The 56123-nt window shown below is 63.4% G+C and carries 58 protein-coding genes and 1 tRNA gene; 27 read left to right on the forward strand and 32 right to left on the reverse strand.

Features of this window, described 5'->3' with window-relative positions; genetic code table 11:
• Positions 1–234: 234 nt before the first annotated feature.
• A complete protein-coding gene (locus I6F35_RS34135; protein WP_225122094.1) occupies positions 235–1836 on the reverse strand; it encodes an alpha-amylase family glycosyl hydrolase in 1602 nt (533 codons plus the stop codon).
• Positions 1837–1924: 88 nt separating this feature from the next.
• Positions 1925–2740 carry an RMD1 family protein gene (locus tag I6F35_RS34140; RefSeq protein ID WP_225122037.1) on the reverse strand — a complete coding sequence of 272 codons (816 nt, stop codon included), beginning with the start codon at positions 2738–2740 and terminating at the stop codon, positions 1925–1927.
• Positions 2741–2885: 145 nt separating this feature from the next.
• Here I6F35_RS34140 and I6F35_RS34145 point away from each other — a divergent pair, with 145 nt between their 5' ends.
• Positions 2886–3554: an MBL fold metallo-hydrolase gene (locus I6F35_RS34145; RefSeq protein ID WP_225122038.1), complete on the forward strand. Its 669-nt coding sequence runs from the start codon at positions 2886–2888 to the stop codon at positions 3552–3554.
• Between the two features lie 36 nt (positions 3555–3590).
• Here the strand turns inward: I6F35_RS34145 and I6F35_RS34150 are convergent, their stop codons facing one another.
• Complete coding sequence (locus I6F35_RS34150; RefSeq protein ID WP_225122039.1) at positions 3591–4793, reverse strand: PHB depolymerase family esterase; 1203 nt, start codon at positions 4791–4793, stop codon at positions 3591–3593.
• 139 nt (positions 4794–4932) lie between these two features.
• Positions 4933–6336 (reverse strand): MFS transporter, encoded by a 1404-nt coding sequence (locus I6F35_RS34155; RefSeq protein WP_225122040.1) that lies wholly within the window; start codon positions 6334–6336, stop codon positions 4933–4935.
• Between the two features lie 277 nt (positions 6337–6613).
• Here I6F35_RS34155 and I6F35_RS34160 point away from each other — a divergent pair, with 277 nt between their 5' ends.
• From I6F35_RS34160 to I6F35_RS34190, 7 genes are all read left to right on the forward strand, one after another.
• Positions 6614–7852, forward strand: coding sequence for an LLM class flavin-dependent oxidoreductase (locus I6F35_RS34160; RefSeq protein WP_225122041.1), 1239 nt, complete (start codon positions 6614–6616; stop codon positions 7850–7852).
• A gap of 219 nt (positions 7853–8071) precedes the next feature.
• Complete coding sequence (locus I6F35_RS34165; protein ID WP_225122042.1) at positions 8072–8995, forward strand: LysR family transcriptional regulator; 924 nt, start codon at positions 8072–8074, stop codon at positions 8993–8995.
• Positions 8996–9106: 111 nt separating this feature from the next.
• Positions 9107–9796: an SDR family NAD(P)-dependent oxidoreductase gene (locus I6F35_RS34170; RefSeq protein WP_225122043.1), complete on the forward strand. Its 690-nt coding sequence runs from the start codon at positions 9107–9109 to the stop codon at positions 9794–9796.
• Positions 9797–9869: 73 nt separating this feature from the next.
• A complete protein-coding gene (locus tag I6F35_RS34175) occupies positions 9870–10736 on the forward strand; it encodes an NmrA family NAD(P)-binding protein (protein ID WP_225122044.1) in 867 nt (288 codons plus the stop codon).
• Between the two features lie 363 nt (positions 10737–11099).
• The gene (locus I6F35_RS34180; RefSeq protein ID WP_225122045.1) at positions 11100–12206 is read left to right on the forward strand and encodes a TRAP transporter substrate-binding protein; all 1107 of its coding nucleotides are present in this window, start codon (positions 11100–11102) and stop codon (positions 12204–12206) included.
• A 97-nt stretch (positions 12207–12303) separates the two neighbouring features.
• On the forward strand, positions 12304–12867 hold the full coding sequence (locus I6F35_RS34185; protein ID WP_225122046.1) for a TRAP transporter small permease subunit: 564 nt from the start codon (positions 12304–12306) through the stop codon (positions 12865–12867).
• Positions 12864–14288 carry a TRAP transporter large permease subunit gene (locus I6F35_RS34190; RefSeq protein WP_225122047.1) on the forward strand — a complete coding sequence of 475 codons (1425 nt, stop codon included), beginning with the start codon at positions 12864–12866 and terminating at the stop codon, positions 14286–14288. The genes I6F35_RS34185 and I6F35_RS34190 overlap by 4 nt, the downstream gene beginning before the upstream one ends.
• A 211-nt stretch (positions 14289–14499) precedes the next feature.
• Here the strand turns inward: I6F35_RS34190 and I6F35_RS34195 are convergent, their stop codons facing one another.
• The gene (locus I6F35_RS34195; RefSeq protein ID WP_225122048.1) at positions 14500–15342 is read right to left on the reverse strand and encodes an SDR family oxidoreductase; all 843 of its coding nucleotides are present in this window, start codon (positions 15340–15342) and stop codon (positions 14500–14502) included.
• Between the two features lie 194 nt (positions 15343–15536).
• Between I6F35_RS34195 and I6F35_RS34200 the strand changes: the two genes are divergently transcribed.
• The 4 genes from I6F35_RS34200 (at position 15537) to I6F35_RS34215 (ending at position 22204) form a co-directional block, all read left to right on the forward strand.
• Positions 15537–16499: an HWE histidine kinase domain-containing protein gene (locus tag I6F35_RS34200; RefSeq protein ID WP_225122049.1), complete on the forward strand. Its 963-nt coding sequence runs from the start codon at positions 15537–15539 to the stop codon at positions 16497–16499.
• 194 nt (positions 16500–16693) lie between these two features.
• A complete protein-coding gene (locus I6F35_RS34205) occupies positions 16694–18466 on the forward strand; it encodes an EAL domain-containing protein (protein WP_225122050.1) in 1773 nt (590 codons plus the stop codon).
• Positions 18467–18586: 120 nt separating this feature from the next.
• Positions 18587–21688 carry an EAL domain-containing protein gene (locus I6F35_RS34210; RefSeq protein WP_225122051.1) on the forward strand — a complete coding sequence of 1034 codons (3102 nt, stop codon included), beginning with the start codon at positions 18587–18589 and terminating at the stop codon, positions 21686–21688.
• A gap of 111 nt (positions 21689–21799) precedes the next feature.
• A complete protein-coding gene (locus tag I6F35_RS34215) occupies positions 21800–22204 on the forward strand; it encodes a YccF domain-containing protein (protein WP_225122052.1) in 405 nt (134 codons plus the stop codon).
• A 1-nt stretch (position 22205) separates the two neighbouring features.
• Here the strand turns inward: I6F35_RS34215 and I6F35_RS34220 are convergent, their stop codons facing one another.
• Entirely contained in the window at positions 22206–23285 is a 1080-nt protein-coding gene (locus I6F35_RS34220; protein ID WP_225122053.1) for an LLM class flavin-dependent oxidoreductase, read from the reverse strand.
• 129 nt (positions 23286–23414) lie between these two features.
• Between I6F35_RS34220 and I6F35_RS34225 the strand changes: the two genes are divergently transcribed.
• A tRNA-Arg gene (locus I6F35_RS34225) sits at positions 23415–23491 on the forward strand.
• Between the two features lie 174 nt (positions 23492–23665).
• Here the strand turns inward: I6F35_RS34225 and I6F35_RS34230 are convergent.
• Positions 23666–24097 (reverse strand): hypothetical protein, encoded by a 432-nt coding sequence (locus I6F35_RS34230; RefSeq protein WP_225122054.1) that lies wholly within the window; start codon positions 24095–24097, stop codon positions 23666–23668.
• A 166-nt stretch (positions 24098–24263) separates the two neighbouring features.
• Positions 24264–24509 carry a hypothetical protein gene (locus I6F35_RS34235; RefSeq protein ID WP_225122095.1) on the reverse strand — a complete coding sequence of 82 codons (246 nt, stop codon included), beginning with the start codon at positions 24507–24509 and terminating at the stop codon, positions 24264–24266.
• 143 nt (positions 24510–24652) lie between these two features.
• On the opposite strand from I6F35_RS34235, the gene I6F35_RS34240 reads away from it, so the two are divergent.
• The 4 genes from I6F35_RS34240 to I6F35_RS34255 all read left to right on the forward strand — a co-directional run bounded on the left by I6F35_RS34240 (position 24653) and on the right by I6F35_RS34255 (position 26949).
• Complete coding sequence (locus tag I6F35_RS34240) at positions 24653–25501, forward strand: metal-dependent phosphohydrolase (protein WP_225122055.1); 849 nt, start codon at positions 24653–24655, stop codon at positions 25499–25501.
• A gap of 163 nt (positions 25502–25664) precedes the next feature.
• Entirely contained in the window at positions 25665–25877 is a 213-nt protein-coding gene (locus I6F35_RS34245; protein WP_225122056.1) for a hypothetical protein, read from the forward strand.
• Complete coding sequence (locus I6F35_RS34250) at positions 25874–26059, forward strand: hypothetical protein (protein WP_225122057.1); 186 nt, start codon at positions 25874–25876, stop codon at positions 26057–26059. Before I6F35_RS34245 ends, I6F35_RS34250 begins: the two co-directional genes overlap by 4 nt.
• Before the next feature lie 278 nt (positions 26060–26337).
• Entirely contained in the window at positions 26338–26949 is a 612-nt protein-coding gene (locus tag I6F35_RS34255; protein WP_225122058.1) for a TIGR00730 family Rossman fold protein, read from the forward strand.
• Positions 26950–27004: 55 nt separating this feature from the next.
• Here the strand turns inward: I6F35_RS34255 and I6F35_RS34260 are convergent, their stop codons facing one another.
• From I6F35_RS34260 to I6F35_RS34290, 7 genes are all read right to left on the reverse strand, one after another.
• Positions 27005–27499, reverse strand: a complete 495-nt coding sequence (locus I6F35_RS34260) for a hypothetical protein (RefSeq protein ID WP_225122059.1) — start codon at positions 27497–27499, stop codon at positions 27005–27007.
• A gap of 2 nt (positions 27500–27501) precedes the next feature.
• Positions 27502–27720 (reverse strand): hypothetical protein, encoded by a 219-nt coding sequence (locus I6F35_RS34265; protein ID WP_225122060.1) that lies wholly within the window; start codon positions 27718–27720, stop codon positions 27502–27504.
• A gap of 11 nt (positions 27721–27731) precedes the next feature.
• On the reverse strand, positions 27732–27917 hold the full coding sequence (locus tag I6F35_RS34270; protein WP_225122096.1) for a hypothetical protein: 186 nt from the start codon (positions 27915–27917) through the stop codon (positions 27732–27734).
• A 93-nt stretch (positions 27918–28010) separates the two neighbouring features.
• Positions 28011–28472 (reverse strand): DUF2267 domain-containing protein, encoded by a 462-nt coding sequence (locus I6F35_RS34275; protein ID WP_225122061.1) that lies wholly within the window; start codon positions 28470–28472, stop codon positions 28011–28013.
• A gap of 148 nt (positions 28473–28620) precedes the next feature.
• Complete coding sequence (locus I6F35_RS34280) at positions 28621–30381, reverse strand: HAMP domain-containing methyl-accepting chemotaxis protein (protein WP_225122062.1); 1761 nt, start codon at positions 30379–30381, stop codon at positions 28621–28623.
• Positions 30382–30642: 261 nt separating this feature from the next.
• On the reverse strand, positions 30643–31272 hold the full coding sequence (locus I6F35_RS34285; protein WP_225122063.1) for an aspartate/glutamate racemase family protein: 630 nt from the start codon (positions 31270–31272) through the stop codon (positions 30643–30645).
• A 12-nt stretch (positions 31273–31284) separates the two neighbouring features.
• On the reverse strand, positions 31285–32634 hold the full coding sequence (locus I6F35_RS34290) for an aspartate aminotransferase family protein (protein WP_225122064.1): 1350 nt from the start codon (positions 32632–32634) through the stop codon (positions 31285–31287).
• Between the two features lie 122 nt (positions 32635–32756).
• Here I6F35_RS34290 and I6F35_RS34295 point away from each other — a divergent pair, with 122 nt between their 5' ends.
• From I6F35_RS34295 to poxB, 4 genes are all read left to right on the forward strand, one after another.
• Positions 32757–33731: an ABC transporter substrate-binding protein gene (locus tag I6F35_RS34295; RefSeq protein WP_225122065.1), complete on the forward strand. Its 975-nt coding sequence runs from the start codon at positions 32757–32759 to the stop codon at positions 33729–33731.
• A gap of 8 nt (positions 33732–33739) precedes the next feature.
• The gene (locus I6F35_RS34300; protein WP_225122066.1) at positions 33740–34561 is read left to right on the forward strand and encodes an ATP-binding cassette domain-containing protein; all 822 of its coding nucleotides are present in this window, start codon (positions 33740–33742) and stop codon (positions 34559–34561) included.
• Positions 34558–35325 carry an ABC transporter permease gene (locus tag I6F35_RS34305; RefSeq protein WP_225122067.1) on the forward strand — a complete coding sequence of 256 codons (768 nt, stop codon included), beginning with the start codon at positions 34558–34560 and terminating at the stop codon, positions 35323–35325. Before I6F35_RS34300 ends, I6F35_RS34305 begins: the two co-directional genes overlap by 4 nt.
• 160 nt (positions 35326–35485) lie before the next feature.
• On the forward strand, positions 35486–37213 hold the full coding sequence (poxB, locus tag I6F35_RS34310; protein WP_225122068.1) for a ubiquinone-dependent pyruvate dehydrogenase: 1728 nt from the start codon (positions 35486–35488) through the stop codon (positions 37211–37213).
• Positions 37214–37382: 169 nt separating this feature from the next.
• Here the strand turns inward: poxB and I6F35_RS34315 are convergent, their stop codons facing one another.
• Positions 37383–38594 carry a threonine ammonia-lyase gene (locus I6F35_RS34315; protein ID WP_225122069.1) on the reverse strand — a complete coding sequence of 404 codons (1212 nt, stop codon included), beginning with the start codon at positions 38592–38594 and terminating at the stop codon, positions 37383–37385.
• An 84-nt stretch (positions 38595–38678) separates the two neighbouring features.
• Here I6F35_RS34315 and I6F35_RS34320 point away from each other — a divergent pair, with 84 nt between their 5' ends.
• A complete protein-coding gene (locus I6F35_RS34320; protein WP_225122070.1) occupies positions 38679–39191 on the forward strand; it encodes a DUF1697 domain-containing protein in 513 nt (170 codons plus the stop codon).
• Positions 39192–39260: 69 nt separating this feature from the next.
• On the opposite strand, the gene I6F35_RS34325 is transcribed toward I6F35_RS34320, so the two are convergent.
• The 10 genes from I6F35_RS34325 to I6F35_RS34370 all read right to left on the reverse strand — a co-directional run bounded on the left by I6F35_RS34325 (position 39261) and on the right by I6F35_RS34370 (position 45112).
• Positions 39261–39419, reverse strand: coding sequence for a hypothetical protein (locus tag I6F35_RS34325; RefSeq protein WP_225122071.1), 159 nt, complete (start codon positions 39417–39419; stop codon positions 39261–39263).
• A gap of 161 nt (positions 39420–39580) precedes the next feature.
• Positions 39581–40303 carry a di-trans,poly-cis-decaprenylcistransferase gene (locus I6F35_RS34330; protein ID WP_225122072.1) on the reverse strand — a complete coding sequence of 241 codons (723 nt, stop codon included), beginning with the start codon at positions 40301–40303 and terminating at the stop codon, positions 39581–39583.
• Positions 40304–40335: 32 nt separating this feature from the next.
• Positions 40336–40716 (reverse strand): transcriptional regulator, encoded by a 381-nt coding sequence (locus I6F35_RS34335; RefSeq protein ID WP_225122073.1) that lies wholly within the window; start codon positions 40714–40716, stop codon positions 40336–40338.
• Positions 40703–41320 carry a hypothetical protein gene (locus I6F35_RS34340; RefSeq protein ID WP_225122074.1) on the reverse strand — a complete coding sequence of 206 codons (618 nt, stop codon included), beginning with the start codon at positions 41318–41320 and terminating at the stop codon, positions 40703–40705. Before I6F35_RS34340 ends, I6F35_RS34335 begins: the two co-directional genes overlap by 14 nt.
• A 123-nt stretch (positions 41321–41443) precedes the next feature.
• Positions 41444–41803, reverse strand: a complete 360-nt coding sequence (locus I6F35_RS34345) for a DUF1428 domain-containing protein (protein WP_225122075.1) — start codon at positions 41801–41803, stop codon at positions 41444–41446.
• 79 nt (positions 41804–41882) lie between these two features.
• Positions 41883–42620: a DUF899 domain-containing protein gene (locus I6F35_RS34350; RefSeq protein WP_225122076.1), complete on the reverse strand. Its 738-nt coding sequence runs from the start codon at positions 42618–42620 to the stop codon at positions 41883–41885.
• Positions 42621–42641: 21 nt separating this feature from the next.
• A complete protein-coding gene (locus I6F35_RS34355) occupies positions 42642–42986 on the reverse strand; it encodes an SRPBCC domain-containing protein (protein ID WP_346283231.1) in 345 nt (114 codons plus the stop codon).
• Positions 42986–43432: a metalloregulator ArsR/SmtB family transcription factor gene (locus I6F35_RS34360; protein ID WP_225122078.1), complete on the reverse strand. Its 447-nt coding sequence runs from the start codon at positions 43430–43432 to the stop codon at positions 42986–42988. Before I6F35_RS34360 ends, I6F35_RS34355 begins: the two co-directional genes overlap by 1 nt.
• 316 nt (positions 43433–43748) lie before the next feature.
• A complete protein-coding gene (locus I6F35_RS34365; protein ID WP_225122079.1) occupies positions 43749–44024 on the reverse strand; it encodes a DUF3551 domain-containing protein in 276 nt (91 codons plus the stop codon).
• A 116-nt stretch (positions 44025–44140) separates the two neighbouring features.
• Positions 44141–45112: a tripartite tricarboxylate transporter substrate binding protein gene (locus I6F35_RS34370; RefSeq protein ID WP_225122080.1), complete on the reverse strand. Its 972-nt coding sequence runs from the start codon at positions 45110–45112 to the stop codon at positions 44141–44143.
• Positions 45113–45249: 137 nt separating this feature from the next.
• Between I6F35_RS34370 and I6F35_RS34375 the strand changes: the two genes are divergently transcribed.
• Both I6F35_RS34375 and I6F35_RS34380 read left to right on the forward strand, forming a co-directional pair.
• Positions 45250–45669, forward strand: a complete 420-nt coding sequence (locus tag I6F35_RS34375) for a VOC family protein (protein WP_225122081.1) — start codon at positions 45250–45252, stop codon at positions 45667–45669.
• A 166-nt stretch (positions 45670–45835) separates the two neighbouring features.
• Positions 45836–47416 carry an AMP-binding protein gene (locus tag I6F35_RS34380; RefSeq protein WP_225122082.1) on the forward strand — a complete coding sequence of 527 codons (1581 nt, stop codon included), beginning with the start codon at positions 45836–45838 and terminating at the stop codon, positions 47414–47416.
• Between the two features lie 134 nt (positions 47417–47550).
• Here the strand turns inward: I6F35_RS34380 and I6F35_RS34385 are convergent, their stop codons facing one another.
• The 3 genes from I6F35_RS34385 to I6F35_RS34395 all read right to left on the reverse strand — a co-directional run bounded on the left by I6F35_RS34385 (position 47551) and on the right by I6F35_RS34395 (position 51740).
• Complete coding sequence (locus tag I6F35_RS34385; RefSeq protein WP_225122083.1) at positions 47551–48648, reverse strand: HD domain-containing phosphohydrolase; 1098 nt, start codon at positions 48646–48648, stop codon at positions 47551–47553.
• 324 nt (positions 48649–48972) lie between these two features.
• Positions 48973–51252 (reverse strand): molybdopterin cofactor-binding domain-containing protein, encoded by a 2280-nt coding sequence (locus I6F35_RS34390; RefSeq protein ID WP_225122084.1) that lies wholly within the window; start codon positions 51250–51252, stop codon positions 48973–48975.
• Complete coding sequence (locus I6F35_RS34395) at positions 51249–51740, reverse strand: (2Fe-2S)-binding protein (protein WP_225122085.1); 492 nt, start codon at positions 51738–51740, stop codon at positions 51249–51251. Before I6F35_RS34395 ends, I6F35_RS34390 begins: the two co-directional genes overlap by 4 nt.
• Before the next feature lie 313 nt (positions 51741–52053).
• Here I6F35_RS34395 and I6F35_RS34400 point away from each other — a divergent pair, with 313 nt between their 5' ends.
• The 3 genes from I6F35_RS34400 to I6F35_RS34410 all read left to right on the forward strand — a co-directional run bounded on the left by I6F35_RS34400 (position 52054) and on the right by I6F35_RS34410 (position 54049).
• Entirely contained in the window at positions 52054–52842 is a 789-nt protein-coding gene (locus tag I6F35_RS34400; protein WP_225122086.1) for an alpha/beta fold hydrolase, read from the forward strand.
• On the forward strand, positions 52839–53189 hold the full coding sequence (locus I6F35_RS34405) for a hypothetical protein (protein WP_225122087.1): 351 nt from the start codon (positions 52839–52841) through the stop codon (positions 53187–53189). The genes I6F35_RS34400 and I6F35_RS34405 overlap by 4 nt, the downstream gene beginning before the upstream one ends.
• 185 nt (positions 53190–53374) lie before the next feature.
• Positions 53375–54049 (forward strand): dienelactone hydrolase family protein, encoded by a 675-nt coding sequence (locus tag I6F35_RS34410; protein WP_225122088.1) that lies wholly within the window; start codon positions 53375–53377, stop codon positions 54047–54049.
• A 130-nt stretch (positions 54050–54179) separates the two neighbouring features.
• Here the strand turns inward: I6F35_RS34410 and I6F35_RS34415 are convergent, their stop codons facing one another.
• From I6F35_RS34415 to I6F35_RS34425, 3 genes are all read right to left on the reverse strand, one after another.
• On the reverse strand, positions 54180–54860 hold the full coding sequence (locus I6F35_RS34415; RefSeq protein ID WP_225122097.1) for a polysaccharide biosynthesis/export family protein: 681 nt from the start codon (positions 54858–54860) through the stop codon (positions 54180–54182).
• 159 nt (positions 54861–55019) lie between these two features.
• The gene (msrA, locus tag I6F35_RS34420; RefSeq protein ID WP_225122089.1) at positions 55020–55676 is read right to left on the reverse strand and encodes a peptide-methionine (S)-S-oxide reductase MsrA; all 657 of its coding nucleotides are present in this window, start codon (positions 55674–55676) and stop codon (positions 55020–55022) included.
• 129 nt (positions 55677–55805) lie between these two features.
• Positions 55806–56123 carry a hypothetical protein gene (locus I6F35_RS34425; protein ID WP_225122090.1) on the reverse strand — a complete coding sequence of 106 codons (318 nt, stop codon included), beginning with the start codon at positions 56121–56123 and terminating at the stop codon, positions 55806–55808.

The following is a 56123-nucleotide window of genomic DNA, read 5'->3' on the forward strand; positions in this document are numbered from 1 at the left end:
GGCAAAGAGAAAATGGTCATTCGCATTGCCTTGGCGCGCAAGCTCCTCGTCAGACTCAATGCAAAAGCTCGCGATGCGCGAGCCCAATACGCCAATGCAACTTGACAATCCAGATAGTCGCTCACCCTGAGGAGACCGCGCAGCGGTCGTCTCGAAGGGCGAGGCCGCCGGCGGGGCCTCATGGTTCGAGACGCGCTGCGCGCTCCTCACCATGAGGGTCAAGTAACGGTGTCATCACCGCGGCGGCGCGATAATGATGCCTTCATTGCCGCGGAGGTCGAGCACGCCTTCGATCGTCTCGCCCTTGCGGTCGAGGAAGGTCGACAGCAGGATCTCGCTGCCGAAGGCGATCGCACTCGAGGTGACCGCGGCCGGATCGGCTCCCAGGTTCAGCGCCACGATCAGCGCGCCCTCCTCGCCACGTCGGCGATAGAGCAGGATGTCGCCTTGCGCGGCAACCCGTTCATAGCTGCCGGTCACAAGCTGCGGCCATTCGCGCCGGAGCGCGATCAGCGCCTTGTACAGGTTGAGGATCGACGTCCTGTCGGCCTTGAGGCTGGCGACGTTTTCGCTCAGCGCATCATGGGCGAGCGGCAGCCACGGTTTTGCAGTCGAGAAGCCAGCATTGGGCTCCGCGTCCCATTGCATCGGCGTGCGGCAGCCGTCGCGACCGAGGCCCAGTCCCGGCACATTCCTTTCGAAGGGATCGCGCACGTCATTGGGCGCGATCGGAACTTGGCGCATGCCGATCTCGTCGCCGTAATAGAGCGTCGGCGTGCCGCGCAGCGTCAAGAGCAGCATGGCGGCGACGCGCGCCTGCTCGGGTCCCACCCGGCTCGCGATCCGCGGCCGGTCATGATTGCCGAGCACCCAGTTCGGCCACGCGCCCGCCGGCAGCGCCTTCTCATAGTCCTCGATGATCCGCTCGATCGAGCGCGCGCTCCACAAGGTCGAGAGCAGTGCGAAGTTGAACGGCATCTGGGCGCCGGTGAGATCGTTGCCGTAATAGGCGACAAGCCGATGCAGCGGCAAATAGATCTCGCCGATCAGCACGCGGGCTTCGAACTCGTCGGTGACGCGCCGCATCTCGGCGATCACCTCGTGGACCTCCACCTGGTCAGTGGAATATTGCGTCAGGAATTTCTCATGCGGCGGCCGGCCCTCGTGATAATGCGGGTTGGGCGGGTTGTCGCGAAACTTGGCGTCCTTGATCAGATGCCAGATGACGTCGACGCGAAAACCGTCGACGCCCTTGCCGAGCCAGAACCGCATCACGTCATAGATCGCGGCGCGGACTTCCGGATTGCGCCAGTTCAGGTCCGGCTGCTGGGCCAGGAAGGCGTGGTAGTAATATTGGCCGCTCTCGCTGTCATATTCCCAGGCGCTGCCGCCGAATTCCGACAACCAGTTGTTCGGCGGTCCGCCGCCGGGCTTCGGATCGCGCCAGATGTACCAGTTGCGCTTGGGGTTATCGCGCGAGCTTCGCGATTCGACGAACCACGGGTGCTGCTCGGAGGTGTGGTTCGGCACGAGATCGAGAATCAGCTTGAGCCCGGCATCATGGGCCGCCGCGACCAGGGCGTCGAAATCCTCCATCGTGCCGAACAGCGGATCGACGCCGGTATAGTCGGAAATGTCGTAGCCGAAATCGGCCATCGGCGAGGGATAGATCGGCGACAGCCAGAACGCGTCGACGCCAAGTTCTCGCAAGTACGGCAGCCGCCGCAAAATCCCCTTGAGATCGCCGACTCCGTCGCCGTTGGAATCCTGAAACGAGCGCGGATACACCTGATAGAAGATGCCGCGCCGCCACCAATCTTTGTCGAAGTCGCCCATATCGCCCATTGGGGCACGTGATCCTTCAATTCAGGCTTGAACGTGGCAATGTGCTGACGCGCGGCGGGTTCGAACAAGATTTCGGCAATCACACGTGGCGGCCGGTCGCGAGCTGGTAGATGGTGATCAGCACCTCGAACAGGATCAGGAAGACGATGATCAGCTCGAGCCGCAGCGAGCGGCGGGTGTCGATGATATCGGTCAGGACCTGCGCGGTCTCGGCGATGACCGCGAGCTTTCGGTTGAGCGATTCGGCGCGCTCCTTCAATTCATATTCGTCCTCGAGCCGGGCATAGAGCCGCTCGAGCTGCGGCTTGTCCCAGAGGATGTCGGGCTTCTCGGACACTTCGACCGGCCCGGAGACGCGATGACGGACCGACAATGCATTGCCGATCTGCTTCAGGATCGCGGCGCGGCCGCCATGAATCTGCCCGCTCTTGGCGAGGCCGCGCGCGAACGGCTCGGTCATGTCGAACACGGCGGCGACCTCGCGCTCGTGCCGCGCCAGCACGACGCTTTTCGCCAGCGCCTCGCCCACCAGAATTAGACGCTCCGGCGACAGGCTCTGCAGATAGATCGGACCGCCCGGCGGAATTTGATCGTCCTTCTCGGAGGCGAGCTCGATGGTGGCGCTCTCCTCCTCGCGCCGCGCGAACGGCGCGACCAGACGCGACTGCAGCCCGCGCAGGAACTCATCTTCCTCCAGCGCATTCAGGCCGATCAGGACCACGACGCCGTATCGGAACAGAATGGCGACGCCGTTCTCATTGACGCGAAACGCCAATGGTGTCGTCGCCAGCACGTCGCTGCGCTCTAACCCCGATGTATTCAGGCGCTCGGCCACGAAGAAGGCGCGGGCCGTGATCCGGGTCCCGCCGAGCGGCGACCTGGAAGCCTGGGTCACGGATTGTTCCGATACGGTGGATGCCATTCCTGTTACGCACCACTAAATGCCGAAGAGTTGTGCAACCCTATCACAGTCCGGCGCGCGGCCACATGTCGTTCCCGGGACGAGTTGACGCGATTTTCCCAGAGCATAAGGTGCCGCCATGGATGACAAAACCGAGACAAAGCCGAAGGCCGGCGCGATCATCGTGCCGGTGACGCTGTTCGAGCAGAACTGCACCATCCTCTGGCACGAGCCCACCAAGAAGGCGGTCGTGATCGATCCCGGCGGCGACGTTCCGAAGATCCAGGAGGCGATCAAACAAACCGGCGTCAGCGTCGAGAAGATCTGGATCACTCATGGCCATATCGACCATGTCGGCGGCGCCGCCGAATTGCGCGACGCGCTGAAGGTGCCGATCGAGGGCCCGCATATCGCCGACAAGCCTCTGCTCGACAATGTCGTCAGCAGCGGTGCGCGCTTCGGCATGACCGGCGTGCGCGACTTTGCGCCCGACCGCTGGCTCGAAGAAGGCGATCAGGTCTCGATCGGCGAGCTTACCTTCGAGATCCTGCATTGCCCCGGCCATTCGGCCGGCAGCGTGGTGTTCTTCAACAGGGAATTGCGCTTCGCCCATGTCGGCGACGTCCTGTTCAACGGCTCGGTCGGCCGCACCGATCTTCCCGGCGGCAGCCATGAGACGCTGATCAGGTCGATCAAGGAAAAGCTGCTGCCGCTCGGCGATGATGTCGGCTTCATCTGCGGCCACGGCGCCGGCTCCAGCATCGGCCAGGAGCGGATGACGAACCCGTTCATCACCGGCGAGCTGTGAGCGGCGGTGCCGGCGCCTGCAACCGCAGCACCAAAGCTATTTCACTAAACCCGCGGCCGTCAGCGCCCGGGTGATCGCATCGCTGATCTCGCGGGCGCGGCCGCGAAGCGTGTGTGACGGCGCAGCCTGACCGGACCGCGTGGCGCGAGGCAGGGGAATGGGCTTTGCCGCTTCGTTTGCGACCGGCTTCGTCATCGGCTTGACCACCGTCTTGGCAGCCTCTCTCTCGACCGGCGCGGAACGGCGAGCCCGCTCGGTGAGGCCGAAGAAATTCGCGATGTGGTACGACGACGAAATCCCGGCCTCGATCAGGAAGGCGCCGGCTTCGCCATAGCGTTCGTCATTGGCGGCGACGCCGAGCGGCGTGCCATGAGCCATGCCGGTAATGGTGTAGGATTCGACGACCGTCTCGCCATCTTCATTCCACCAAACCTCGCGCGGATAGCCGTCGACCGTCGCCGTCGCCATCGGCGTCTCCGGCAGGCCATGCACGTCGAGCCACTGCCTGACGATCGCATCCGCATTGCCGGGATTGACGGTGCGGTCAGCGCTGCCGTGCCAGACCGAAACCTTCGGCCACGGACCATCGTGCTTCCACGCGCCACGCACGAGATCGCCCAGTTCATTCGCAGGCCGCGGCGGCGCCTGCATCATGCCATTGAGCGCTTCGCGCAGATTGGTGGCGATGCCGAACGGCAGGCCGGCCACGATCGCGCCTGCGGCGAAGACATCGGGGTAGGTCGCGAGCATCACCGATGTCATGGCGCCGCCAGCGGACAGCCCGGTGACGTAGATGCGGCGCGAATCGAGCTTGTGGTCGACGACCATATGCGCGATCATCTGGCGGATCGAGCCGGCCTCCCCCTTGCCGCGCGTGATGTCTTCCGGATTGAACCAGTTGAAGCAGGTGTTGGCGTTGTTGGCGCTCTGCTGCTCAGGCAGCAGCAGCGCAAAGCCATAGTGACGCGCGAGCGTCGACCAGCCCGCACCGAGATCGTAGCCGGCCGCGGTCTGGCCGCAACCATGCAACACGACAACAAGCGCCGCGCCGCGCGGCAGCCCGTCCGGCACGAACGAATACATCTTCAGCGCGCCGGGATTCGCGCCGAAGTCGGCTGTCTCGACCAGCGGACTGTCGACCGCAGGTGCAAGGCTTCGCCCATAGACGGCAGCAAGGCCATTGAATCCATTCAGCCGGGGCAGATGGCTTAGGAATTCGACGTTCTTGGCAAGTGACAACAGCAACTCCTGAGGTGATTTCGACCAGCCTCGGCTTCATCACATAGTTGCTGCAGCGCAAAATAAAAAGTCCGTATACTGTCATTTCCCGGAAATTGTGAGACGTGCGCTAAATTCGTGAACAGCAATTAATCCATGATCATGCCGCGCGCCGCATCCATGACAGGAATGCGGCGCAAATGATGATCGACAGCCCAAACAATGCGCATGCCACATGCAGCGCCAGTCGCGCCGAGCCTGCTGCTTCGATCGCGAAGAACACCCCGCCAATTGCGGCCACACCGGCCGCATTGCCGATCTGCGTCGTGGTGCCATACATGCCGGAACCCGCGCCGGCACTGGCAGGCTTCACCGTCGAGAGCACCGCGCTGGAGAGCGGCGCCATCACCAACCCCTGGCCGTAGCCGAAGATCATCAGCACCAGTGCGAGCAACAGCGCGGAAGGCGCCTCGACCAGCGCCGCCGTCGCGGCAATCGCCGCAAGGCCAATCATCTGCAGCGCACAGCCCTCGATCAGCACCAGCGTGCCGCGATGCCTGGCCCGCGTGCCGCTATGGCGCGAGGCGATCACGAAGGTGAGCGCGAGCGGCACGAACACGAGCCCGGCCTGAAGCGGTGGAATATGCAGCGCGTTCTGCATGAACATGGTCATGACCAGATAGAACGAGAGATTGGCGAAGAAGAAAAAGAACACCGCGACCAGTCCGCGCATGAAGGGCGCGTCAGCCAGCAGCGCAAGATCGATCAGCGGCATGCCGCCCCCGCGCGCGATCGCCCGCTCGAGCCGGACGAACGCCGCAATGATCACAACGCCGCCGGCCATCACCAGCCACACAAAGAGCGACCAGTGCACCTCGTGGCCGAACAACAGCGGCCCGATCAGGCACAACAATCCCGCAAACAGCACGATGGCTCCGGGAATATCGAGCCGCGTGCCGGCCCGATGCGGCACCGTCGGCACAATCCTGAGCGCGGCGACGATGATGACGATGCCGAAGGGCACGTTGACGAAGAACACCGCGCGCCAGCCGAGGCCCGCGAGATCGAGCGTCACCAGCACGCCGCCGAGCAGGAAGCCGGCGGCGCCCGCCAAACCCAGCACAATGCCGTAGATGCCGAAGGCGCGGGCGCGCGCGGAATCGGCAAACAATAGATGCAGCGTCGCCAGCACCTGCGGCACCATCAGCGCGGCGGTCGCACCCTGCGCCAGTCGCGCGATGATCAATTCAGGTCCCGATTGCGCGAGCCCGCACCACAGCGACGCCAGGCTGAAACCCGCGACGCCGGCGACGAACACGTTTCTGGTGCCATAGATGTCGCCGAGCCGGCCGCCGGTGACCACCAGCGTCGCATAGGCGATCAAATAGATCGCGATGACGGCCTCGATCTCGGCCGCGCTGGCATCAAGCTCCGCCGCCATGGTCGGGATCGCGACATTGACGATGAAGGCATCGACCCCGAACATGAATTGCGCGGCGACCACCGTCGCCAGCACCCACCAGCGCCGCGAGGAATCCACTGGCATGGCGACGATCTGGTGCATGGCGGAGCGTTCCGTTCAAAATCCTGTGCCCGCGCAAGCTACACATTCGCGTCATTCCGGCGATTACCTCCGAGGTAAGTCCGTGGCCCCGGGTTACGCTGGCGCTCCACCCGGGCTACGGCGCTCACGATACTGTGCGGAAATTCCGGGCAGCGGCATGCCGCGCCTTCCGCGCAACATCCATGCAGGCCCGCGGGCTCGGAGCATTGCGCTGGACCTGCCCTGCCCGTAGGTTGGCGCAACGCTTACGACAACAATAATCCGGAGAGAACACCCTATGGCGCGCCTGAAATTCGGAGCCTTCCTCGCCCCGCATCATCCGATCGGCGAGCATCCGATGCTGCAATTCCGCCGCGACCTGGATTTCGTCCAGCAGCTCGACGAGCTCGGCTACGACGAATTCTGGTGCGGCGAGCATCACTCCTCGGGCTGGGAGATGATCGCCTCGCCGGAGATGTTTCTGGCCGCCGCCGGCGAGCGCACCAAGCGGATCAAGCTCGGCACCGGCGTGATCTCGCTGCCCTATCACCATCCCTTCAACGTCGCCCAGCGCATGGTGCAGCTCGACCACATGACCGGCGGCCGCGCCATCTTCGGCTCCGGCCCCGGCGCGCTTGCCTCCGACGCACATACGCTCGGCATCGATCCGATGACCCAGCGCGACCGCCAGGACGAGGCGATCGCGATCATCCGCCGCCTGTTCAACGGCGAACGCGTCACCGCCAAGAGCGACTGGTTCGTGATGAACGATGCCGCGCTGCAGATCCTGCCCCTGCAGGAGGACATGCCGTTCGTGGTGGCCTCGCAGATCTCGCCATCAGGCATGACGCTGGCCGGCAAATACGGCATCGGCATCATCTCGCTCGGCTCGATGTCGACCCAGGGCCTGATGGCGCTGCCACAGCAATGGCAATTCGCCGAGGATGCCGCCAAAAAGGCCGGCACCACCGTGAGCCGGTCGAACTGGCGCGTGCTCTTGTCCTGGCACATCGCCGAGACCCGCGAGCAGGCGCGGCGCGAGGCCGGCGCCGGGCTGATGCGCTGGCACAACGAATATAATGTCGGCACGCTGATGCGGCCCGGGCTGACCGCGTTCTCCTCGCCCGATGAGGCTGTCGACAAGACCGCGTTCGTGGAGGGCGCCGCCTCCACTATCGGCACGCCCGACGACCTCGTGAAGATGATCAAGAACCTGGTGCAGGTTTCCGGCGGCGTCGGCACCATCGTCGGCTTCGCCCATGACTGGGCCAATCCGGAAAACACCAGGCGAAGCTGGGACATGGTGGCGCGCTATGTCATCCCCGAAATCAACGGCTATATCGACGGGCTGCGCAAGTCGCAGAAATTCGTGATCGAGAACCGCGCCATCTTCGAGCGCGCCGGGCAAGCCGTGATGGCCAAGATCATGGAGAACGACAAGGCCGCCGCCGCGCTCGCGCATACCGGCCCCGGCCGTGTCGCGATCCCCGCCGTCAACGCCCCCGATTTGCAGGACGCCGCGAAGCGGAAGGCGTGAGAGGCCCTCTCCTCACGAAGGCCGCGTAGCCCGCGTGGAGCGCCAGCGTAACCCGGGGGCGCTGGTAACCGCTGATGCAGATGTCCCGGGTTGCGCTGCGCTTCACCCGGGCTACCGGATCACCTCTCCCGCAAGCGGGAGAGGGAGCACAGCCGACCCCACCATTGATTTTATGGCAACCGCGCTTCATCATTGCTGACGCAACATCACGGTGGAGCAATGCCCTTCGACGGCCGGCTGCTGGCGGGGATAAGCGTGTTGGCGGCGGTGGTGCAGACCAGGAGCTTTGCCCGCGCCGCCGATACACTCGGCATCACCGCCTCCGGCGTCAGCCGGGCGGTTGCGCGGCTTGAGGGGCGGATCGGCGTGCGCCTGTTCGACCGGACCACGCGTTCGGTGGCGCTGACCGACGAAGGCCGCCGCTTCTATGAACAGGTCGCGCCGCTCCTCGCCGGGATCGAGGACGCCGCAAGCACCGCCTCGGGATCATCAGGCGTGGTCCGCGGCCGGCTTCGCGTCGACATCGATCCGTATTTCTCGCGCATGATCCTCTCCGGCCATATCGGCGGCTTCCTGCGCCGGCATCCGGAGCTGACGCTGGAATTGATCACGCGCGAGCGCGTCGGCGATCTCGTCGCCGATGGCATCCACGTCGCGATGCGCTTCGGCGAGCCTCCCGCCGGCACGCTGATCGCACGCAAATTGCTGGAAACGCGGGTGCTGACCGTCGCCTCGCCCGGCTACCTCAAGAAGCATGGCCGTCCCAGGCATCCGGCCGAACTTGAAGATCATTCCTGCATCCAGTTCATCGACCCGCGGTCCGGGCAACTCTTCGAGTGGGAATTCCGCGCCGGAAAGAAAGTGCTGCCGGTGAAGACCTCGGGCCCGCTGGTGCTGACCGACGTCGGCACCATGATCAACGAATGCATCGCCGGCACCGGCATCGCGCAGGTGCTCGCGATCGGCGTACGGCCGCTGCTGGAATCAGGCCGCCTGATCGAATTGTTTCCGGACTGGCCGGGCGAGACCTTTCCGCTCTACGCGCTGCATCCCTCGCGTCATCATCCGCCGGCAAAAGTCCGCGCCTTCATCGATTTCGCGCTCAAGGCCGCACAGGAAGCAACGCGGCCGCGCGCGAAGTGAATTCATGACCTGTAGTCATTTGTAAACTGACATATCCGCGCTGGGATCATCAGCATCCGAGTGAGACAGTCCATCCAGCAGATCAACCGATCAGTTGGAGAGCATCGACCCATGGCAACCAGGAAAACCGTTCTCATCATCGGCGCCTCGCGCGGGCTGGGGCTTGCGCTGGCCGAAGAATATTGCAGCCGCGACTACCAGGTGACCGCCACCGTACGTACGCCGTCGAAAGCGCTGGACGATCTTGCCGCGCGCTTTCCCGTAAGCCTCGAGATCGAGACGGTCGACATCACCGATCAAACCTCCACCAGGGCGCTGAAGCAGCGCCTCGGCAATCGCATCATCGACACCTTGCTCGTCAATGCCGGCATCTGCCTTGCGCGCGAGAACACGCCGATCGATGCTGATGTCGACGACTTCGTCGCCATGATGGTGACGAACGCGCTTGCTCCGATGCGCATCGTCGAAACCTTTGAGGATCAGGTACCGCCGCGCGGCATCATCGCGGTGATGTCGTCCGAGCTCGGCAGCATCGCCGCCAATCGCGGCTTCTGGGAGCTCTACAGCGCGAGCAAGGCCGCGCTCAACATGCTGATGAAATGCTTCAGCCAGCGGCATCCCGGCGACCCGCGCGCAATGCTCTTGATCGCGCCCGGTTGGGTGCGCACCGAAATGGGCGGCGGTGGTGCACAGCTCTCAATCGACGAGAGCATCCCGCCGGTCGTGACCGCAGTGGAGGCCCGCGCCGGCAAGGCTGGCCTGAGATTCATGAACCGGCACGGCGACAGCCTGCCCTGGTAGCTGCATTTCAAGGGCCGTAGCGCGAGTGAAGGGCAGACGGCGGCGCTCACATCCAGCACAAAGGAGACAGGATATGTACACGGTCATGGGAGTCACAGGAAAAGTCGGCGGGGCCACGGCCCGCGCGCTGCTCGCGCAAGGCAAGCGGTTGCGCGTTATCGTGCGGGACGGCGCCAAGGGCGAAAGCTGGGCCGCGCGGGGATGCGAGGTCGCGATCGCCGATCTCGACGACGCCGAGACGCTCGGCCGCGCGTTCGAGGGCGCGGAAGCCGCGTTCGTGATGCTGCCGCCGCTGTTCGATCCCTCGCCCGACTGGCGCGAAGCCAGGGCGATGATCGATACGCTGCGCGGGGCGCTGACGCGCGGCGCGCCCGAGCGGGTGGTAGCGCTATCGACGATCGGCGCCGATGCCGAGCGGCCGAACCTGCTCAGCCAGCTCGGCCTGCTCGAAGGTGCGCTGTCGACGCTCACCATGCCCGTGACGTTGCTTCGCGCCGCCTGGTTCATGGAGAACGCGGCACTCGATTTAGCTTCGGCCCGGGATCACGGCGTCATCGCAAGCTATCTGCAGCCGCTTGATCGCCCGGTGCCGATGATCGCGACCGCCGACATCGGCAACGCCGTCGCCGATCTGCTGCAGCAGCAGTGGAGCGGCACGCGCATCGTCGAACTCGAATCCGCCGAGCGCGTCAGCCCCACAGCGATCGCCGCAGCGTTCGCGAAGGCGCTCGGCAAGCCGGTCAGGGCCGAGGCCGTGCCACGCGAAAAATGGGAGGCGATGTTCCGCGAACAGGGCATGCGCAATCCCCTGCCGAGAATGCAGATGCTCGACGGCTTCAACGAGGGTTGGATCGACTTTGCGGATAACGGTGCAAATGCCCGCAAAGGCTCGACATCGATCGAGACGGTAATCGCCGCTTTGGTCGCCAGCGGACAGTGAGCTGAAACGTTCTAGAGCATTTTCGGTTCTGATTGAATCAGAACCGAAGCTCTAGATTCTTGTTTTGACGCGCTTTCTTCACGCGAACCGGTACCCACTTCGCTCGAAAACGCTCTAGCCCGGGTGGAGCGCACAGCTGGCAGGAAGATCGACCGCGACGCAACAAGCAGCAACAAGGCCGTCGGCGCGACCCGGCGCAAAAGCGCGCCACGCCGCAGCAGCCTGCCAGCGCTCGCTGCGGCCAGAAAGCAAGATGACAAGGTGAGGCAATGGTGGCAGACTTGGTTTCGAGACCAGGTGCGGCAAGAAAAAGCGAAGAATAGCGATCGCCAGGGTCCCGTCGTCCAAGGGAGGAGAGGGCTCATGAAACGCTTGTTTCTGGGACTGATCGTTGCTGCCCTGATGGCATCGGCGTTTGTCGGATCCACCTCTGCAGTCATGGCGCAGACGAAGACGCTGAAGATGCAGGCCACATGGCCGGCGTCGCTCACGCTCTATGATAACTTCACCTACTTCGCCGAGCGGGTGAACAAGCTGTCGGCCGGCACGCTGAAGATCGAGACGATGCCCGCAGGCCAGGTCGTGCCAGCCTTCGAGGTGCTGGACGCGACCCACAAGAAGGTGCTCGACGGATCGCATGCGTGGGCGGGTTACTGGACCGGCAAGAACAAGACCGCGATTCTGTTCACCGGCGGTCCCGGCGGCACCTTCGGCATGGACTACATGGACGTGATGGGCTGGTTCTATCACGGCGGCGGCCTCGATCTGTACAACGAGTTCTATCAGAAGGAGCTCAAGCTCAACGTCGTCGTGTTTCCCATCCTGCCAGCAGGACCGCAGGCGTTCGGCTGGTTCAAGAAGCCGATCCAGACGGTCGAGGACATGAAGGGGATGAAATGCCGCCAGACCGGCATGGCCGGCGAAGTGTGGCAAGCGCTCGGCTTCACGGTGGTCAACATGCCGGGCGGCGAGATCATTCCGTCCGCGCAGCGCGGCGTGATCGATTGCGCGGAATGGGTCGGCGGCATCGAGGACATGCAGCTCGGCTTCCACAACGTCTGGAAGTACCATTATTCTCCCGGTCTGCATGAGAACGTCACGGTCGGCGAAATCGTGATCAACGGCGATGTGTGGAAGGAGCTCAGCCCGCAGCACCAGGAGATCATCAAGTCCGCGGCCAACGAGACATTCCTCGTCTGGTGGACCAAGTGGCAGCGCCAGAACGCCGATGCGCTGATCGAGATGCAGCAGAAGCACGGCGTACAGATCCTGCGCACGCCGACCGAGATCCTGATGACCTTCATCAAGAAGTGGGACGAGATCGCGGCGGCCGAGGGCGCCAAGAACCCATTCTTCAAGAAGGTGCACGACTCGCAGAAGGCCTATGCCAGCGCTGTGGTGCCGTACAAGCGGTCCTATTTCCCGCCATATTCCTTCATGGCGAACTACTACTTCCCGGTCGAGAAATAGGCTTGGTCCGAGGGCGGCCGAACAGGCCGCTCTCCATCCGCTCGCAGACGGCCTGCATCACGCCGCAACGCGCGATCGGCCGGCGGTAGGGGGAGGGATGGTTGAGATAACAGACAGGCCGTCGCCGGCGCTGCTGGCCATAATCCGGATCATTGACGGTTTCACGGATCGGACCGGCACGATCATCTCGTGGCTGTCGGTGCCGCTTGTCCTGGGCGTCGCCTACGAGGTTGGAGCGCGCTATTTGTTCAATGCGCCGACGATATGGGCCTACGACGCAACCTACATGCTCTACGGCTCGCTGTTCATGCTCGGCGCCGCTTACGCGCTGCACAAGGGCGCCCACATCCGCACCGATTTCTTCTGGGAGAAGTTCTCCACCCGGAAAAAGGGCTTGATCGACACGATCTCCTATATCGTCTTCTTCTTTCCCAGCCTGATCATGCTGTTCCTGATCAGTTGGAACGAGTTTCACTACGCCTTTGAGATCAACGAGACCTCGGACCAGACCCCGTGGCGGCCAGTGCTGTGGCCGTTCAAGTTCGTCGTGCCGCTCGCCTGCCTGTTGCTGCTGATCCAGGGCGCGTCCGAGCTGCTCAAGAGCATCTACATGGTACGCACCGGCGTCGAGCTCGAGCACAAGGAGAAGATCGAGGTATGACCGCCGAAGCACTCATCGGCCTGATCATGCTCCTGGTGCTGCTCGGAGCGATCTTCATCGGGGTGCCGATTTCGTTCACCCTGCTGTTTCTCGCCTTTGCGTTCGGCTACCTCGGCATAGGAGCGACGGTCTTCGAGCTTGCCTACTTCCAGACCATCGGCCTGATGAAGGAGGAACTGCTGGCCGCCGTTCCGCTGTTCATCTTCATGGGGTTCATCACCGAGCAGGCGGGGCTGATGGAGCGCCTTTTCACGGCGTTCCGCATGCTGCTTGCGCCGTTGCGCGGCGCGCTCTTCCTCGTCGTCATCCTGACCTCGACCGTGTTTGCGATGGCGACCGGCATCGTCGGCGCAGCCGTCACCGTGCTTGGCATCATGGCCTCGCCGATCATGACGAAGTCCGGCTACGACGCAAAGCTTTCAGCGGGCACCATCACTGCGGGCGGCACGCTCGGCATCCTGATTCCCCCATCGGTCATGCTGATCGTGATGGGGCCGGTGCTCGGCGTGTCGGTCGCCGATCTCTATGCCGCAGCGTTCGGCCCCGGCTTCCTGCTGGCCGGCATCTACATCGTGTATCTGATGGGCCGCGCCTTCATGAATCCCAAACTTGGGCCGCCGGTGCCCAAGGAGGAGCGTGTCTATTCGGCAGGGCAGATGATGTACGAGGTGATCGTCGGCACGCTGCCCCTGCTCGCGCTCATCACCGCAACGCTCGGCTCGATCATCGGCGGCCTTGCGACGCCGACGGAGGCCGCCGGCATCGGCAGCGTCGGTGCGCTGATCCTGGCCCTCGCATATGGCAGGCTGTCGTTCGGCCGACTGCAACGAGCGCTGATCTCGACGATGGCGACGTCGAGCATGGTCCTGCTGCTGGCGGTCACGTCGAACATTTTCGGTGCGGTGTTTGCCCGCCTCGGCTCGGCCAACTGGATCACCGAGACGATGCTCGGCCTCCAGTTGCCGCCCGGCTTCATGCTGATCGTGGTGCTGTTCCTCGTCTTCCTGCTGGGGTGGCCGTTTGAGTGGCCAGCTATCATCCTGGTGTTCCTGCCTATCTTCTACCCAGTCGTGAAGGGCATGAACATCGACCTCATATGGTTCGGAGCATTGGTTGCGGTGGTGCTGCAGACCGCCTTCCTGTCGCCGCCGGTCGCCATGTCGGCGTACTATCTCAAGCAGGTGGTCAAAGGCTGGAGTCTCGCGACGATCTACGCCGGCATGTTCCAGTTCATGATCCTGCAGGTGATCTGCGTCGGGCTGCTGATTGCCTTTCCCGGCATCGCGACCTGGTTTCCGCAGACGCTGCACGAGGCATCCCGCAGTCAGGTGATCCCCGAGGAGTACAGGAAAATCCTCGAACAGCAGAAGCAGGCACCATCCCTCGAAGACGAAGACTGGCTGACACCAAAAAAGAAGTGACGGGGCATCACTTGCGGCGTGATGGATTGCTTCGCGCCGCTCGCAATGACGGTGGAGAAAGCGGCGGACCGATGTATCTCCTCACCCTGAGGAGACCGCGCAGCGGTCGTCTCGAAGGGCGCGGCCACGCTGGAGGCCTCATCCTTCGAGACGCGGCCGAACGGCCGCTCCTCAGGATGAGGGTCTGGCAGCGTCCCGCCGTCGCTTGCACCTACCCCGCGCCCTGGTCGAAGGCCTTGCGCAGCGCGACATAGCCCTGCTGCTGCTGGGTCCAGTTGCGACCGCCGGTGATGGCGCCGTCGATAACGAGGTCGTGGCCGTTGATGAAGGAGGATTCGTCGCTGGCGAGGAACACGGCGGCATGGGCGATGTCGTCGGGCAGCCCGGCGCGCGGGATCGGCTGAGCGGTCTTGTAGACCTCGCGCATGACAGCGGGCGTCTTCTCCGCGGCGTCGGTCGACAATCCCAGCGCCTTGCCGAAGATGCCGGTCGCGATCGCGCCTGGCGAGATCGAGTTGACGCGGATGCCGGACTCGCCGAGCTCCATCGCCACGCATTTGGTCAGATGGATCACCGCGGCCTTGGCGGCGCCGTAGACCACCGACGAGGAGAAGCCGGCAAGCCGCCCGGCGATGCTGCCATTGTTGATGATGCTGCCGGAGCCCTGCTTCTTCATGTGCGGCGCGACATGCTTCATGCCGAGCATGACGCTGCGCACCAGCGTTGCCATCGCGGCATCGAAGCGGTCGACCTCCAATCCCTCGATGCCGCCGGTCTGCGCCGGACCGCCGGCATTGTTGAACAGACAGTCGACCTTACCGAATTTTTCCAGCGTGAGCGCGATCAGCGCCTTCATCTGCTCTTCCACCGTGACGTCGGTCTGGCGGAAGATGCAATTGGCGCCAAGCTCCCTGGCCAAGGCTTCGCCTTCGGCGATGCGTCGCCCGGCGATGACGACCTTCGCGCCCTCGGCGACGAAAACCTCCGCCGTGCGCAGGCCGATGCCGCTCGTGGCGCCCGTGATCACCGCGACCTTGCCGTCCAACCGTCCCATGTCGTTACCTCTTAAGCTAACAGTCGAAATTGATGGACCGCGATATTCCTGCCACAGGCGGAACAAGGCAAGCGGACTGTTCGGTGCACAATGGCGCCTGATGTGGCCTTCGGCCCTCTGCCGGCCACAAATGACAGCTTACCCGTCGGTTCGGCCTTATTTTGGATTCGCTGATCACCTGAAGTGACAACGCCATGAAGAGACTGATCGACGAGTTCAGGTGCGGCTGGCGCGGGGACGCCCAGCCGTCGCTCGCGCTCGGCGTTGGTTTTGCGATTATCTGCCTGGCGCTGGCAACGGCAGCTCGCTGGGGCCTCTCCCAGATCCGCCCTGACGTGTTCTTCACACCATATTTTCCGGCGGTGTTCTTCGCCGGCGCGTTCGGCGGCTTGCGCATCGGAATCCTGACCGCGCTTGCAAGCGGCCTGCTCGGCCTGACGGTCAATTTCGGCAGCACGGTCACCGATCCGACGCGGATCGTGTTGCTGTTGATGTTCTGGGCGGTTTGCGGCCTCACGATCTGGGGCGTCGAGCACTATCGCTCGATCGTCGCCGAGCAGCAGCGGATCGCCAAACGCCTGATCGGCGAACAGGACTACCGCAAGCTCGTGGTCGACGAATTGCAGCACCGGCTGAAGAACAAATCCTCGACCATCCACGCCGTGCTGCACCAGGCGCTGCAGGACCAGCCGCAGATCTGGAGCCGCATCGATCATCGCATCCGTGCGCTGTCGGCGACCGACGACCTGATCGCAAAGGTTGACGGCAATGGATGCGATATCAAGGACCTCTTGATCTCAGAGCTTGGCCCCTACGGCCACGTCCGCTTCAGCCTGAACGGCGATCGCCTGTTTCTGCCGGCCAAGCTGGCCGTGAGCCTCGCTCTGATCTTTCATGAGCTCGCCACCAACGCCGGCAAATACGGCGCGTTTTCCTCCGCGCGCGGCTTCCTGCAGGTATCATGGTCAGTGTCGGACGATCGCCTCACCATCACCTGGGACGAGACCGAGGGGCCGGCCGTGGAAAATATCGGCGAGCCCGGCTTCGGCACCAGGCTTTTGAAATCGGCGCTCAGGCCTTTCGACGGCAAGACCGACGTCAGCTATCTCAAGACCGGTGTTCACTGCACCATGCAGTGCCGGATTCCCGCGGCCTGAGCGCGTGCTTTTCGCGCCTCGCTCTGAAGCGAAGGCGAAACGAAACACAGCCGCGGGCATTCGATGATCGGGTTGACGCTCTGTTAATGACGATTGAGGCGGCGCCTGTTGAAATCTCCTATCGGCACAGATGTCGCGGTTTTTCTCAGTTCCACTTAACCAAAACTACAAGGGACTTTGCCAAGGTCCCGCGCATGCACAGCCCCACAAAACACGACTTTCAGGTGGCCACGGCGGCGGCCGCGAATGAGAGCGAACTCCATTCCGAACTGCGGATTCTGCGCGATGTCGTCAGGCTGCTGCCTGCGGGTGTCACGGTTCAGGACGAGCAGGGCAACTTCCTTGTCGTCAACGATGCCGCCGCGGCGCACTTCCAGCTGGCAAGCCTTGCAGTGGCCCCGCAACTGGACGAGCGCCGCGTAACCTGTCTCGAATTGCTACGCAGCGGCCGCTCCGCCGTGCTGGAGGAGGCGGTTGCTTCCGGCGCGAGCAAGCAGGTTTTCCTCACCGCGCATCGGCCGGTGCGGATCGCCGACCGCAATCTCCTGCTGTCGACCTCCGCCGACATCACCGAGCAGAAGGCGTTTGAGGACCAGCTGTTCCGTTCCGCCTATTATGACGAGCTGACCGGCCTGCCGACGCGCCGCGTGATCGAGCATCGCGTCAACAGCCTATTGCATCGTGACGACGCCGGCAGTCATTTCGCGCTCGCCTTCCTCGACATCGACAATTTCAAGCACATCAACGACTATTACGGCCACGCCATCGGCGATGCGCTGCTGGTGGAGATGACCCGGCGGCTCGGCCTGTCGCTGCGGGAGACCGACATCCTGTCGCGGATCTCGGGCGACGAATTCCTGCTGCTGCTCGATCCGATCAAGACCGCGCAGGAGGTCGCCGACTACATCGAATTCATGCTGCAGCGGCTGAAGGCTCCGTTCTTCATCGACCAATCGGAAATCTTCGCCTCCACCTCGATCGGCGTCAGCCTTTATCCCGAGCACGGCCGAAGCTACGACGAGCTGCGCCAGAACGCCGACATCGCGATGTACCGCGTCAAGCATGGCGGCAAGGGCGCCGCGGCCTTCTTCGACGCCAGCATGGAAGTCGAGGCCATGGCGCGGATGAAGATCGAGCAATCGCTGCGGCTCGCGATCCTGGAGAAGCGGTTCTGCTGCGCGTTCCAGGCCAAGGTCGATCTCAGGACGCAGGAGGTCAGGGGCATCGAGGCGCTGGTGCGGCTGCGCGACAATGAAGGCGTGATCCAGGCGCCCGGCACCTTCGTCGACCTCGCCGTCGAGCTCGGGTTGATCGACGAACTGACTCATCTGGTGCTGGCGGAGATCGTGAAATCGATCGACCTGATCAACGATACCTTCGGTCCCGATACCTCGATCAGCATCAATGTCGCGGCCAAGCAGGCCGCCAATCCCGAATTCATGCGCCCGTTCGCCCGCGCGCTCGAGGAGACGGGATTCCCGAAGCGCTTCATGATCGAGGTGACGGAAGACGCCTTCGTCACCAAATCGCATTTTCAGAAGGAGATCCTGCCGATCTTGCGCCAGATCGGCGTCGGGATCTCGATCGACGATTTTGGCATTGGCTATTCGTCGCTGTCGGCGCTCGCCGACATCACCGCCGACGAGATCAAGATCGACCGCTCCTTCATCACCGACATCCATAAGCGCCCGCGCAGCCAGGGCATCCTGCGGGCAATCGAATCCTTGAGCGAGGCGCTCGGGATGACCGTGATTGCCGAAGGCATCGAGTCCTACGAGGAATTGGCCTATCTGCAGGCCGCGACCAAGATCCGCTACGCCCAGGGCTACTATTTCTCGAAACCGATTTTCCTGGATGACCTCAAGCCGTCAATGCCACTGGCAAGCGAATCGCGGGCCAGCCTGGCGAGCCGGACGGTGCAGGAGGCACGTCCGACCTACACCCGGACCAGCGGGTATCGGCGCTGACGCCCACCCCACAACCACTGCGAGGATATATTGCAAGAACCTATTAAGCGTTGAGTAACCGGATTTCCTAACCGGTTGTGACAATTTTGCATTGTATGCCTGCCTCCCGGGAATTCGGGAATGCGCAATCCTTCAAAGCACATCCACAGGGCGATTCTTCGCGCGAAAATATTCCGCCGCCACTTCGCCGCGACGATCCGCGGCCCGGTGCTGTGGCTGACGCTCTGCGGCGGTGTGCTGGTGACCGCGATCTTTGCCGGCACCCTGCTGATGGTCGGCCAATTCCGAGAGCGCGCCCTCCACAACGGCGAGCGCGAACTGGAAAACACGGTTCTGATGCTGACGCGCCACTTCGACCAGCAGTTCGAAGACTCCGCGACGATCGCTTCCGACCTGATTTCGCAATTGCGGATTCCGGAGCTTGCCTCGCCGGAAGCGTTCAAGGAGCGGATGTCGGCCTCAGAAGTTCATCATGTGCTGAAATCGAAGGGCCTGTCCTATCTCGGCGACATCTCGCTGTTCGACACCGACGGGCGCATAATCACCTGGTCCGGTCCGTTGCCAGCACCGAAGCTCGACATATCCGAGCGCGCCTACTTCAAGAGCTTCAAATCCAATCCGGCGACGGAGCCGGTTCTCGCCGAAGCGGTCCGCAGCTATCGCACCGGCAATCTGAACACCGTGATCGCCCACCGCCTCACCGGGCACAACGGGGTCTTTCTCGGGATCATGACGCGGCGCATCGATCCGGCAAAATACGAGAAGTTCTTCGCCTCCATTGCTCCGCGCGAGAGCGTGACCATCGCCCTGATTCACGCCGACGGAACCTTGCTCGCGCGCCACCCGCGCATCGAAGCGACGATCGGAAGGAATTTCGCCTCCGCGCCGCTCACGCGAACGGTGCTGGCGAAGGAAGGCCAGCATACCCTGCGTGTCGAGAGCCCGGTCGATGGAATGAAGCGGCTGGGCTCGGCGGCGCGGCTCAGTCATTTTCCGGCGGTCATCGTCGCAACCAACACGATCGCCGCGGCACTTGCCGACTGGCGTGCGCAGACCCGCTTCCTGGTCGCCGCCGCGGCGCTCGCCGCCCTCGTGGTCGCAGGCGTGTTGTTCCTGATCATCCGCGAGATCAACAGGCAAAACCGGCAGGCGCAGCAGCGGCTGAAGGCGGAGCGGCAACGGCTCGATACGGCGCTGAACAACATGATCCAGGGGCTGGTGCAGTACGACGCCGCCGGCCGCATGATCACCTTTAACCGCCGCTACCTCGACATGTTCGAGCTCTCGGCCGAGGCCGTGAAGCCGGGCTGCCACTTCCGCGACCTGATGCGGCACCGCCACGCCCAGGGTCTTTTCAACGGCGATGTCGACGAATTCTGCACATCGGTAATGAACAATATCGCTCAGGGGCAGGTCGATCGCCGCCTGACAGGCAGCACGGACGGCCGCTGGTTCTCGGCCATCAGCACGCCGCTGAGGCACGGCGGATGGATCTCCACCATCGAGGACATCACCGAGCGCTGCAGGCTGGAGCAGGAGCGTGACCGGAACTACGCCTTCCTGCGCGAGATCATCGATCACATCCCATCGCAGATCACCGTCAAGGATGCGCACGATCGGCGTTACCTGCTGGTCAACCGGGTTGCCGAGGAACAGTTCGGCGTTCCGCGCGACCTGATCGTCGGCAAGACCGCGTTCGACGTCTTTCCGTCCGCCTCCGCCCGAATTGTTACCTCAGACGACGAAAGGCTGCTGCAGTCCGCCGACGGCTTCTACAGAGACGAGCACCTCTGGAAGACCCAGGCCAAGGGCGAGCGCTACATCACCTCGAAGCGCATCGGCATCCGCGATCAATCCGGCACGACGCGCTATATCATCAACGTCGTCGAGGACGTCACCGAGCGCAAGCTCGCCAATGAAAGGATTACCTATCTTGCGCATTACGACGCGCTGACCGACCTGCCAAATCGCGTGTTGTTCCGTGCGCAGATCGCGCGCGAACTGGAACGGGCGAAGCTCGGCGAACGCTTCGCATTGCTTTACATCGATATCGACGAGTTCAAAGGCATCAACGACTCGCTCGGTCACCATGTCGGCGACGAATTGCTGAAGACGGTCGCCGCACGGATCAAGGCGTGCCTCAAGCCGAACGACCTGGTCGCCCGGCTTGGCGGCGACGAATTCGCGGTGATCCAGACCGCGGTTGACACGACCAGTGACGTCTCCGACTTCGTGACGCGGATCCATGGCGCGATCCGGCAGCCCTGCGACTGCCTCGGCCATCATCTCTCCACCGACGCCAGCATCGGCATCGCGCTGGCGCCCCGGGACGGCACGGAGCTGGACCAACTGATTAAGCATGCGGATCTGGCAATGTACGCCGCCAAATCGAATGGGCGCCGGACCCATTGCTTCTTCGAGCCGGCGATGGATGAAAGCGCCCAGGCGCGCCTCACCATGGAGCAGGACTTGCGGCAGGCCATGGTGGATGGCGGTTTTGAGATCCACTACCAGCCGCTCTTGGACTTGAGAAGCAATCAGGTGGCGGGCTGCGAGGCGCTGTTGCGCTGGCGCCATCCGGAGCGCGGCATGGTCTCTCCCGCCGAATTCATTCCGGTGGCGGAAGATACCGGCCTGATCAACGAACTCGGCGACTGGGTGCTGCGCACCGCCTGCGCGGAGGCGGCCGCCTGGCCGTCTCACATCCGGCTCGCGGTCAACGTCTCGCCGGTCCAGTTGAAATGTGAGACGCTGGCGTTGCGCATCACAAGCGCGCTCACCGCCTCCGGCCTCGCGCCCGGTCGACTGGAGCTCGAGATCACCGAGGCGGTGCTGATCAGGGACGACGAGGTCGCGCTCGCGATCCTGCACCAGCTCCGCGCCATCGGCGTGCGCATTGCGCTGGACGATTTCGGCACCGGCTATTCCTCCCTGAGCTATCTGAAGCGGTTTCCGTTCGACAAGATCAAGATCGACCGCTGCTTCGTCAGCGACATCGAGATCGACGGCTCCTCCGCCATCGTGCAGGCGGTGGTGAACATCGCGGCATCGCGCAACATGACCACCGCGGCCGAAGGCGTCGAAACCGAACAGCAGCGAAAACTATTGCGCGAACTGGGCTGCACGCAGATGCAAGGCTTCCTGTTCAGCGCGCCGAAGCCGGCATCGGAGATCCGGCGATTGCTCGACATCCACCAGGCGACGGCACGGGTTTCAGCCTGAACCGGCGCGATCGCCGATCGGGCGGCTATCTTGCGCAACGACGATGTCGTATAAATATAAAGTGGGCAGGCCACGGAGCAATTCGGCCACGAGGCAATGTCGAGTGAACCCATGTCCCCTCTTTCCATCCTCCTCAATGTGCTCTGGATCGTGATCGGCGGCGCGTGGATGGCGTTTGGCTGGCTTATCGCCGCGATCATCATGGCGATTACCATCATCGGCCTGCCCTGGGCGCGCGCGGCCTTCAACATCGCGGTCTACACCCTGCTGCCGTTCGGCTCGCGGGCGGTGCGCCGCGACGAAATCACCGGCGAGAGCGATGTCGGGACCGGCCCGCTCGGACTGATCGGCAATCTGATCTGGTTCGTGCTCGCGGGCTGGTGGCTGGCGCTGGGTCACCTGCTCACGGCCATCATCTGGGCGGTCACGATCATCGGCCTGCCGTTCGCCTGGGCCCATCTCAAGCTGGCCGGCATCGCGCTATGGCCGATCGGCAAGACGATCGTGCCGGCCTGAGTTACGCCGCGAGACGGCCGCGATTGTTCGCCGCAAGGATCGGACGGATCAGCCGTCCGAAGCGCTCGGCCTCTTCGTCATGCAGATAGCCGGACAGGCAGAAGGAATGGCAGCCGGCATCGATGAATTGCTGCAGCATGTCGGCGCATTGAACGGGATTGCCGACCACCGCAATGCCGGCGCCGGGACGGACCTTGGTGATGCCGGTCCACAGATGCGGCAGCAGGAGATCGCCATGCTCGCGCGCAAGCTGCTGCACCCGCTGGTTGGCGACTGAATTGTTGTAGAGTGTCTTCATCTCCTGCTTCTGCCGTTCGCTGGCGTGACGCACGAGTTGGTCGGCCGCCACCCATGCATCGGCTTCGTTCTCGCGGCAGATTACCTGCAGCCGCATGCCGAAACCGATCTCCTGCTCGCGGCCGTGGCTGCGCGCCAGCGCCCTGATCTCGGCGATGTTCTGCGCGATGCGTTCCGGCAGGTCGCCCCAGAACAGATGCACATCGGAATGTTTCGCCGACAATTCCCATGCCTGCCGCGAGCCGCCGCCGAGATAGAATTTCGGGAACGGCTGCTGCAGCGGCCGTGGCCGGATATACGCACCCGACAGCGTGTGGAACCTGCCGTCGAAGTGCAGCGGCCCGCGCGTGGTCCACAGCGCCCTCAGGATCGAGACTTCTTCGTCCATCAGCGCGTAGCGCTCTTCCTTGGCGTAGCGAACGCCTTCGGCTTCGACCTCGCTCTCGTTCTGGCCCGCGATCAGGTTGATGCAGATGCGCCCGCCCGACATCTGGTCGAAGGTCGAGATCATCTTGGCAAGCAGCACCGGATTGATATAGCCGGGACGCGCCGCGATCAGCGGCTTGATCTTCGACGACCGGGCGGCCATGAAGGCGCCCGTGATCCAGGCCTCCCAGCACACCGAGCCGACCGGGATCAGCAAATATTCAAAGCCCGCCGCTTCGGCAGCCTGCACCACGCGCTCGCAGAGTTCCGGCGAGCCCGGCACCTGGGCTTCCATCAGTCCGTAGGCCGTGGTGTCGCCATGCGTCGGCAAATACCAGCCAAATTCCAGCGGGCGCATGACGGGCCTCCTCCAACACAGAGCGCTTTTCGCGCGGCTTCTGCCGCCAGTTTACAGCCTGCATCGGGCCGAACAATCGCCCTCAAGGCCGTTGCCGATAGGGGATCAATCGGCTAAATGAACGGCTAGGCACCCGTAGCTCAGCTGGATAGAGCGTTGCCCTCCGAAGGCAAAGGTCACACGTTCGAATCGTGTCGGGTGCGCCAGTAGACTTGGCAAGTTGCGTAGATCGCCAGAAACTGCGCAGAATCAACATAGCCTTACAGACGGAGATGCCGGCTCCAGCCGCGCCAACGTCGCGCGCGGCGACGGACAGCACCGGCGGACTAAGCGCGCACGAATCCTCGCCCGCGGCCCACACCGGTATGCGAAACGAGCATTCAATCGTCCTCAACTCCTTGAATGGAGAGACCTTGGCCATACAGGTTCGTGGCGCTATCCGGCGCATACGGATTTCCCGCACCGTAGGGATTGTTGACGCTATCCGGAGAGAAACGACTTCCATAGCGGCCGTATGGGTTTGAAATCGAATCCGGATCATACGGATTGCTGCTCAAGCGCCCACGATAGTTTCCCTCGCTGTCATACAGCTTGGGTGCATCCGTCGCATAGGGATTATTGGCGGAATTGTTGCTGTGAACGCTGCCATATCGCCCATGCGGATTACTGATGCTGTTTGGATGATGGGGACTGCCGGCGCCATATGCGTTTGCCGTCGAGTCAGGGGCATATGGGTTGGCGGAATAGTTGCCGAGATATTGCGCGGTAGCGCCCGAGGTCATCAAGACCAGCAGGGTGATGCTCAAAGCCATTCTCATCGGCATTTCCTCCGCGTCGCGAGATCACCGGCGCACTCGTCGGACAGACAGTCGTCGAGCCCTGTGACCGCACTCAACGTTTTCACGATACCGGTCAATTCCTGAACGTCAGATGATCGCCGTAGAGTTGCCAGTCGCAAGAGTTTGGACGCGATCGGCGTCACCTCATGCCGAGGAGCGAACGCCGGTAGCCGCTCGCGCGGGCTTCGTTCCGGCACACAAAGCTGCCGGTGTAACCCAGCCCGTAGCGCTTCTGGCCTTTCAGGTAATAGCGGGCGCGCCTGAAGTCGAGCCAAACCACGGAATCATCAGGACAATGCCGCTGGGCCTGGGCTTGATAACGGAACGGCGTGAGCGGCACGGCCTTCGCGTCATGTGCGGCGCACACGAAAAGCGAGGCGGCCAGCCAGAGGACTGAAAACCTATGCAAACCTTCTCCTCCCAGGACGAAGCATGGCTGACCAACCTACCATTTTCGACATGCCGCCTGAAGACGGCTCGAACAGACTGTGCTAACTTTCAGCCGGTCGCGCTTGAGCGAGCAGCAACATGCTCACCATTCCACATCTCACCGCGCAGGCGCTCGGCGCCTTTCTGGCCTCCGAGACAAACGGACGGTTCGGCTCGTCCTACGGCTACCTCAACGAGCTCCTGCCCTATGCGGCGCGACTGGCGCTTGAATGCATCGGCAACAGCGATGCGCTCTATCACAACGTCGAACACTCGATGCTGGTCACCCTGGCCGGCAATGACATCCTGATCGGGCGCGCCCTGTCGCGGCCGACGACGGCAGAGGACTATGCAAACTTCATCCTGGCCTGCCTGATCCACGACATCGGCTATGTCCGGGGCGTCGTTCAGGGAGACGGGGACGACGTCTACGTCGCCGACGTCAGCGGCACGACCATCCAGCTTCCGCGCGGCGCATCCGATGCAGCGCTCGGCCCCTATCATGTGGACCGATCCAAGCTGTTCGCGCTGCAGCATTTCGATGGCGTCGAACACGTCGATGCCAACCGGATCGCGCGCGCGATCGAATACACGCGATTTCCCTACGCGCCGTCATCGGCAGACGACGATCTGAACAATGAAGAGGGTTTGCTGCTGCGCGCCGCTGATCTGATCGGGCAGCTCGGCGACCCCAACTATCTGAGGAAGGCCAACGCTCTCTTCTACGAGTTCGAAGAGACCGGCATGAACAAGCAGCTCGACTACGAGAATCCCGCCGATGTCGTCTACAGATATCCACAATTCTACTGGAATACCGTCGCGCCGCAGATATCGACCGCGATTCGATACCTGAACGTCACATCAAGCGGCCGCCAATGGATCGCAAACCTCTACGGCAACGTCTTCAGGGCGGAGCGAGAGATGAGACTGTCCGGTCCACAGCTGTGATGCCCATCGATTGCCGAGGGCGCAACGCGGCATGTGGCAGATGTAACCGAATTTCCGACACCTGAAATCCCCAGGTAATCCCGACTTTCCACACTCCGGCACGCGGCGTCGCTCGCGATTGCCGCGAAATGCATTTGTTAGCTTGTGGCACCAGGAGGGATTCTTGACAAACAGACTCGCACTGACCGCATCGGTCATCATGCTCATCGCAACATCAGGCGCGGCGGTTGCCGACAGCCCGAAAAAGCGCACGCAGTGGTCAACGGCAACCATCGCACGGGCCGCGTACTACTCTTATTCCTTTGATTGGGTATCTTCGCCCGCAACCACGCCCAACGTGCGCCGGTATCGCGGCGGGCCGAAGATCGACTATTGAGATCGCAGACCGGCGAGACGGCGCAGTGCACCGCGCGTGCGTTACGCCGCCAGGCGGTCGAGCAGCGCCAGCATGACCGGGGCATCCGGCATCGGCAGCACCGCGTCGATACGTTCGATCAGGCGCGACTGCAGCAGTGCATTGCGCGCCTTGCCGATGGTGCCGAGCGGGCTGCGGCGTGATCCTCCCAGGCCATCTCGAGCAGGCTTTCGCTCATCAGCGCATCGATGAGATCGTCCGCCTGGCGCTCGACGGCACGCGACCAGGCAGCAGAGTTCGATCGGCACGACTTGGCACAAGGACAAATTCGCGCTTTATTTCAAAGACATATTAGCTGTCTATTCAGACACCGATCCGCCGATGCATCAATCCGTAGCGCGACGCCGCAATCCCCCACCCCTCATGCTAACGTCGGCCTGCCGACGAATCGTTCGCGGCACGAAAGGTCCGCACCAATCCAATGCATAACCAGAACGCCAAAGCGCTGAAATCCGTCTGTATCTTCTGCGGCTCCAGCCCGGGCCGTGATCCAATCTACCTGGAGGCCGCGGTCGCCACCGGGCAGGCGCTGGCGAAGGCCGGCATCACCGTCGTCTATGGTGGCGGGAAGGTCGGGCTGATGGGAGCTGTGGCGGACGCGGCGCTCGCGGCGGGCGGGCGTGTGGTCGGCGTCATTCCGCGCGCGCTGGTCGAGCGCGAGATCGGGCACACGGGCTTGAGCCAGCTTCACATCGTCGAGACCATGCACGAACGCAAGACGATGATGGCGCAGCTGTCCGATGGCTTCATCGCGCTGCCGGGCGGCGCCGGAACGCTCGAAGAGCTGTTCGAGGAATGGACCTGGGCCCAGCTCGGGATCCACGAAAAGCCGTGTGGCCTGCTGAACGTGAAGGATTACTTCGCGCCGCTGATCGCGATGGTGGACAGGATGGTCGCCGAAGGCTTCATGGTCACAGCCTACGCCGAGATGCTCATCATCGAAACAAAACTGGAGGCGATGCTGCGCCGCTTTGCGACCTACCAGCCGCCGCCACGAAAATGGCTGCGCACGGACGTGGCCGCCAAACCCTAGAGCATGGCCCGGAAAATCGTGATCCGATTCCGTTCGATCGGATCACGATTTCGCTTCATCCGCCGTGCTTCTGCGGCTTATGGCCGCTCTGACCAGGATCGTTGTGCTTGTTGTGGTGGCTTTCCTGGTTCAACCCGCCGCGACTTACCGGAAATTCCGATTGGCGGGCATTATGCTTCGGACGTCTTACGCCGGCATCCTCCACAATGCGCGCGCCGCCTTGCTCGACGGCACGCGCGTCGGGGACATCGGGCTTTCGCTCCAACATCCGAAGCTGCTGCTCATGTGTTTTCTTGCCCTGCAACACCGTCTTGCGCGATTTTGGCGTCTGATCGCGCGTGGGGCGGCCTTGCCGGCGATTTAGCGCCTCGATGCCGCCTTGCGGGTTAGTGTCGTTCCAGACGTCGCCTTCAAACGTGTTCTCACCTTCGGCGTCCTCGAGATCGTCAGGAGTCGCCTGCGCCATCGTGACGCCCCTCGATCCGCCGATCAGCGGATTGCGGTGAAGGTCGACATCGCTCGGTCGTTTCGTCTTGGCATGCTTCGTCATCATCACCTCTTGGATGCCGGATGCGTGCCCCCGCCTTTCTTCTCGGGTTCGTGCGTGTGATGGCTGTCGCGCTCGCCACCGCCGCCGGAGACCCGGCTGTGACGTCGCTTGGGATCATCGGCGGTGGGCTTCTTGACCTCGAGCGGCGCCTGGGCGTTTTCGTGCGCAGCGCCGGGGCCGCCCTGGCGAATGCTCGCCGGCGTCTTGGTGGAAGTGGACATGGCGCGCTCCTTCAGCGATCCTGCTGATAGCCCTGATGGGTGGTGTTCTGCTTGGTGTTCGCCGACTGTCCCTGCTCATCGGGATTTTCCACATGCCCGCGCGACGTGCGCGCCTGATGGGCATTGCCGGATTTCGGATCACCCGTACCCTTGCGGCTCTGGTTCTCCGGCGGCACCGGTGGTGGCTTGGTCATGATGGACTCCTGTTCCATCGATGGTGACATAGGATAACGCACGCGTAACGCATGGGTTCATTTCGCTGTCATCGAAACCCCGAGGACGTGGACCGATCAGGAAACTGACTCGGCGCGTCGCGGTGTCCTCTTGGATTCCGGCCACATCGCGCGGACTTCCTCCGGCAAAGCGTGGCGGACCTTCTCGACCTGACCAGGATCGACGTAATGGTTCAGCACCTGGAACACCGCATGTGCCGCATCGGTCACACTCACCGGTCGCGTCGAACTCAACTCGGCGGCGATGATCGCCAGGAACTGTTCCGCCGACCGCCAGTTTTGCGGCGCGTCGCTTGGTCGGAAGCGGTCATAATACGTGCCGCGCACCATCAGCGGAAGTTGCGCACCGAGATGTGCCGCGAGTTCGATTGGAACCCGATCGCGAATGGCCCGCAATACCGCGCCCAGCGCATGCCACGCGAGCTGCCGGTCACGCGGCAAGGTTTCCATGATCTCATCCAGCCATGAATTGGTGAGATGGATTGTTCTGTCGAATACCTCGAGACCTGTCGCACTCATGGGATCACCCTTCGTTTGTGAGACGCAGGGCTAACGATGCGCGGACGCAGAGGTTCGGGAATATTGCAATCGATTGACACTCGGCCGGTTTTGCTTCGCGCGGCCGAGTGGGCATCTACAATCGTTGCGGCGCCGCCACCGGCTGCGTTCAGGCCGCTCGCACGGTCTGCAGGAACCGGCCGACTTCCATCTGCAGCCGGCTGCTGTCGCGGGACAGTAATTGCGCGGACGACAGCACCTGCGTGGACGCCGTTCCTGTCGCGGTGGCGCCGCGCTGCACGTCGGTGATCCCGGATGAAACCTGTTCGGTGCCCTGCGCGGCCTGTTGCACATTGCGCGCGATCTCCTGCGTCGCTGCGCCCTGCTCCTCGACCGCGGCTGCAACCGTCGAGGCAATCTCCGCCAGGGATTCGATCGTGTTGCTGATCTGCCCGATGGCACCGACCGACTGACTGGTCGCGGTCTGGATCGCCGCGATCTGCTGACCGATTTCGCCGGTCGCCTTCGCCGTCTGCTCAGCCAGCGCCTTCACCTCGGACGCGACGACCGCAAAGCCGCGGCCTGCATCGCCGGCGCGCGCCGCCTCGATGGTCGCATTGAGCGCCAGGAGATTGGTCTGGCCTGCGATGGTGTTGATGAGCTCGACGACATCGCCGATGCGGCTTGCGGCTTTGGACAATTCGCTCACGCGCTCGGTGGTGGCGCGCGCCTGGCTGACTGCATCGGCCGCGATTCGCGCCGAATCCTGCACCTGGCGGCTGATCTCGTTCACCGAAGACGACAACTCTTCAGTCGCGGTCGCCACCGATTGCACGTTGGCCGACGCTTCCTCGGAAGCCGAAGCGACCGCAACCGTTATCTCCTGGGTGCGTTCGGCCGTCGACGTGAGTGCCTTTGCCGATTGCTCCAGTTCCGTCGACGCCGTCGAGACAGTGCTGACGATCTCGCCCACCGCTCCCTCGAACGCGTCCGCAAGCTTGATCATCTCGGCCCGCCGCTGCCCGGCGAGGATGTCATCATGCTGGCGCTTGGATTCGGCCTCGACCACCGCCTTCTCTTCCGCCTTGACCTTGAACGTCTCGACGGCGCGCGCGACCGCGCCGATTTCGTCCTTGCGCCCGATGCCGGGCAACTGGACGCCAAAATTGCCATTCGCTAGCTCCTGCATGGCCCGGCTCAGGCTGCGCATCGGTCCCGCGATCGAAAGCGCCGACAGCACTGACGTCACGATCAGAAGCAAGGCCGCAACGCCGCCGATGGCAAGCGACATCCTGTCCGCCCAAGCCGCCTGCTGTGCCGCCTTTTCGATCTCCCCGCTCATGACCCGCTTGGCATGATCCACGATCGAATTGGCATTCGACTCGAGCTCCGCCGAAAGCGCCAGCATCACATCATTGGCGATCAGCCGTGAATCCGTCGTCAACTGGGCCGCGCGCGCCTGGGCCTCGTTCGAGATCGAGAGTCCGGAGGCCTCGACGGACGCGATTTCCAGAAGCTCGGTCTTCATCTTCGCAAGCCTCTCGGCGGCAGCCTCATAGGCTGTCGCCGAGCTCTTCAATTTCTCCAGCTGCAAGCGCGTCTCGTCGGTCGAGAGACGGGCGATCTCGTCAGTGAACCCAAGGAATCCCTTGAAGCGTGCCGCTAGAAATTCCTGAGCCTTCTGCAGTTCTTCGTCGGTGGTGGCAACGCGGATATTGGCCGCGCCGATCTGCAGGCCGCGCGCCGCCGCCTTGGCGTCGATCGCCGCGCGCGCGATGTTGGACTGCAGGAGCGCGCTTTCATTGGTCCGGCTGACCGTGGCATTCGCCGTCAGTTGATTGATGATCATCAGCGCGACGAAGATCACGCCGAGCGCGGATGCGATGCCGAGCTTGGCTCCGATCCGCAAATTCTGAATACCTTTGATCATGCCCACCCCGTTGCAGTCTGGCCTTTGGCCCAACTTTCTCAGCCGGGGCGAACTTATTGCTGGGGCTGTTTAAGTAACGTTAAACTGCGGCAGCGAAAGCGTTGAAACAACCGATGAGCGAATGAATGTTCGCCTGTCGCAAACATACTGCATATGCGGATGCGCGAACGCTCAGCTCGCACAACTCTCTGATGTAGTTCGTCGTGCAGACGACGCTCGAGCAGAATGATTCGCCTGCGCGTTGGTCCGCACGGGATACCGTCAGCGGAGCATCTCCCTCAACTTCGACACGGCGCTATCCGGCGTCGTCAGCACCGGTCGCTCCGATGCCTGCTCGACCGCTGATGCCGCCGGCGCCATGCTGTACTGCGCGAGAGCGATGACGTCGCAGTCGCGCAGGTCTTTCGATGCTTCGACCACAAGGCGATCATGCTCGGCGCGATCGCCGCGGTCGAGCGCTGCGAGCGCGCCTTCCGCCAGCCTCGGTACGAGCTCGACGGAGGCAGGAAACTCGCGAGGCATGGAAACCAGGGTCGGCGGAAAGGTCGAGAGCAGGCCGACCTTGCGGCCGGTTCGCGCAGCCTGCTCGATCATCGCTTCATTGGGCTTCAAGACAGGCATCGGCGCGTGCGCCTGCGCGACCGTCTCGATGCAGGGTCCGAAGGCAGAGCAGGTGAACAGGATCGCATCGGCGCCGGTGCTCACCACATAACGGCCGAGCGCGAGGAAACGCTCGGTCATGGCGTCGGTGAGCCGGCCGTCGCGCGCGAGATCGGCCGACAAACTGTCGTCGAGCAGGTTCATCAGCCGCGGCTCTGGCCACAGCCTTGCGAACGACGCTTCGATCGGCTGGATCGAATGCTTCAGGGCGTGAATAAGGGCGATACGCATCTTCGTTATCTGCTAATGGCCGATGCTCGTCAGCGCCCTGTCGACGGCGCGGCCGAGCCGGTCGACGATCATGTCGATATCGTCAGGCGTTGCGATATAGGGCGGCGCCAGCAATACATGATCGCCGCGGCGGCCGTCCACGGTACCGCCGGAGGGATAGCAGGCAAGTCCATCCTCGAACGCCGCGGTCTTTATCTTGTGGTGCAGCTTCAGCGCGGGATCGAACGGCTCGCGGGTGCCGCGATCGGCGACCAGTTCGATCGCTTGGAACAGGCCGCGGCCCCTGATATCGCCGACATGGCGATGATTGCCGAAGCGCTCGATCAAGCGGCGCTCAAGCTGCCGGCCCAATTCCCGCACGCGATCGAGCAGTTTCTCGTCGTCGATGATCTGCTGCACTTCCAGCGCAGCCGCGCAGGCCAGCGGATGCGCGAGATAGGTATGGCCGTGCTGGAATGCGCCCGAACCGTCGCGGATCGTGTCATTGATGCGCGCGCTCGCGAGCATTGCACCGATCGGCTGGTAGCCGCCGCCAAGGCCTTTGGCGACGGCCTGAATGTCCGGCGCAACGCCCTCCTGCTCCCAGGCATGCAGCGTGCCGGTGCGGCCCATGCCGCACATCACTTCGTCGAGGATCAACAGCGCACCATGGCGATCGCAGATTTCACGGACGGCCTTGAAATATCCCTCAGGCGCCGGCACGCAGCCGGCGGTGGCGCCGACCACTGGCTCCACAACAAAGGCGGCCACGGTATCAGGCCCGAGACGCTGGAATTCGGCTTCAAGTTCGGTTGCGAGCCGCGCGACGAAATCGGCTTCCTGTTCGTCCTCCCGCTGCTCATGATAGGCAAAGGCCGGCGTCACGTGGCTGAATGCTTCCGACAGCAACGGCGCATAGGGCTCGCGACGCCACGCATTGCCGCCGGCCGCGAGCGCGCCCAGCGTGTTGCCATGATAGCTCTGCCGCCGCGCGATGAAATGCCGGCGCTGCTTCTGCCCGATCTCGACGAAATATTGCCGCGCCAGCTTGATGCTGGCTTCAATCGCCTCCGATCCGCCGCTGACGAAATAGACGTAGGCAAGACCGCCGGGCTCGTGACCGACAAGCTTTTCGGCCAGCGCCTCGGCCGGCTCGGACGAGAAGAACCCGGTATGGGCATAAGCCAATTTTGACGCTTGCCGCACCATCGCTTCCAACACGCGCGGATGCTGATGACCAAGACAGGAGACTGCGGCCCCGCCCGAAGCATCGAGAACTTTCCGGCCATCTTCGGCAATCAGCCAGACACCCTCGCCACCGACGGCTTTCGGTGGCGTCTCGCGCAGGTTTCGGTGCATCACGTGGCTGAAGCGGGCGGTCATAACGGTCAGCCTTACCTGATGAGTGATCGGAACGACGGCGAGCTTACTCGGAGGTCGCGATCATAGTCTATCGCGGCACATTTCTTGCTACTCCCGATCGGACTTTCCCAGGGGAAATTTCCATGAAATTGATGACCAGAGTGACCGCGATCCTCGCCCTGCTTGCAGCCTCGGCGGCACTGCCCGCTCCCTCGCAGGCGCAGGACAAGGTCGCGGTCGGCGTGTTCCCGCTCTCCTCGTCGTTGCCTTATTTCGTCGCGCTGGAGCGCGGGTTCTTCAGGGAACAGAACATCGAGCCCGAGATGACGAAGCTGCTCGGCGGACCCGCCAATGTCGCCGCGTTGATGACCAACCAGATCGAGGTCTCGGCGGTGCTGGTGACGCTCGAAGGCCTCAATGCCAATGTCAAGAAGCCGGGGGTTGCCACCTATATCAGCCTCAACAGCCAGACCAAGGTCGGACGGATGGAACAGTTCGTCGTCCGCAACGGCTTTCCGGCGAATTCGATCGCCGAGCTCAAGGGCGCCAAATTGATGTCGGCGCCGGGCCCCGCCAACATCAACACCGCGAAAGCCATCCTTGCCAAGAACGGCCTGAAGGAGGGCGACTACACCATCGATCAGCTCGACATGGGCCAGCATGTCAACGCGATGACGGCCGGCACCTTCGATGGCGGCTACACGCTCGAACCGAACGCATCGATGATGATCAAGGCCGGCGTCGCGCGCTCGATCGAGGCCGGGGTGATCTCGAAATACATCCTGGGCAACGAGAACGCCAATGCCTATGCCGCCGGCTGCGCGATGACCGCCGACTTCATCCAGAAACGTCCTGACGTTGCCAAGCGCTTTGCTGCTGCCTGGGCGAAGGCGATCGCCTTCATCAACGCCAATCCGGATGAAGCGCGCAAGCACCTCGCCAAGAACACCTACACGCCGGACAACGTCGTCGACATGGTGCCGATGCTCGGCTACGTGATGGCCGGCGACATGACCAGGGACCAGCTTGCCGACCTGCAGGCCTTCGCGGATTTCGGCGCCTCGATCGGTGTCGTCCCCGAAAAGATCGACGTCACCAAATTCCTGTACAAGTTCTGAGAGGACGCATGACAAGTGCGGCCGCAAGCATGGCGAGCGGGCTGGTTAGCGGCTTCGACGAGTCGCGGCGGACGGCGCCGCATGTCACCATCCGCGGGCTTTCCAAACGTTATCCCGATGCAGTCATCTATGATAATTTCGATTTCGATATCCCGCGCGGCAAGCTGATTTCCGTGTTCGGACCGAATGGCTGCGGCAAGAGCACGCTGATCAACATGATCGCGGGCCTCGTGCCCGCTGATGCCGGCGAGGTGCTGTTCGACGGCAGGCCGCTGAGCCGAGTCAAGTTCGGCTACGTGTTCCAGAACTACCGCGAAGCGCTGTTCCCCTGGCTGCCGGCGTTCGACAACATCGCCTATCCCTTGAAGCTGATGGGCGTGCCGAAGGCGGAGCGGAAGCGGCGCGTCGAGCGGCTGGTGGCGCATCTCGGCGTCAAGATCGATCTTGCGCTTTATCCCTATTATCTCTCCGGCGGACAGCAGCAGCTGGTCTCGATCATGCGCGCGCTGATCGTCGAGCCGGAGATCCTGTTCCTCGACGAACCCTTCTCCGCGCTCGACTACGAGATGACGCTGTTCATGCGGGAGCAGTTGCAGCGCGTGTTCATGGAGACCAGGACGACGACGGTGCTGGTATCGCACGATCTCGAAGAGGCCGTGTATCTCTCCGACTATGTCTTGCTGTTGTCGCGCCATCCGGCACGGGTGGTCGAGTTCGTGCCCTATGACGCGCCGCGGCCGCGCACGGACAAGACCCTCACCGAATCCTCGTTCGTCGCCACCAAGGCGCATTGCCTGAAACTGTTTCAGCAGGAGGTGCGCCGCGGATGACGGGACGGAAGGAAATCGCGAGAGCGTTGCTGCCGCTGGTCGGCGTCGTGATCCTGCTCGCCGTCTGGGCGCTGGTGAACGGCCTGAGGCTGGTCGATCCCGTGCTCCTGCCCTCGCCGGCCGCGACGTTCAGGACCCTGTGGGAAGGCATGGTCGGCGGCAAGCTCGGCGTCGATTTCGTCAGGACGGTGGTGCGGACGATTTCGTCTACCGCGATTGCCGCCGTCATCGCCATTCCGCTCGGCATCCTGCTCGGCTCCTCGGAAAAGCTCTATCGCTCGGTGGAGTTCCTGATCGACTTCTTCCGTTCGACGCCGGCCTCCGCGATGTTTCCGCTGTTCCTGGTGCTGTTCGGCGTCGGCGACCGCACCAAGATTTCGGTGGCGGCGTTCGGCGCCGGCCTTGTGATCCTGTTCAACGTCGCCTATGGCGTCATGAACGCGCGCAAGACGCGCCTGCTTGCCGCGAAGGTGATGGGCGCCTCGCGGACGCGCGTGCTGTTCGACGTGATGCTGCTGGAATCGCTGCCGCAGACCTTTGTCGGCTTGCGCAACGGCGTATCGCTCGCGCTCGTCATCATCGTGGTCGCCGAGATGTTCATCGGCTCGACCGACGGGCTTGGCCAGCGCGTGTTCGAGGCGCAGCAACTGTTCGACATGCCCGGCATGTATGCCGCGATCTTTGCCGCCGGCGCCCTCGGCTATGCGCTCAACCTCCTGTTCCTGCTGATCGAACGCCGCTTCGTGCACTGGGCCGGCCGCTAGAACCGAGTCCCTGCGGCCGCAATGCGGGACCGTGCGAACCGGAAATATTGAGGTCACCAGGCCGTGAGTGGTCCTCGCCTCGCGCGTGCCAGATGGCCTATGCTCACCGCGCTACCGTCCGCATGCTCCGATCGAAAACCCCATCCCCAGGGAGAACCTCATGGCCCGCACCGTTGCCGACCAGATGGTCGAGACCTTTGCCGCAGCCGGCGTGAAGCGCATCTACGGCATTGTCGGCGATAGCTTGAACGGTTTCACCGACGCGCTGCGCCGCCATGGCGGCATCGCGTGGCTGCATGTGCGCCACGAGGAAGTTGCGGCTTTCGCCGCCGGCGCCGAAGCGCACATCACGGGTGAACTCGCGGTCTGCGCCGGAAGCTGCGGCCCCGGCAATCTGCATCTGATCAATGGCCTGTTCGACTGCCATCGGTCGCGCGTGCCGGTGGTGGCCATCGCGGCGCATATCCCTTCGCCCGAGATCGGCTCCGGCTTTTTCCAGGAAACGCATCCGGAGCATCTGTTCCGCGAATGTTCGAGCTACTGCGAACTGGTGTCGGGGGCCGAGCAGATGCCGCGTGCGCTCGAGATCGCGGTGCGGCGCGCGATCGCCGAAAGGTGCGTCAGCGTCATCGTGATTCCCGGCGACATCGCGCTCAAGCCCGCCACCGGCACTGCCGCCTCGACATCGACGGGGCTGGTGCTGTCGCAGCCGGCAGTGGCGCCGTCAGATGCCGCGCTCAAGCAACTCGCCGATCTCCTCAATCAGTCGGAGCGCGTCACGCTGCTCTGCGGCAGCGGCTGCGCCGGCGCGCATGACGAATTGATGCAGCTTGCGGAAGCGCTGAAATCACCTGTTGTCCACGCCATGCGCGGCAAGGAGCATGTCGAGTGGAACAATCCCTATGACGTCGGCATGACCGGCCTGATCGGCTTTTCCTCCGGCTATCACGCCATGGAAAACTGCGACACGCTGCTGATGCTCGGCACCGACTTTCCCTATCGGCAATTCTATCCGAAGGGCGCACGGATCGCGCAGGTCGATGTCAGGCCCGAGGCGATCGGCAGGCGCGTGCCCGTCGAGCTCGGCGTCCTCGGACAGGTCGGCCCGACCTTGCGCGCGCTGTTGCCGCGATTGACCGCCAAGGACGATCGTCGTTTCCTCGACGGTGCCCGCAAACATTATGCCGAAGCGCGCCGCGGTCTCGACGAGCTCGCCTCCGGCCGCAAGGGCGGCCCGCTGCATCCGCAGCAGATCGCGCATGTCGCGAGCCAGCTCGCCAGCGAGGACGCGATCTTCACCTGCGACGTCGGCCTGCCGACGGTGTGGGCGGCGCGCTATCTCGCCATGAACGGAAAGCGGCGCCTGATCGGCTCGTTCTGGCACGGCTCGATGGCCAACGCGATGGCGCAGGCGATCGGCGCCCAGGCGGCCGCGCCGGGACGCCAGGTCATCTCGCTCTCGGGCGACGGCGGTTTCACGATGCTGATGGGCGATCTGTTGAGCCTTTCGCAGCTCAAGCTGCCGGTGAAGGTGATCGTATTCAACAATGGCGCGCTCGGCTTCATTGAGCTCGAACAGAAATCCTCCGGCTTCCTCGATACCGGTACCGAGCTGAAGAACCCGAACTTTGCCGCGATGGCGGAAGCCATCGGCATCAAGGGCATCCGCATCGAGGATCCGGCCGACGTCGAGAGCAAGCTTGCTGAGGCCTTGGCGCATCCCGGCCCCGTCGTGATCGACGCCGTCGTCAATCGCATGGAACTCGCGATGCCGCCCAAGGTGACCACCGAAATGGCCAAGGGCTTCACGCTCTACATGGTGCAGGCGGTGCTGAACGGCCGCGGCGACGAGATCGTCACGCTGGCGCGGACCAATCTATTGCGCTGACGAGTTCAGGTCGAACTGCAACCACGACGCACGGTGCGACTCCCTCTCCCGCTTGCGAGAGAGGGCTGGGGTGAGGGTGTCATTGGGGACTCTCCCGAGTGGAGGGAGCCCTTACCCGGCGCTTTCGCGCCGACCTCTCCCGCAAGCGGGAGAGGTGAAGTCAACGCGCCTACGTGCAGCGCGCGGAGAATCCCGATGCGGCGAGCTTAGCCAGCACATCGTCCAGATGTGCGCGGTCGCGGGTTTCGATCACGAGCTCGAGCAGCGTTGCCTTGGCCGGCAGCGCCGAGAACGTTCGCTGGTGCGAGACTTCGATGATGTTCGCTCCGGCCTCGGCAAGGAGCGCCGAAACGGCGGCGAGCTGCCCGGGCCGATCGACGATATCGAGCGTGAGCTGCGTCAGCCGTCCTTCGCGCGCGAGCTCGCGCGTCAGCACCGAGGCGATCAGGCGCGTGTCGATGTTGCCGCCGGTCAGGACCAGGCCGACCTTCTGCCCCGCGAAGTGCTGCGGCGCAGCCAACACCGCCGCAAGCCCCACTGCACCGGCTCCCTCGACGACCGTCTTTTCGATTCCGATCAGCATCGCCACCGCACGCTCGATCTGATCTTCCGTGACCAGCAGGATATCATCAACCAGTTCGCGCACGATCCTGGTCGTGATCTGGCCCGGCGCCTTGACCGCAATGCCCTCGGCAAGCGTGTCGCCGCGCATCGGCAAATGTTCGTTCCTGACGGCATTGTACATCGACGGGTAGAGCTGCGCCTGCACCCCGATGATCTTCAGACCGGGTTTAAGCGATTTGGCCGCTATCGCGATGCCCGAGATCAGCCCACCGCCGCCGATCGGCACGACGAGCACGTCAAGATCCGGTACGGAGGCGAGCATCTCCAACGCAATCGTGCCCTGGCCTGCCATGATCAGCGGATCGTCATAGGGATGGACAAACGTCATGCCGCTGGCCTCGCAATGTTTGCGAGCAAATTGCGCGGCGTCCTCCAATGTCGTCCCGGAAATGATGACTTCGGCGCCGTGACGCCGCGTGTTCTCGATCTTCACCATCGGCGTGCCGATCGGCATCACGATCGTGGTGGGAACCCCGAGCCGCGTGGCATGGTAGGCGACGCCCTGCGCATGATTGCCGGCCGACATCGCGATCACGCCGCGTTGCCGCTCCTCGGGCGACAACGCCTGCAGCCGGTTCAACGCCCCGCGTTCCTTGAAGGAGGACGTGAACTGCAGGTTCTCGAATTTGAGCCAGATGTCGCAGCCGCAGATCTCGCTCAGCGTCCGGCTCTGGTTGCAGGGGGTGATGCTGACCGCGTCGCGGATGGTAGCGGCGGCCGCCCTGATATCGGCCAGGGTGATCGGAAGTTTTGTCAAGGTGACCTCGGTTTCGCCGGTAGCCCGTCTTGTAACGCCTGTGGCATGCTCACAGCCTGGTTTCACTCGTGGATACGGTCTGGAATGCCAACCTATATCGCCCTGCTGCGTGCCGTGAATGTAGGCGGCACCGGCAAGCTGCCAATGACCGAACTGAAGGCCATGTGCGTCGCCGAAGGTTTTGCGAGCGTACAAACCTATATCGCCAGCGGCAATGTGGTGTTTGACAGCAAATTGTCCGCCGCGAAGGTCAAGGCGGCGCTGGAGAAGCGGCTGCAGGCCTATGCGGGCAAGCCGGTCGGCGTCGTGATCAGGACTGCGGAGGAGATGGCCGCAGTGCTGAAGGCCAATCCATTCCCCAAGGCCCCGCCGAACTGGACGGTTGCGGTCTTCCTCGACGAAGCGCCGCCTGCCGATGCGCTTGCGGCGATCAAGGGACGGCAGGACGAAGAGGTGCGCCTCGGCAGGCGTGAGATCTACGTTGCCTATGGCTCAGGCATGGGCCGCTCGAAGCTGAAGATACCGGCGGCGGCAAACGGCACCGCGCGGAACATCAACACGATCGCCAAGCTCGTGGAGCTCGCGTCAGACAGCTAGAGCGTTTTCGAGCGAAGTGGCGACCGGTTCGCGTGAAGAAAACGCGTCAAAATAAGCATCTGGTCCGGCTCAGGCGTCCTGCAGCGCGGCCTTTGCATCCTCATGCGGCTTGACGGGCTCGGCCCGCTCGACCGCGTCGCAGCTCTCGCAAAGCAGGACGGTTCGGAAATGCTTGTCCAGCGCGACGGTCCGTTGCCGCCCGCATTGGCAGCGCATCTGCTTGTCCATGGGATGATCCCGGTTGTATTTGATTCGCGGGAAGTCGGTTCGCCTAGCTAGCCGCCAAGGGTTAACCTAGTGTGACGATGAAGATGCAAATCCAGCCGTCTTCCCGCAACGCCGTTCGCGCCATTCGAAGCGATCTGGGCACGGGCGGCGTTCAGCCGAGCTCAGAGGCTCGGCACCTCCTCCAGCGCGACCGGCTGCAGGCCGCCGAAGCGGCGTTCGCGGCGGTGGAACGAGGCAAGCGCCTCGGCGAGATCGTCCACCTCGAATTCCGGCCACATCCGGTCGGTGAAGTGCAGCTCGGCATAGGCGCCCTCCCACAACAGGAAATCGGACAGCCGCTTCTCGCCGCTGGTACGGATGATGAGATCGACGTCGCGCAGATTCTGCTCGCCGGTGACGAGCTCGGAGAAGGCCTCGCGCGTGAGCTTGCCAAAACCGGCGACCCGCGTCGCGGCGTTGAGGATGGCGTCGCGCGCGGAATAATCGATCGCGATACGCAGATGGAGAGCGTCGCCATCAGCCGTCGCTGCTTCCGCGCGGGCGATCGCAGCCGCAATGCCGTTGGGCAGGCGGTCGCGCCGGCCGATCACGGTGAGGCGGACGCCGTTGCGCACCAGCGCCTGGATCTCATTGGCGAGATAGAAGCGCAACAGGCCCATCAATGCGGCGACTTCGGCCTTCGGCCTGCGCCAATTGTCGCTGGAGAAAGCATAGAGCGTCAGCGTACCAATCCTCTGCGAGGGCGCCGCCTCGACGATGCGGCGGATCGCTTCGACGCCGGCCTCATGGCCGCGCAGCCGCGACAGCCCCCTCCGCGTCGCCCATCTTCCATTGCCGTCCATGATGATGCCGACGTGCAGCTTCGAGGCGAGATCACTTTGCATTACAAAGTCTCCGATCAAAAAAGGGGACGTGATCATGCCGGCAGGATGCCGAGCCGGGAAGGCGCGGCGCCCTCCTTGCCCGCGGCTTTGGCGGCGTCGCGCACCAGCCGTTCCAGCACGGCCAGATAATCGAGGAAGCGGCGGCGGCCCGCCTTGGTGAGGCGGCAGGTGGTGTGCGGACGGTTGCCCTCATAGCCCTTGGTGACTTCGACCAGCCCGGCTTCCTGCAGCACCTGCAGATGACGGCTGAGATTGCCGTCGGTCAGTCCGCAAAGCTGCTTGAGATCGGCGAATGCCAGCCCCTTCGGATGCGCCATCAGCGAGGTCATCAGCCCGAGCCGCGCCTTCTCGTGGATCACACGGTCGAGGCCGTCATAGGAGAACGGCGCGTTGTTGACGTCAGTCTTCGGCATCGTTTTCTCCGGATGCTAAATACAACAGGGCAGCCATCAACACCTGGCCAACGACGAAGGGCAGGCCCATGGTCCATGGCGACAATGCGTGGCTCTGGCTCGCGAGCACCAGCACCGCAAAACCCGAAAGGAAATACCAGGCGCCGGCAAAGGCGATGCTGCGCGGCAGCAAGCGGACGGAGGCGAACACGCCGAGGCTCACCAGCACCTGCCACAGGCCAGGCAGCATCCACAGCGTTTCGGGCGCGAACTTCCACAACAGGATCGCGAGCAATACGCCGGCGACGCTCACGGGCAGGAACTGCTCGACCGCCTGCTGGATCATGGCGTCGGCCAGCCCGGAATGATGCCGGCGCGAGCGCGCCCGCATCTCGGTCCAGATCAGGGCGGCGGAAAGCAGTGCGGCGACGGTCCAGCCACCAAAGAAGGTCAGCGGGTTCGCGGTCGGATTGTCGAGCCAGAGGAACTGCAGGATCGCGGTCAGCAGCGCGACGCCGCCAGTGGCGGCCACGGTCGCCGGACCGTAACCGCGGAACGCCGTGCCGGCCGCAATCTGGCTGCGGATGGCGAGAATATCGGCCAGGGCCTTGTCGAGATCGCGCATCGGTTGTCCGAACTTTGCATTGCAAAGTATAGCGGGTCACGACGCGGCCGCAAGTCGGCCAGTGGCCGACCGGCGATCACTTCGGCTCTCTTCGCGGAAACAGTTTGTGTAGCGCCGCTGCCGCTAGACCTTCACCAGGCTCGCAAATCCGCCATAGATCATGCGCTTGCCGTCGAAGGGCATCGACTGGCCGTTCGCCATCGATTTGAGACGCTCATCCGCCATCACCTTGGCGTTGATCTTGTCGCGTTGGGCGCGCGATTTGTAGGTGATCCAGGCGAACACCACGGTTTCGCCCGCCTTCAGTTTGACGCTCTGCGGGAACGAGGTGAGCTTGCCCGGCTTGACGTCCTCGGCGACCCATTCGCGATAATCCAGCGCACCATATTCGCGCCAGATCTTGCCGCACTTCCGCGACAGGCGGGCATAGGCGGCAAGATTCTTCTTCGGGACGGCGACGATGAAGCCATCGACATAGGCCATAGGCGGTTCCTGTTGTTTATCATGTACACGCACCGTCGTTCCGGGACACGGGTGAACACGAAATAACGGCGCTTGCTTCTCAGCTATGGCAACAGGATGCCTGAACCGGTGTCGGCTGGTACTGGTCACGGTGCCGCACCCAATCCATCGGATAGGGCAGGTCCTCTTCGTGACGGCCGAACGGCGTGAGATCGAGATAGTGATAGGCCGCGTTCATCATGTCGGTGCCGCGGGCAAAGCACGAATAGGTGTGGAAGATGCTGCCGGTCTCATCGCGGTAGAACACGCTGATGCCCGGCGCCTCCTCGACACCGAAGCCGGAGGTGCCGAAATTATAGATCTTGGCCCCCGACTTCACTTCTTCCGGCGTGAACGACACCACGAAATCATGGTTGAAGTCACTGTTGGCCGCGGATAGCCAGTCGAACGTCCAGCCCACCCGCTTCCTGAATGCTTCCAGCTTCTCGAATGGCGCACGCGAGATCGCCACCGGTGTGGTATCGCGCGCCGCAAGATGCGGGATCATGCGTTCGTATCCGTCGGCCCAGAACGAGCAGCTCTTGCAGCCTTCGTCCCAATCGGGCGCGAACATGAAGTGCTGCACGACGAGTTGCAGCCTGGCTCTGAACAGGTCGGCGAGCGCCACCTTGCCGTTTGGGCCATCGAACATGTAGGCCTTGTCGACCTTGACCCATGGCAATGCCCGGCGCTCCTCGCTGAGGGCATCGCGGGCACGGGTGAAATCCTTCTCGTGCGCCAGGTGCACCTTGCGGGCTTCGAGCCATTCCTCGCGTGACACGACCTTGTGTGGCTGCATGGCACCCTCCTTTGACAGAGTTCAGGCAACGAAATTTTCCAGCTTGGCGAACAGCTCGGTCCATCCACGCTCATGATTGTCGCGCGCGGTCTCGTCGGCGAACTGTTCGTAATGCAAGGACAGCAGCGTGCCGGCGCCATCTTGCCTCAGCGATACGGTCACCAGCGACTCGCGCTCGGGCGTCGAATGCCAGGCCCAACTGAAAACCAATCGCTCGTTTGGCACGACCTCGCGATAGACGCCGCCGACTTCGTGATATTCGCCGTCGTTGCCGCTGAAACTGATGCGGTAGCGCCCGCCGGCGCGGACGTCGAGCTCGGCCCGCACCGAGCCGGGCTTCACATTCGCCGGCCCGAACCATTGCACTAGGCTTTCCGGTTCGGTCCACGCGGCGTAGATTTTTTCCGGCCGCGCGCGGAAACGGCGCGTGAGGGTGAGGCCGGGGCGCGCGGCGGCGCCGGGCTTGGCGGTGCTGATGGACATGGGTCTTCCTCCACGAAGGCGGCAAGGCGATCGAAATTGTCGGACCAGAAGCGCGCGTAGCGATTGAGCCAATCCATCGCCTGCTCCATCGGTCGCGCAGTCAGCCGGCACGCCACCGTGCGGCCGGTCTTCTCGCGCGCGATCAGGCCCGCACCCGACAATACGTCGAGATGCTTCATGATCGCGGGCAGCGACATCTGAAATGGCTGCGCCAATTCGCTCACGGACAAGCCGTCCTTGTCGCCGAGCCGCCCCAGAAGTGCGCGGCGAGTGGGATCGGAAAGCGCCGCGAAGGTGCGATCCAGCGCATCGTCGATATACTTAACCATATGGTTTAGTATAGGCCCGATCAATCACGAGTCAATGGCTCGTATCGCGGGAAAATTTGGCTCTCAGAAAGAGGGGGCAAGCGCGACGTGCGCCCTTCCCTTCTCCCCTTGTGGGAGAAGGGAAGGGCGCATGCAATGCGCGACGGATGAGGGGCTGCCTCCGCGGGCAACTGTATGCGTGGAGAGAACCCCTCACCCAAGTGAATTTGTTGCCGATGCCATCCCAGCCCTCTCCCACAAGGGGAGAGGGCGCATCAACTGGCACTGCGAAGGCGCGGGATGGTAGGCACGGCGCGAGGCACGCCGTCCGCCGATTTCAGTTGTAATAATAGTAGTCCCTGGGCACGCGGCCGCGACGCGGCGGCTGCTGCTGGCCGAAGGCGACCCGCGGATTGATGTTGCAATAGAGGTTACGGCCGGACGCGCTTGCCATGCATTGCGCATAGGTTTGATAGGAGCAGTCGCCTGGAATTCCAAAGCCTCGGCCTTGCGCGCACCAGGGATAGTCATAGGCCGCGGCGGGAGCGGAGCCGGCGGTGACACCCGCCCCGACGGCCGTCACGGCCAGCATTGCCAACATCAGTTTGCGCATCGTCGTTCTCCTTCGCCTTGGCCAAGCTGGCCTGCATCTGCGTAGTCGCATGGCTGGCCTCAAGGTTCAGAACGCGATTGTCGCGGGAAGGTTCGGGAGGAGGCTTTGTCGCACCCCTATTCCACCTTCAGCCCGGCGCCCTCGACCACTTTCCTCCACTTTTCGGTCTCGGCGACGATCTCCGCGCCGAACGCTTCCGGCGTCTGGATGCGCGGCTCGCCGCCCAGTTCAACCAAACGTGTTTTCATCGCCGGCTCGGCCATCACGGCGTTGATCTCGCTGTTGAGTTTCGTGATGATCTCCTTCGGCGTGTTCTTTGGCGCGCCGATGCCAAACAAGGCGCTCGCTTCATAACCCTTCACGGTCTCGGCGACGGCTTGCACGTCCGGCAGTTGCGGCGAACGCTCGGTCGTGGTGACGCCGAGCGCCCGCAACGAGCCGGAGCGGATATGCTGGATGATCGAGGGCATGTTGTCGAAGATCACGTGCACTTGACCGGCAAGCAGGTCGGTGATCGCAGGTGCTGCGCCGCGATAGGGCACGTGCTGCATCTTGGCGCCGCTCATCGCCATGAACATCTCGCCGGAGAGATGCACCGAGGTGCCGTTGCCCGATGAGGCCAGGTTCACCTTGCCGGGATTGGCTTTCACATACTCGATGAACTCGGCGACGTTCTTGGCCGGGACATCCTTGTTGACGGTCATCACGTTCGGCACCCGCTGGAACGAGGCGATCGGCGCGATGTCGCGAACGAAATTGAACTTCAGATTCGCATACAGCGTGGCGTTGATGTAGTTCGCGGGATTGACCAGCAGCACGGTGTAGCCGTCCGGCTCGGCATTGATCGCGGCCTCGGTGGCGATGTTGTTGCCGGCGCCGGGCTTGTTCTCGATTACGAATTGCTGTCCGAGCTTCTCCGACAATCGCTGCCCGATCAGGCGCGCCAGGATATCGGTGGCGCCGCCAGGCGGATAACCGACGATCCAGCGGACCGGCCGTGCCGGATAGTCCGCCGCCGAGGCGCCGCCGATCGCAAATGTCGAAATCCCGGAACCGATCAGGCCAAGCGCGGTACGGCGTGAAATCATGAAGTTTCCTCCGATATGGCCGGGTTCACACCCCGGTCCGTTTCTGTTGAACTGACGACGCCGTGCGTTGTAACAAACTACGCATCGGACAGCCAGTATGCACCCTGCGTGCTGGACCGCGACGAAAGGATGAGGCCATGACCGTCAAGGTGAACGCGCTCGACCATCTCGTGATCAACGTGTCCGACGTGGCGCGCTCCACCGAATGGTACAGCAGGATCCTCGGCATGGAGGTCAAGGTGTTCGACCCGGGCGAGGGCAAGGCGCCGCGGACCTCGCTCGTGTTCGGCAACCAGAAGATCAATGTGCGGCCGCGCAATGCCTCCAAGATCGACTGGTTCACGGCCGACCACGAGACGCCCGGCAGCGAGGATCTCTGCTTCCTCACCTCCAGCACGCCCGATGAGGTCGTCGCGCATCTGAACGCCAACGGCGTCAGGATCGAGGAAGGCCCCTCGGCCAAGCAGGGCGCACGCGGCACGCTGCGCTCGGTCTATTGCCGCGATCCCGACGGCAGCCTGATCGAGATTTCATCCTATGAGGATGATGCCTCCTGATGCCGTCATTGCGAGTCAACGGGTCGGCGCGCAGCGCCGCCCGATGACTTGCAACGACGTGGAGGGCTTCTGCCCGTAATATTTGCTCGCCGCGAGATCCGGTGGCACAAATGCTCCCCTAACAAGCAAAACGACGGCAGCCAGCAAGGCTGCGCGGGAGGAAAGCATGACCAATTCACAGGCAGCGCCTGGTATCGTCGGCCCGTTCGCAGGCCTCGACGTGCCATGGCTGCTTCGGATGCGCGCGGAGGTCCGGCGCGATCATCCGTTCCTGATCTGGGCACCGTTCGAGGCGCCGGCGCGGAGATGGAGCTACGGCGAATTTCACGAGCGCGTCGGCGCGCTGGCCGCGGGGCTCGCAAGGCGCGGCGTCAGGCCCGGCGAATATGTGCTGATCCATCTCGACAATTGCATCGAGGCGATGCTGGCCTGGTTCGCCTGCGTCGAGCTTGGCGCGGTCGCGGTCACCACCAACACGCGTTCGGCCGCCGCCGAGATGGAATATTTCGCCGGACATTGCGGCGCGGTCGCCGCGATCACCCAGCCGGCCTATGCCGAACTCGTCGCGGCCAATTGCCGCGAACTGCGCTGGATTGCAGTGATCTCGCATAACGCCGGCGCCGCGCCGGCACAGGCCACGCCACGCGGCGACAGTTTCGAAGCGCTGTTCGCCGACAGCGCCGACCGGCCGCGGCGCGCCACCGACCCGCTCGCCCCCTGCAGCGTGCAGTATACGTCCGGCACGACGTCGCGCCCGAAGGCGGTGCTATGGACCCATGCCAATGCGCTGTGGGGCGCCAAGGTCAATGCCGCGCACGAGGACCTGCATGCCGGCGACGTGCACCAGATCTACCTGCCGCTGTTCCATACCAATGCGCTCGCTTACTCGATGCTGGCGACGCTCTGGGTCGGTGCTACCAGCGTGATCCAGCCGCGCTTTTCCGCAAGCCGGTTCTGGGGAGTCGCGCTGGAACATGGCTGCACCTGGACCTCGACCATTCCGTTCTGCATGAAAGCGCTGCTGGAGCACGAGATCCCCGAGAACCACAAGTTCCGGCTCTGGGGCACGGCGGTGTCTGAGCCGCCGCCGTTTGCGGCGTTCGGCGTCAAGACCATCGGCTGGTGGGGCATGACGGAGACCATCACCCACGGCATCGTCGGCGAGGTCGACCAGCCGAATACGCCGATGTCGATCGGCCGCGCGGCGAGCGAATACTCCATCCGCATCACCAATGATGACGGCTCGGCGACCGAAGTCGGCGGCACCGGCAATCTTTCGATCAAGGGCATTCCCGGCTTGTCGCTGTTCAAGGAATATCTGCACAACGAAAAGGCCACGCGTGAAAGCTTCGACGAGCACGGCTATTTCCTGACCGGCGATCGCGTCACGCTGCTCGAACACGGCTTCATCAAGTTCGGCGACCGCGCCAAGGACATGCTGAAGGTCGGCGGCGAGAACGTCGCGGCCTCCGAGATCGAACAGGTGATCGCCGTGGTGCCGGGCGTGCGCGAGGCGGCGGTGGTTGCGAAGAAACATCCGATGCTCGAGGAGGTGCCGGTGGTCTTCATCATCCCGCAGGGCGGCGTCGACCGCGCGCCCGCCGACCTGCATGACAATGTCATGGCGGCCTGCCGCAGCGCGCTCGCCGACTTCAAGGTGCCGCGCGAAATCCGCTTCGTCGACGACATGCCGCGCTCGACCCTGGAGAAGGTCGCGAAAGCGGAGTTGCGAAAGATGCTGGAGTGAGGGGCTGACGCGTCATTCCGCCCAGCCTCTCGTCACATCATTGCGAACGAAGCGAGGCAACCCATCTCGCCGCGTGCTGAGGCATGGATTGCTTCGTCGCTTCACTCCTCGCAATGACGGAGGAGCGGTACGAATCAATAATACCCGAACGCGACCGGGCGGAACGCCTGCAGCAATTGCTGATCGAGTTTCTCGCCCATGTCTTCCATCATCGCGAACGCCTTGGCGTGGGTGAACTGCAGCCGGTAGGCGCGCTTCTCCACCAGCGCGGCGTAGATGTCGACGATGGTGGTGAGCCGCACGATGTCGCTGATCTGACTGCCGTGGAGGCCATTCGGATAACCGGAGCCATCAAGCATCTCGTGATGGTGCAGCACCACATCGAGCATTTCAGGCGGAAAGCCGCCCTGGGCCGAGAGCGCCTCGTAGCCGCGCCGCGGATGCTCGCGCATTTCGACCATCTCGTCCGCCGCCAGTTCGGTCGGCTTGTCCAGGATGGAGATCGGGATGAACGCCTTGCCGACATCGTGCAGGAGCGCCGCGCGGGCAAGACGGCGCTGGTCATCCTCGCGCATGCCGAGATGCTGCGCGAATGCCACCGCAAAGCCGGTGACGAACAGGCAATGGCGATAGGTGTCGGTGTGATGGCAGCCGACCATGGTCAGCCATTCGCGCAAGGACGAGTGCTTGATCGCTTTCAGGATCTTGCTCTCGGCGGCGACGATGTCGCTGAATTTCAGCGGCACACCGGCAGGCAGCCTTTCGAAGATCTTGACCATCACCGCATGCGCCGCCTCGACGCCGCGATTCAGCGCCTTGCCGCGATCGGTTTCATCGTAGCCGTCTTCGTTCGGAAACGCGGAGCGGATGCGCTGCAACAGTCCGGCGGCGTCGAACGGACGCGAGATCGTGTCGGTGGCCCCCAGCGCCCAGGCCTGCATGGTCGCGTGGTGCAATGCGTCCTGCAGCACGAACAGCCGCGGCATTTCGCGATAGGCTTCGGTCCTGAGCCTGTTACGCACGAGCTGCACACTCTCGGGCGAGCGCAGATTGATGTCGACTACAATGCCCGAAAAATCGCCTGCGGGCTTCTCGGGAATCTCCGCGGTCGAGATGGTGTCGACCTCGCCGACCGATCTCAGGATCCGGGCCAGTTCGCTGCTTTGGTCGCTTCGGTCCGACGCCAGCAACAGGCGGCGTCGCGACGAAGTCTTGTTGGCAAACGCTGTCATGAAATTCCTGGGCGTGCGCAATGACGATCGACAACCGAGGCTAGCGGAGAATGGGTTCTCTGCGGCTTAATGGGGATGATGAATGCGGGTCTAGCGAAAACGCTAGGATTTTACGGACTTGCTTATTGCGCACGCAACGCGGCCACGCTCACAACTGTCATCATCCGCGCAGGCGGATGATCCAGTAACCATCAGCGCCGGTGAGACACACCACCACTCGGCGGTTACTGGATGCCCCGCCTGCGCGGGGCATGACGACGACGGTACGCAAGAAAAATCCGCCGGAGAGCATCTCCGGCGGATCGCTGCTATTGCGTGAATGCCTTACGCCTTCATCGCCGCCCTCACCGCGTCCGCGGTGATCGGCAGCGCGCGAAGCCTTGCGCCGCACGCATTGAAGATGGCATTGCCGAGTGCCGGCGCGATCACCGTGACCGCCGGCTCGCCGACCCCGGTCGGCTTGTCGCCATTGGCGATGACGTTGACCGCCACCTCCGGCATCTGGCTCATCCGCAACGGCGTGTAGGTATCGAAGTTGGTCTGCTCGATACCGCCGTCCTTCAGCGTCGCCTTCTCGTACATGGCAAGCGAGAGCCCCCACAGCGCTGCGCCCTCGACCTGGGCGCGGATGTTGTCGGGATGCACCTGCATGCCGACGTCGGTCGCGACCGTCAGCTTCTTCACTTTCACCTCGCCCGACGGCGCCACCGCGACATGGGCGACGCACGCGGTCCAGCTTGCGCTGGCCCGCTCCTGCGACGACACGCAGGCCACGCCCATGCCCTCGCCTTCTGGCAATTTGCCGGTGCCATAGCCGGCGAGGCCCATCGCGGCGAGTAAAGTGTTGCGCAGGCGCTGTGCGCCGCCATCATTCTTGCCCTTGCCGTCGAGCAGCTCGATGCGGAACAGCGCCGGATCCTTGCCGGATGCATGTGCGAGCTCGTCGATCATGCTTTCGACCGCCCAGAAGGTCCAGCCGGGCGCCACCGACCGCAACTGGCCGGATGGCGTGGCATTGTGTGCCATCTCGTTCTTGATCGCCCGCACCTGATGGTTGGGCACGGTGTAGAAGAAGTCCGCCCCATTCACCGTGAAGGAGTCGAGCGGGCCCTTCTTGTCGACCGATGGCGTCAGGAAATCGGGGATTCCCCAGCGGGCGGTCGGCCAGGCCGAGACCACGTCGTGATTGAGCGCGATCAGCTTGCCGTCGGCATCGAGGCCCGCCTTGACCTTCTGGTAGGTCAGCGGCCGCGAGTAGTCCATGGTCATGTCGTTCTCGCGCGAATAGATGATCTTGACCGGCTTGCCGACGGCCTTGGCTGCCTGCACGGCGGGGATCATCATGTCGGCGTCCAGGCGCCGGCCGAAGCCGCCACCCAGCCACATCTGGTGCATCACGACATATTTGGGATCGATCCCGGCCACGGCCGCCGCGATCTGGCCGGTGCGCGTCGCGAACTGGTTGCCGGAATAGATATGCAGGATGTCGCCCTTGAACTCGGCCACGGCGTTCATCGGCTCAAGCGGCGCATGGATGTTGATGTTGGTGGTGTACTCCGCCTCCATCACCTTTGCCGCCGTGCCGAACGCCGCTGCCGTATCACCATCCTTGACGAAGAACTGGCCGGAGTCGTCGAGCGCCTGCAGCCTCTTCGCTTCGCTCAGCAGCGACTCGCTCGAAAGCTTTGCGTTCGGACCGTTGTCGTAGGCGATCTTCAGCGCGTCCGCAGCCTTCTTGGCGCCGGCATAGGTGCTCGCGACCGCCACCACCCAGCCGGAGGTGCTGCCGGTCTTGTCGTCCAGCACCACGGTCTTGATGAAGCCCGGCACCTTCTTTGCGGCACTGTCGTCGACCGACTTCACGGTGGCACCGAACCGCACCGGCGGCGTCACCACGCGGCCATAGACCATGCCCGGCAGCATGACGTCGATGCCGTATTTGGCCGTGCCGTTGGTCTTCGAGGGAATGTCGAGCTGCGGCACCGACACGCCGATCAGGGTGTACTGATCCGGGGTCTTCAGCTTGATCGCCTTGAGTTCGTCCGGCGTGAAGGTCTTGGTCGCCTTGCCGCTCTTGACGATGTCGGCAAAGCTCATCGATTTCTTCGATTTCGGATGCGAGATCACGGAATCGCGCACCACGAGTTCGGCCGCAGGCACGCCCATCACCGACGCTGCCGCTTCGGTCAACGCGATCCGTCCCGCCGCGCCCGCGCGGCTCATCGCGTCGAAGTTCATCATTGTCGACCAGCTTCCGCCAGTGATCTGCGCGCCCAGCACGGGATCGTTGAACTTCGGATCGTTCGAGGCAAGCTGGACCCGCATGTCCTTCCAGTTCGCGCCGAGCTCTTCGGCAACCATCTGCGCCATCGTGGAGGCGATGTGCTGGCCCATGTCGGCCTTGCCGCAAGTGACGGTCACGATGCCGTCGGGCGCGATCGAATACCAGGTGCTGGGCTCGAAATTGGATGGCGCCGCAAGTGCCCGGTCGAGGCCGGGAACGGCGGCATAGCCAAGCACGAGGCCGGTTGCGGCGGAACCGACCAGGAACGAACGACGGCTGAGATCGGCAGCGCCGGATGCGATTTTCACGTGGCTGTTCATGTGGACCTCCGCTCGGTTCCGGCGTTGGATGCGGTGCGCATTTCGGATGCGGCACGCATGATCGCCTTCTGGATCCGCGAATAGGTCATGCAGCGGCAGAGATTGCCGTCCATATGCGCGACCACTTCGTCGCGGGTCGGATTGGAATTCCTGGAGAGAAGTGCCGCCGCCTGCATGATCTGGCCGGACTGGCAGTAACCGCATTGCGGCACCTGTTCGGTGATCCAGGCTTTCTGCAGCGGATGATCGCCTTTGGCGGAGAGGCCTTCGATGGTGGTGATCTTCTTGCCGACGGCCTCGCTGACCGAAGTCTGGCAGGAGCGCACGGCTTCGCCGTTGAGGTGGATTGTGCATGCGCCGCAGAGGCCTGCGCCGCAGCCGAATTTCGTTCCGGTCATCTGCAGTTGCTCGCGGATGACCCATAGCAGCGGCGTATCGCCGGCCGCCTCGACGGACATGTTCCGTCCATTGATCGTGAGGTTAGGCATTGCGTTTCCCCTTCCGGTGTTGGAAGCCGCTTACGGCGGCAACTCACTTGTTGGGTATCGGGCCGGCACCCACCGGGTCGATGCCGGCAGCGCGCGAGCATGATCTGGAACCGGATTTGAGGCAATCCAGTTTGGAAACGCTCGAGGCGAAAAGCATTCGGTTGTGCGTTGCGGAAAGATTATGTCCTCGCCTTGTCAAAGCGATCGCTTTGGCGCCGGCATCACCTTCCATTTCCGCATTTCCCAGCCACGAACGGTTCGCGCTAGGATGATCATGCAGCGTGGCTGCTGGAAGTCTGGTCGGGGAAACGCAATGCCGAAGATCAACCGCGACGGGGTCGAGATCCATTACGAAGTCCACGGCGATGGCCCGCCCTTGCTCCTGACCCACGGCTATTCATCGACCTCGGCGATGTGGCAGGGCCAGATCGCGGCGCTGTCGAAACGCCATAGGCTGGTACTGTGGGACATGCGCGGCCACGGCCAGTCGGACTATCCGAGCGATCCCGCGGTCTATAGCGAAGCTTTGACCGTCGCCGACATGGCCGCCCTGCTCGATGCGATCGGCGCGGACCAGGCGATCGTCGGCGGGCTCTCGCTCGGCGGCTATATGTCGCTGGCATTCTACCGCGCCCACCCGGAGCGGGTGCGGGCGCTGCTGATCATCGACACCGGCCCGGGCTTCAAGAAGGACGATGCCCGCGACGCCTGGAACAAGCGCGCTTACGACACCGCTGAAAAGTTCGAGCGCGAGGGCCTGGATCTCCTGAAATCATTCAGCCGCGAGCGCTCGACGGTGACGCACCGCGATGCCTCGGGTCTCGCGCGTGCCGCGCGCGGCATGCTGACCCAGCGCGATGCGCGCGTGATCGAGTCGCTGCCCGAGATCAAGGTGCCGTCGCTGATCGTGGTCGGCGCCGACGATGCGCCGTTCCTTGCTGCCTCCGACTACATGGCGGCCAAGATTCCGGGCGCGCAGAAGGTCGTGATCCCGGCTGCCGGCCACGCCGTCAATATCGATCAGCCGCAGGCCTTCATCGAGGCGGTGCTGCCGTTCCTCGATAGCCTCGAGGCGCAGTCGACGCAGAGGGCTGCGTCATGAGGATGATCGCCGCGGCGCTGCTCGTGCTCACCGCTGCTGCGGTGCCGGCCTGCGCGCAACACCTGCCGCCATTTGGCGGTCCTGCTCCTGCGCCATCCAACTTCACGGCGACGCTGTCGAACAACGCGCCGCTGGTGTTCGGGATGGACGTGGAAGAGACGTCGCGCGCGCTCGGCACACCCCTCATCTATGTCAGCGGCCGTCGCGGCAATGAGATCTATCTCACCTTCCGCGACATCGGCGGCAGTGGCCTGTTCCCGCACAAGGACCGGCTGTTTCTTCAATTCCGCAAAGGGCGGCTCGCCGGCTGGAAAGCCGATTGGGGCCAGAACTGGATGTGGCGGTAGAGCATGATCCGGAAAAGTGGAAACCGGTTTTCCCTCGCGATAAACGCGAAGCGTTTGCGCGGAGATCATGCTCAAACAAGGAGATGGATCATGATCCGATCCCTTCTAATCGGATCATGATCCAGTCAGCCGCTGCTCTTTCGAGAAAACGCAACTGCAACCCTCAAACGCGAAGGGATGACCCCGTGGGACAAGACATCACACTGACGGCTTCTGACGGCTTCAAACTCGGCGGCTACCGCGCGGATCCCGCCGGAGCGCCAAAGGGCGCGATCGTGGTGATCCAGGAGATCTTTGGCGTCAACCACCACATCCGCTCGGTCTGCGACCGGCTGGCACAGGAAGGCTATGTCGCGATCGCGCCCTCGATCTTCGATCGCAGCGAGCCGAACTTCCAGAGCGGCTACTCTCCGGACGAAATCGCGGTCGCGCGCAAATTCGTCGCCAATCCGGATTGGGCGGCGATGCTGCGCGACACCCAGGCCGCCATCGACGCCGTGAAGGATGTCGGCGCGGTCGGCATCATCGGCTTCTGCCTCGGCGGCAGCGTCGCCTATGCCGCGGCAACCAAGCTGACCGGCCTGAGGGCAGCCGTCGGCTATTACGGCGGCGCCGTCGTCCGCTTTGCCGACGACAAGCCGAAGGTGCCGACGCAATTGCACTTCGGCGAGAAGGACAGCGGGATTCCCTTGACCGATGTCGAGACCATCAAGGCCAAGCGGCCCGAGGTCGAGGTCCACATCTATCCCGGCGCGCAGCACGGCTTTCACTGCGACGAACGGGCAAGCTACGACAAGGCCAGCGCCGACATCGCCTGGCCGCGCAGCCTAGCGTTCTTCGCGAAGCATTTGCGCGCATAGCTTTCTCTCGTCATTCCGGGGCACGCGAAGCGTGAGCCCGGGATCCATCGGGCCGCAGTGCGGCGGCGAAATGGATTCCGGGTTCGATGCTGCGCATCGCCCCGGAATGACGAGCAGAGAGAATTTTCGGCTAGAACCACCGCTCGCCGACGAACACGGTGTCACCGGGGCTCATCGGTGTGCCGAGCGGCACCGTGTAGCGTGCCGAGCCGTTGGCATCGGTATGCGTCAACGTCACCATGTCCCGCTTGGCGCGCGGCGAGAAGCCGCCGGCAATCGCGACCGCGCTTTCGACGGTCATGTTGGGCACGTACGGATATTGTCCGGGCGCGGCGACCTCGCCGAGGATGAAGAACGGCCGATAGGCCTCGATCTCGACGGCGACCGACGGCTCGCGGATATAGCCCGTGCGCAGCTTGGCCGCGATCTCGCCTGCGAGCCCCGATGTCGTCCGGCCGCGCGCGGGCACCTGCCCGATCAGCGGCATGGTGATCGATCCGGCGGCATCGATCGCGTAGGTGTTGGTGAGACCTTCCTGGCCGTAGACCACAACACGCAGCCGGTCGCCGGCATCGAGATGATAGGCCGAGTCATAGCGAAATGCCCCGGGCGCCGCCGCGTAGGCCGCGCGGGGTGAAGCGGCAAAGGCATTGCGGAGCGCGCCGATCGCACCGCTGCCAGTGTCGGCGACCGCAACAGGCGCAGGCGTGGCGGGTGCGCCATAGGCCATGGAGTCAAGATCGCTCGGCGCCGGCGCAACCGCGACGGGACCAGTCGTGCGCATGCAGCCCGACAACACGAGTGCGGTCATGACGGCAGTGATCGGCAATCGAAACGCGCGCGCAACCTGCACCGTGGCCATCCCTGAAAAGCGAGACAGCCTAGTCTTGCACCGGTTATGGTTAACAAATGGTTGTTCGGGAGTGATAACCTCCCTCGCCCCGCTGTTGCGGGGAGAGGGAGAGCGCGATCAGGCGGTGACGCCGACGCCGATCGGACACGACACGCCGGTGCCGCCGAGACCGCAATAGCCCGCCGGATTCTTGGCGAGATATTGCTGATGATAGTCTTCCGCGAAATAGAACTCGCCGGCCTTGGCGATCTCGGTCGTGATCGGACCGAGGCCCTTGCCCGAGAGCGCTTTCTGATAGGCGTTCTTCGAGGCCTCCGCGGCCTTCTGCTGCGCCTCGTTGAACGTGTAGATCGCGGAGCGATATTGCGTTCCGACATCATTGCCCTGGCGCATACCCTGCGTCGGGTTGTGATTCTCCCAGAACGTCTTCAGGAGCTGCTCGTAGGAGATCTTCTTCGGGTCGAACACGACCAGCACCACTTCGGTGTGGCCGGTACGACCCGAGCAAACCTCCTCATAGGTGGGATTCGGCGTGTAGCCGCCGGCATAGCCGACGGCGGTCGTGTAGATGCCGTTGCCGAGTTCCCAGAATTTGCGCTCCGCGCCCCAGAAGCAGCCGAGCCCGAACATGGCCTGCTCCAGACCTTCGGGGTAAGGTGGCTGCAGCTTGCTGCCATTGACGAAGTGGGTGGTCGCAGTCGGGATCGGCGTGGCGCGTCCCGGCAGCGCTTCGGCTGCACTCGGCAACGCGGTGGTCTTGCGCATGAACAACATGGATTACCTCCAGGCGGGACGCCGGCGTGAGCCAGAGCGGCTTTGACCGGCTTGGCCCCTAATATAGGTGTTTACGGCCGACCTGGCAGCCCCGTTACGCGCCGACAACCAAAAGGAGCAAAGTTCCAATCAATCCCGCGCGTAGCCGATCAGCGGCTTGCGCGGCCGGAACAGGATCATCAAGAGGATGCCGGCGACGCCGAGCACGACAAAGACCGGCTGGTCGAGGATGAACTTGACCACGCTGTCCCAGAGGAAGGGCGCGGTGCGCTCGATCCAGGCGCGGAATGCGGCCTGGCTCGACTGGTGGATGTCGTTCCAGAACTGGCCGAAGCGGGTGAAGCGCAGGGTCTGATCGGCGACGAAGCGGGCGCCGTCATAGACCATGAAAACGAATCCGCCGGCCAGCAGCAGCAGGCCGATTAGCCGAAAAAATCCGCGGATCAT

It is taken from the genome of Bradyrhizobium sp. BRP22 (assembly GCF_020194175.1).
Lineage (GTDB): Bacteria > Pseudomonadota > Alphaproteobacteria > Rhizobiales > Xanthobacteraceae > Bradyrhizobium.

Coding starts and splice junctions, on each gene's coding strand:
- I6F35_RS34135 (WP_225122094.1), bottom strand. CDS start 1,836: ATGGGCGACTTCGACAAAGATTGGTGGCGGCGCGGCATCTTCTATCAG.
- I6F35_RS34145 (WP_225122038.1), top strand. CDS start 2,886: ATGGATGACAAAACCGAGACAAAGCCGAAGGCCGGCGCGATCATCGTG.
- I6F35_RS34155 (WP_225122040.1), bottom strand. CDS start 6,336: ATGCACCAGATCGTCGCCATGCCAGTGGATTCCTCGCGGCGCTGGTGG.
- I6F35_RS34160 (WP_225122041.1), top strand. CDS start 6,614: ATGGCGCGCCTGAAATTCGGAGCCTTCCTCGCCCCGCATCATCCGATC.
- I6F35_RS34165 (WP_225122042.1), top strand. CDS start 8,072: ATGCCCTTCGACGGCCGGCTGCTGGCGGGGATAAGCGTGTTGGCGGCG.
- I6F35_RS34170 (WP_225122043.1), top strand. CDS start 9,107: ATGGCAACCAGGAAAACCGTTCTCATCATCGGCGCCTCGCGCGGGCTG.
- I6F35_RS34175 (WP_225122044.1), top strand. CDS start 9,870: ATGTACACGGTCATGGGAGTCACAGGAAAAGTCGGCGGGGCCACGGCC.
- I6F35_RS34180 (WP_225122045.1), top strand. CDS start 11,100: ATGAAACGCTTGTTTCTGGGACTGATCGTTGCTGCCCTGATGGCATCG.
- I6F35_RS34185 (WP_225122046.1), top strand. CDS start 12,304: ATGGTTGAGATAACAGACAGGCCGTCGCCGGCGCTGCTGGCCATAATC.
- I6F35_RS34190 (WP_225122047.1), top strand. CDS start 12,864: ATGACCGCCGAAGCACTCATCGGCCTGATCATGCTCCTGGTGCTGCTC.
- I6F35_RS34195 (WP_225122048.1), bottom strand. CDS start 15,342: ATGGGACGGTTGGACGGCAAGGTCGCGGTGATCACGGGCGCCACGAGC.
- I6F35_RS34200 (WP_225122049.1), top strand. CDS start 15,537: ATGAAGAGACTGATCGACGAGTTCAGGTGCGGCTGGCGCGGGGACGCC.
- I6F35_RS34205 (WP_225122050.1), top strand. CDS start 16,694: ATGCACAGCCCCACAAAACACGACTTTCAGGTGGCCACGGCGGCGGCC.
- I6F35_RS34210 (WP_225122051.1), top strand. CDS start 18,587: ATGCGCAATCCTTCAAAGCACATCCACAGGGCGATTCTTCGCGCGAAA.
- I6F35_RS34215 (WP_225122052.1), top strand. CDS start 21,800: ATGTCCCCTCTTTCCATCCTCCTCAATGTGCTCTGGATCGTGATCGGC.
- I6F35_RS34220 (WP_225122053.1), bottom strand. CDS start 23,285: ATGCGCCCGCTGGAATTTGGCTGGTATTTGCCGACGCATGGCGACACC.
- I6F35_RS34230 (WP_225122054.1), bottom strand. CDS start 24,097: ATGGCTTTGAGCATCACCCTGCTGGTCTTGATGACCTCGGGCGCTACC.
- I6F35_RS34240 (WP_225122055.1), top strand. CDS start 24,653: ATGCTCACCATTCCACATCTCACCGCGCAGGCGCTCGGCGCCTTTCTG.
- I6F35_RS34255 (WP_225122058.1), top strand. CDS start 26,338: ATGCATAACCAGAACGCCAAAGCGCTGAAATCCGTCTGTATCTTCTGC.
- I6F35_RS34260 (WP_225122059.1), bottom strand. CDS start 27,499: ATGACGAAGCATGCCAAGACGAAACGACCGAGCGATGTCGACCTTCAC.
- I6F35_RS34265 (WP_225122060.1), bottom strand. CDS start 27,720: ATGTCCACTTCCACCAAGACGCCGGCGAGCATTCGCCAGGGCGGCCCC.
- I6F35_RS34275 (WP_225122061.1), bottom strand. CDS start 28,472: ATGAGTGCGACAGGTCTCGAGGTATTCGACAGAACAATCCATCTCACC.
- I6F35_RS34280 (WP_225122062.1), bottom strand. CDS start 30,381: ATGATCAAAGGTATTCAGAATTTGCGGATCGGAGCCAAGCTCGGCATC.
- I6F35_RS34285 (WP_225122063.1), bottom strand. CDS start 31,272: ATGCGTATCGCCCTTATTCACGCCCTGAAGCATTCGATCCAGCCGATC.
- I6F35_RS34290 (WP_225122064.1), bottom strand. CDS start 32,634: ATGACCGCCCGCTTCAGCCACGTGATGCACCGAAACCTGCGCGAGACG.
- I6F35_RS34295 (WP_225122065.1), top strand. CDS start 32,757: ATGAAATTGATGACCAGAGTGACCGCGATCCTCGCCCTGCTTGCAGCC.
- I6F35_RS34300 (WP_225122066.1), top strand. CDS start 33,740: ATGACAAGTGCGGCCGCAAGCATGGCGAGCGGGCTGGTTAGCGGCTTC.
- I6F35_RS34305 (WP_225122067.1), top strand. CDS start 34,558: ATGACGGGACGGAAGGAAATCGCGAGAGCGTTGCTGCCGCTGGTCGGC.
- poxB (WP_225122068.1), top strand. CDS start 35,486: ATGGCCCGCACCGTTGCCGACCAGATGGTCGAGACCTTTGCCGCAGCC.
- I6F35_RS34320 (WP_225122070.1), top strand. CDS start 38,679: ATGCCAACCTATATCGCCCTGCTGCGTGCCGTGAATGTAGGCGGCACC.
- I6F35_RS34325 (WP_225122071.1), bottom strand. CDS start 39,419: ATGGACAAGCAGATGCGCTGCCAATGCGGGCGGCAACGGACCGTCGCG.
- I6F35_RS34330 (WP_225122072.1), bottom strand. CDS start 40,303: ATGCAAAGTGATCTCGCCTCGAAGCTGCACGTCGGCATCATCATGGAC.
- I6F35_RS34335 (WP_225122073.1), bottom strand. CDS start 40,716: ATGCCGAAGACTGACGTCAACAACGCGCCGTTCTCCTATGACGGCCTC.
- I6F35_RS34340 (WP_225122074.1), bottom strand. CDS start 41,320: ATGCGCGATCTCGACAAGGCCCTGGCCGATATTCTCGCCATCCGCAGC.
- I6F35_RS34345 (WP_225122075.1), bottom strand. CDS start 41,803: ATGGCCTATGTCGATGGCTTCATCGTCGCCGTCCCGAAGAAGAATCTT.
- I6F35_RS34350 (WP_225122076.1), bottom strand. CDS start 42,620: ATGCAGCCACACAAGGTCGTGTCACGCGAGGAATGGCTCGAAGCCCGC.
- I6F35_RS34360 (WP_225122078.1), bottom strand. CDS start 43,432: ATGGTTAAGTATATCGACGATGCGCTGGATCGCACCTTCGCGGCGCTT.
- I6F35_RS34365 (WP_225122079.1), bottom strand. CDS start 44,024: ATGCGCAAACTGATGTTGGCAATGCTGGCCGTGACGGCCGTCGGGGCG.
- I6F35_RS34370 (WP_225122080.1), bottom strand. CDS start 45,112: ATGATTTCACGCCGTACCGCGCTTGGCCTGATCGGTTCCGGGATTTCG.
- I6F35_RS34375 (WP_225122081.1), top strand. CDS start 45,250: ATGACCGTCAAGGTGAACGCGCTCGACCATCTCGTGATCAACGTGTCC.
- I6F35_RS34380 (WP_225122082.1), top strand. CDS start 45,836: ATGACCAATTCACAGGCAGCGCCTGGTATCGTCGGCCCGTTCGCAGGC.
- I6F35_RS34385 (WP_225122083.1), bottom strand. CDS start 48,648: ATGACAGCGTTTGCCAACAAGACTTCGTCGCGACGCCGCCTGTTGCTG.
- I6F35_RS34390 (WP_225122084.1), bottom strand. CDS start 51,252: ATGAACAGCCACGTGAAAATCGCATCCGGCGCTGCCGATCTCAGCCGT.
- I6F35_RS34395 (WP_225122085.1), bottom strand. CDS start 51,740: ATGCCTAACCTCACGATCAATGGACGGAACATGTCCGTCGAGGCGGCC.
- I6F35_RS34400 (WP_225122086.1), top strand. CDS start 52,054: ATGCCGAAGATCAACCGCGACGGGGTCGAGATCCATTACGAAGTCCAC.
- I6F35_RS34405 (WP_225122087.1), top strand. CDS start 52,839: ATGAGGATGATCGCCGCGGCGCTGCTCGTGCTCACCGCTGCTGCGGTG.
- I6F35_RS34415 (WP_225122097.1), bottom strand. CDS start 54,860: ATGACCGCACTCGTGTTGTCGGGCTGCATGCGCACGACTGGTCCCGTC.
- msrA (WP_225122089.1), bottom strand. CDS start 55,676: ATGTTGTTCATGCGCAAGACCACCGCGTTGCCGAGTGCAGCCGAAGCG.
- I6F35_RS34425 (WP_225122090.1), bottom strand. CDS start 56,123: ATGATCCGCGGATTTTTTCGGCTAATCGGCCTGCTGCTGCTGGCCGGC.